The following is a 57,671-nucleotide window of genomic DNA, read 5'->3' as shown; positions in this document are numbered from 1 at the left end:
TTATCCTGTCGCAAATAAAATCGGGCTTTATGCTCATTAACCAGCAGGCCGCGCATGAGCGTATTTTGTACGAACGCTTTTTACAGCAGCTGCAAAATCATTCGGGGGTGAGCCAGCAAAGCTTATTTCCGCAATCGGTAACACTAAACGGTGCCGATTTTGAGTTATTGAAAGAGCTTTTGCCTGATATCCGGTCGCTGGGTTTTGACATCCGCGAATTTGGGAAAAATACTGTGGTAGTAGAGGGGATCCCGGCCGAACTGAACAACGTTGGTGAGCATGAGCTTTTAGAACATTTACTGGAAGGTTTTAAAAACAATATGGCCATCCTTAAATTAGATAAACGGGATAACCTGGCGAGGTCACTGGCCCGTAACGGCGCTATTAAATCAGGAACCAAGCTATCCCTGGAGGAAATGAACCAGCTTATCGACCAGCTTTTTGCCTGTGAATCACCTAACCAGGCATTGAATGGTAAGCCCGTAATCAGTACCTTTACGATGAACGAATTAATGGAACGATTTGAAAAATAGCCGCAGGCTAAATTATATATGAACGGATACAATCAATCGCCTTTTGCTAATCTTACCCCTGTTGTTAAAAACCTGCTGATCATAAATGTAATATGCTTTTTGCCATTTGTACTGTTCGGCCAATTTTATGAGGCCAAAATAGTGCCATTGTTAGGTGGCTTTTATTTTAATTCGCCTTATTTCAAGCTATGGCAAATCATTACTTACATGTTCCTGCATGGGGGGTGGGGCCATATTTTCTTCAACATGTTTGCCTTGTTTTCTTTTGGCCCTATTGTAGAATATGCTATCGGCTCAAAAAAATTTTTTAACCTCTATTTTTTATGCGGAATAGGGGCAATTCTTTTTCAGATTGCGGTACAGGCCATTGAGGTGCATGGCATAACCGGCAGCTTTACCATTGCCCATCCCTCACTTCAGTCATCTTATGCAGAATATGGCGAAAATGCTGAAAAACTTATTGATATTTATGCGACACCGATTGTGGGGGCATCGGGAGCAATATTTGGTTTGCTGATTGCTTTTGGCATGCTGTTCCCAAATCTTGAACTGATGATATTGTTTATACCTGTGCCCATCAAGGCAAAATATATCATTCCTGTATATGTAGTGATAGAATTATTTTTAGGGGTAAAGCAATTTTCCGGAGATTCGGTGGCGCATTTTGCACACCTTGGCGGTGCGCTTATCGGGTTTTTATTAGTTAAAATTTGGCGATTACAACGACCAAACAATTTTTATTAATAACAGTAGTTATCTTTGTAATACAGCTTTATTATGAGCACCCTTTGGCAAAATATCCACTACAAAATGCTGCGCTCCGGCAATAGGCTGAACCTGCTTATCGGCATTAATGTGATTGTTTTTCTGGCGATAAACATTTCGGCAATAGTTGAACAGTTACTAACGCATTTTGGGGGCAGTATCATTTTACTTTATGCCGATAAATACTTAAACATGCCGGCATACCTGCCCGATTTGCTGAAGCGCTTTTGGACGCCTTTAACCTATATGTTCATGCATGCGGGGATACTTCATATCCTGTTCAACATGCTTTGGCTATATTGGATGGGGCAAATATTTGAAGAGTACCTTGGTAATAAACGTACTATAGGTTTATATTTAATGGGCGGCCTGGCCGGTGCTTTGTTATACCTGCTGGCCTTAAACCTGCTGCCTGCATTTACCAGTGCTAACGCTGCACAGAACAGTACTATAGTTGGTGCATCGGCCAGTGTAATGGCCATTGTTGTGGCAACGGCCACCCTGTTGCCCAACTACACCATATCATTAATTTTATTTGGGCCGGTAAAATTAAAATGGCTGGTATTTGTAATCCTGGTTATTGATTTTTTGGGTATAGTTGGTGCAAACGCGGGCGGCGAAATAGCCCATCTTGGTGGTGCTTTAATGGGATTTGGGTATATTAAGCAATTACAAAAAGGTCATGATTGGGTGGGCGGAATAGCCGGGCTGTTTAAACGGAAACCCAGGTTAAAAGTGGTATCAAATAATATGGGCAAAAACGCATCCGACTACCCGCGCCAGGAAGAGGTCGACCGCATTTTAGACAAAATATCGCAATCGGGCTACAATAGCTTAAGCAAACAGGAGCGGGAAATTTTATCGCGTGCAAGCAAACAGGAATAAATGATAAAAAAAAAGCAAAGTATTTTTAGCAGGGTGTTGTTATGGATAAACCTGTTTTTTTGTTTTGCTTTACTAATAGGATATTTAGCCCCCTCGGTTGATCCGCGCAAGTATTGGTTATTCGCTTTCTTCGGCCTTGCCTATCCTCCTATACTGTTGGTTAATATAATCATGATGCTGTATTGGCTGCTGCGCAAGCGCTGGCAGTTTTTATTTTCGCTGGTCAGTATTTTAATTGGCTGGGGAGTACTTAATAACAATGTCGGGTTCAGATTTAAATCAAGTTTTTCGCTGCCCCCCGGGCTCAATGTTGTACATGTCATGACCTACAACGTGCATAACTTTAAACATTTTGGCTTCAATAACGATATATCAACCAAGCATGAAATCCTGGAGATCATCAATAGCGAGCAGCCGGATGTGATAGGGTTCCAGGAGTTTTATACCCGCAATAAAGGGCAGTATGAAACACGCGACTCTATCAACAAAATATTAGGCAGCAATAACTTTTACTTTGAACCCTTTAGTTTTAACAGCAGTGAAGCCATTGGCATGGCTATCTTTTCGAAATTCCCTATTCTATCAAGAGGGATGATCCGCCTTGCGGCCGACAGAACATCTGGTAACCAGTGCTTATATGCTGATATAAAAAAGGGGGATAAAATTTTTAGGTATTATAATATCCACCTGCAATCCATCAATTTTAACCCGGACGATTATAAATATATCGACAGTGTATCAAAAAAAGGAAAAACAGATATTAAATCAACCAAGCGCCTGGGGAGCAAGCTTAAAATAGCTTTTATGAAAAGGGCCGAGCAGGTTTTTAAAGTAAAGGCGCATGCTGCCCAATGTCCATATCCTTATATTATAGCCGGTGATTTTAATGATACCCCATCATCATTCGCGGTTAACCAAATGGCCAAAGGCTTAAACAACTCATTCCGCGAAAAGGGATCAGGCTTAGGGCGCACATATAACGGCGATTTCCCCAATTACCAGATAGATTACATTATGAGCAGCCCGCAATTCTCAGTTTTCAACTACAAGGTGATTGAAAAAAAACTTTCAGACCATTATCCTTTACGCAGCGATCTCGTACTGAATTAACATAGGTCATTGCTCTTCGTTTGTAAAAATAAACCTGAAAGCCGGCAGGCAGTAACTTAAAATTGAAAAAATCGTAAGTTTGCGCTCATGCAACAAAATTTGTTTGTTTACAACACTTTAACCCGTAAAAAAGAATTATTTAAGCCCATTAACACGCCGCATGTTGGCATGTATGTTTGCGGGCCTACTGTTTATAGCGATGTTCACTTAGGCAACTGCCGTACTTATATATCTTTCGATCTTATGTTCAGGTACCTTACAGCTATTGGCTACAAGGTACGCTACGTACGTAATGTGACCGATGCGGGCCATCTTGAAGGTGATGCCGGCGACGAGGGTGAAGACAAAATTGCAAAAAAGGCCAAGCTTGCACAGCTTGAGCCAATGGAGATAGTGCAAAAATATACTGTTGGTTTCAGGGATGTGATGAGGATCCTGAACAACCTGCCGCCAAGCATTGAGCCTACAGCTACCGGCCATATCATTGAGCAGATAGAAATGGTGAAGGAAATACTTGCCAAGGGCTATGCTTATGAGGTGGATGGTACCATTTATTTTGATGTTGAAAAATATAACAAAAGCCAGGATTATGGCATATTAAGCGGCCGTAATCTCGAAGACCTTTTAAATAATACCCGTACGCTTGGCGGTCAGCAGGAAAAACATGGCAAGCTTGATTTTGCCCTGTGGATAAAAGCCAAGCCCGAACACCTGATGAAATGGCCTTCGCCATGGGGTGTGGGCTTTCCGGGCTGGCACCTGGAATGCTCGGCCATGAGCCAGAAATACCTGGGCAGCCACTTTGACATTCATGGCGGCGGGATTGATCTTGTGCCAACGCACCATACCAATGAAATTGCCCAAAACGTAGCTTGCTGCGGTACCAACCCGGCCAATTACTGGGTGCATACCAATATGCTTACGGTAAACGGCCAAAAAATGTCTAAATCATTAGGCAACAGCTTTTTACCGCATGAACTGTTCAGCGGCGAAAACTCGATACTTAACAAAGGCTACAGCCCCATGACGGTAAGGTTCTTCATGCTGCAGGCCCATTACCGTAGTACACTTGATTTTGGCAATGAAGCTATGGAAGCATCCGAAAAAGGGTTTAAACGCCTTATGAACGCCTTTACCCTGCTAACCGACGGATTGAAAGCATCTGCCACTACCGAAGTTGAAATAGCACCATTAATGGAGCGTTGCTATGCCGCTATGAACGACGATTTTAACAGCCCGGTTTTAATAGCGGAGCTCTTTGAAGCATCGCGCATTATCAATTCGGTATATGATGGTAAATTGAAAATTGACGGCGCTAATCTTGAGCAGTTAACCGCGCTTATGAATTTATTTGTGGTTGACGTACTGGGTTTACAAAATGAGCAGGCGGCTAATGACGATCTGCCAAAAGTGTTAAACTTTATCGTCGATCTGCGCAGCGGTGCTAAAGCCAATAAGGATTATGCCACGTCAGATAAGATCCGTGATGGTTTATCACAGATAGGTTTCCAGCTAAAAGATAGTAAAGAAGGGACTACCTGGAGCAAAGCCTGATAACAGGCCACGATTTTAAAGCGAGTTGTAGTAGCTGAATAATTTAGCTAAGGCAGCATCGCTTTTAAAATTAACTTTGTTGGTTTTGATATACTCCTGCATTTTATCGCCCTTGTCGCTCAATGCTGCGAGGATGGTTTTTTGCGACGGCCTGATCTTTGTCATTTGGTTATTGGCAAAAATGTAGTAGCTATTGGCCGTCATGAAAGTTTTGGTGGTCACCTGCGAAGCAAAGCCCGTTGACTCAAGTACTTTTTTCTTGTAATAACGGAGCAGTTTAACCTTTCCGTCTCCTACTACCTGGTAAAAAGTTTTTGAGGTTTGATCGTCCACAGCCGGGAAGCCGCTGCTAAAGTTCATATCCGTTTGGTCACTTTCTTCAAGCGCAATGCCTTTTATTGAAAAACCTTTCACCGGGTCAACAAAGGCCTGTACCGATGAATCCCGGGGACTCTTAAACAAAAGTTCATCCCCGTAAATATTATAGTTCAATATTGCATTAGCTGTTTTGCCGTTAACGAAATAAACAGTGCCATTCAGCCAGTTATCGGTAAGGAGGGCGCTGCCTTGTATGCCATCATTGGCTTTAAGATAATATGGACGGCCGGTATAGTCAGAAAGGTATTGCGCTTTAGCCTTTATACCTAACAATAAAAGTACAAATACGCAGTATAGCTTATACTTTTTCATGAAAGCAATTTATATTGATTTAAACAAAAACAGATTAATTGGGTTATGAAGTTAAGTGTTTTTTTATTCAACTTCATTATTAAGTAAATTTAAATATTTACGCATATTTTATATGATCAAACCCGCGCTCTGCAATTATTTGCCCATATCTTCGTTTCAGGATAAAACAAAAATAATGCAATTGTTAAATTATGCTATGCTGTTTAATGCATTTTGACTATTGCGTATCCGACTTAAAATTTATTACTAAATTGCTCCCTAAAACCCGAATATAAATATGAAGAAAATAATATTAGCTGCTACATTTATTGGTTATAGTGCTTTTGCCCTGGCGCAGGACGCTGTTAATGTAAACAAGGTAGTTAGTGTTGAACAAGCTTTTGATAAGTTAGTTGAACGTAAAGGAATAAAAGATGGTTTCCTGGCAGTTGCCGATCCCGATGGCATCATATTTAAGCCCGATGTAGTAAAGATTGTTGATTTTTATAGTAAGATTGATAAACAGGCCGGCAAGCTTAGCTGGCAGCCCAAATTTGCCCGTATCTCGGCCAATGGCGACCTGGCTTTCACCGCGGGCCCTTATATATATCAAAACGGCAAAACTGATGATGATAAGGTGTTTGGCGATTACGTATCTATCTGGCGTACTAACGCCGATGGTAAATTAAAGCTACTCATCGACCTTGGTATCCAGCATCCTGAAGCTGAGGAAGAAGTTGTTACCGATTTTAAAGAGCCCGACCCGGCGCACCGTTCAGGCCCAAGTAAGGATCCATTCGGCGCTAAAAATGTTATTATTGGTACCGATAAAACATTTAATCATGGGTTGACATTATCGGCTATGGCAAGCTATAAGGAGTTTTTAAGCCCTGAAGGCCGCTATTATTTCCCCGGCTTTCCGCCAATGACAGGAACCGATGTTGTGATGAAGTTTATCAATAACGAAGCCATCAGCATCACTGCCGAAACTACTGATGGCGGCCGTGCCGCGAGTAACGACCTTGCTTATACCTATGGCCACGCCCGCATTACCAAAGGCAATGTTGTTGGAAACTACAATTATGTAAGGGTTTGGGAAATTGACAAAACAAAAAAATGGAATATCCTTCTTGAGATTTTCTCACCTATTGAGAATGAGTAATAGAGATTAGAGGTTGGAGATCAGAGATTAGTTTTAATACAATAATAAAAAAGAGAAGGCCTTGCAAAGTTAATTTGCAAGGCCTTCCTTTTATTTCTTTATGAGTTTTATTGAGAACTAATATCTGATCTCCAACCTCTAATCTCTTGAAGCAAGCAGCCTCTAATCACTACCCTAAAACAACTGCTCAATAATATCAGCTGCTGATAATCCTTCGGCTTCCGCATGATAGCTGCGCACTATACGGTGGCTTAAAATAGGTTTGGCCACTGCCTGCACATCTTCAATATCGGGCGAGTATTTACCGTTAAGTACCGCGTGGCATTTAGCACCTAATACTAAAAACTGCGACGCTCTTGGTCCTGCGCCCCAGCTTAGCAAACGGTTAATTTGTGGTGTGGCAAACTCGCTGTTTGGGCGGGTTTTGGATACCAGTTTCACCGCGTACTCCATCACATTATCGGTAACCGGGATATTGCGCACCAGTTGCTGAAAATAGATGATCTGCTGGGCGTTTAATATTTTATTTACTTCTGCTTTAGTAGTACTTGTGGTGTTCTTAACAACCAGCAGTTCCTCTTTAAATGAAGGGTAGCTGAGGGCTACATTAAACATAAACCTGTCCAGCTGTGCTTCGGGCAGTGGATAAGTCCCTTCCTGTTCGATGGGGTTTTGCGTAGCCAGTACAAAAAAAGGCTGTGCAAGTTTGTGTGTTACGCCGGCTGCGGTAACCGCTTTTTCCTGCATGGCTTCAAGCAGGGCAGCCTGTGTTTTTGGCGGCGTACGGTTTATCTCATCGGCCAGGATAATGTTTGAAAAAACCGGGCCGTGGATAAATTTAAAATTGCGGTCTTCACCTAATATTTCAGAGCCAATGATGTCTGAAGGCATCAGGTCGGGTGTAAACTGGATCCTTTTAAAGTCAAGGTCAAGCACCTGCGATACCGTTTGCACCAGCAGAGTTTTTGCAAGCCCGGGCACACCAACCAATAAACAATGCCCGTTACTGAAAATAGAGATCAGCACAAATTTTATCACTTCATCCTGGCCTACTATTACTTTACCTATTTCGGCACGTATTTGCTGGTAGGCCTGTTTTAAAGCGTTTGCGGCTTCTACATCAGAGCTGTGTTGCATAATTATTTAGATGATGATTTGGTTTTGGTTTCGGGTATTACGGGCGAGGGATTGGTGTTTACCCATTTCTTCAACACATCATATGCCTGATATTCTTTATCAATTTTAATGAAAGTTTCCTTGCGCCGTTTTTCGAACCATTGAGATACAGTTCTGTTAACCTTATCATTATAGGCATATTCCTTAAGTTTAGGGAAATCCTGCTCTAAATTAGCTTTATGGGCATTTGTGGCCGATTTAAGCATCAATATTTTGTAGCTCTTTTTACCATCGGCGCCGGTAAACAGATCAGGTTTTGAAATACTGCCGATTTTCATCGTATCGGTAATAAGCGCCACTTTAGGATCAAGTTTATCGGTAGGGATAAATGTTGAACGGCTTTGTACATCTTCGGCATTAAGCATCATACCACCGTTGTATTTAGTGTCTTTATTGTCTGAGTAATAGGCTGCAGCGCTTGAAAAATCGACACCTACATTTTTATCTTTTATAAGTAAGTTGTAAATACTATCGGCTTTTGCTTTCGCCCTATCCAAACTGGCCTGGGTAACAATGGGTGTAATGAGAATATGCCTTACGTGAACCTGTTCGCCGCGGCGCTCAATCACCTGCAAAAAGTGGAACCCAAAATCCGTTTCAAACACCGGGGAAATTTCACCGGCTTTTAACTTGAAGGCGTTTGCGGTAAATTCCTTCACAAAAGTGGTGCGGTCGGCAAAACCAAGATCGCCTCCTTCAGGTGCCGAACCCGGATCCTGCGAATAAAGCCTGGCCAGTGTACCAAAGTCTTCGCCCTTTTTAACACGCTGCCTTAACTCTTCGGCCTTAGCTTTGTAAAGGTCTTTTTCTTCTTTAGTTAACTTAGGCTGAAAAACAATCTCACCAACTTCAACTTCTTTATTAAATGAAGGCAAGCTGTCCTTAGGGATTCCATCGTAATATTTTTTAACATCCTGAGGGGTAACATTCAGCTTCTCGGTAATGTGCTGCTGCATTTTTTGAGCAACCATCTGCTCTTTCAGGTCGGGCCTGATCTCATCTTTGTACTGGATAACCGAACGCCCTAAAAATGCTTCCAGTTTTTCCTGCCCGCCCGCGCGCTGTGTCATTTCGCGCATACGGCGGTCAACGTTGGCGTCAACATCTTCTTCCTTTACTTCAATACTATCAATGGCGGCTTGCTGGGCAAGCAGTTTTTGGGTTAACAAAGTTTGTAAAATGCGGGCTTTAACAGATGGGTCAGGTTGGTTTCCCTGTACCAGGAAGTTAGCGTATGACAGTTCAATGTCTGATAGCAGTATCGGGCTGTTACCAACTACCGCTGCAATTTTATCAAGCGTTTTGCCGGGTGTGGGGGCAATAACCGAATCGGCCTTAACCAGTTTTTTTGCTGCTGTATCTGATGCTACCTGTGCCTTTGCAAATGTTATTGTTAAAATAAAACTTAGTACTAATACTCCTAACTTTCTCATGTAACGCTGTTATACTAAATAAAACGGGATAGTTAACCCGTTAAAAACTACGAATTTCGGTAAAATTTATTAATTATAACCGAACAAATATTTTCTGCAAAACCAACCGGCTATAATTGTGCTAATATGCCTATAAAGCTTGAAACCGTTTAACTACTTTTGGTTAAAATTTGTTAAAGTGAAAGTTGAGAACCCTGCCGCGTTTCGTTTTTTGTTAGAGGATGAACTTTACCTGCTCAATGCAGATAAAATGTTGTATGATAAAATTACTGAATCAGAACCTGCCGCGGCGGTACCACTACCTCCTGTAACTGAAAATGCCAAACCGGCCCCGGTAACCATTATCCCATCTTTAACTCCTGAACCTCAGGTAGTAATAAAAACGCCGGTTGATGAATTTAAGTATTTGGGTAAAAACTTAAAGAATTTTTTGGTGCTAACATGGTATAAAAATGCCGGGTTTATAATAGCCGAACATTTAACCGCCCTTGAAAATATCTTGAAGCGTAAAGAACTTAGCCCCGACGACGTGGCGATATTCAATCTGGCAAATTACAGTGAAACCAAATTTAGCCAGTTGAAAACATTTTTTAAACCAACCAAGGTGCTTGTTTTAGGCGGGGATGCCCTGCCACAGGACATAAAGGTGCTTAAACCTAATAAACCGGTAACCTCAAACGGGATCACTGTGCTTTACAGTTATTCATTTGATGAAATGATGGATAATGTGGATTATAAAAAAACGTTTTGGGAGTTGGTTAAAACATTATAAATAAAACACGCCACTAAGATATATGCAGCAATTAGTTTTTGCTACCAATAACCGCCATAAGCTTGATGAGGTTTCGGCCAAGCTCAATGGCGCTATCCAGTTACTAACCCTGAACGATATTGGCTGCTATGATGATATTGAAGAAACTGGCACTACGTTTAAAGCCAACGCCTCAATCAAAAGCCATTATGTATATGCCGAGTATAAGCTTAACTGCTTTGGCGATGACAGCGGGCTGGAAATTGACGCCCTGAACGGAGAGCCGGGTGTATACTCGGCCAGGTATGCAGGTACCCACGGTAACCACGCCGCCAACATTAGTAAAGTACTTGATAATTTAAAAGGTGAAGCAAACCGAAAGGCCCGCTTCCGTACCGTAATTTCCCTGATCCGGAACGGCGAAGAGTACTTTTTTGAAGGAACGGTTGAAGGCACCATCCGGCAAGAGCCGAGTGGTAATGGCGGTTTTGGCTATGATCCTATTTTTGAACCGGAAGGTTACGACATTACTTTTGCCGAAATGAGTATGGACAAAAAAAATAGCATTAGCCACCGTGCAAAAGCAATGGAAAAGTTGATCACATTTTTAAATGAAGCTGGTGAATAATCATTTTAGTACACTCAGCCTCAACTTAGCGCGTTACAATAACAGTTATTTATAAATAATAAAGGTGCTTTTTTTCTAATGGTAAAACGTTTAACTAAATTTATTCGATATTAGCAGGAAGAAACGAAACCTTAGTGGTGTAAGCCCCGTAAAATAGAGCTATAAGGAATAACCTATGAACATTATTAAGCAAATCGGTAAAATTTTATCGGAAAGGGATACCAACCCTAAGTTTATTAATAGCCTTAAAAAAGTTCGGGAAGCCGACCAGATTGCCGAATCAATCAATAAAAGGTTAACTGAATTAGAAAAACGCACCCGTCAGCAAGCGGTGAATTTATAATTACACACTTTGGCAGGATTTATGCTATTTATGCATAAAATATACTGTCATGAAAAAGTTAATTCAGACCTCAATCGCAATCTTTTCACTTGTTTTGGTCATTTCGGCCTGCTCGTCAACCAAAAACACAACTACGTCTAATGTATCGCGCGGTAAATTTGTTGGTACCTGGACCTGCAATAATGTAAGTTACGACGGCCTTGTACAAAATGCAGTACAGAGCGTATTTGATCAGGCTCCCCCCGAAGCCTTTGTTGGCAGCACATGGAAGCTCACCAACAGTGGTAACGGTATCTACACTTTAACCAACGGAACATCGCAAACCATTTTCTGGTCGGTTTATAACGGTGGTACAACCGGTACACAATTCCAGTTCAAAAAACTTTTTGAAGGCGATAAAGCCAAAAACGTATCCGAAGGATATCGTTTGGATATTGCCAGCAACGATGGCTCAGCCATGACCCTGAAATCGCCCGTTACTGTAGGCAACAGTACCGGATACATTGTTTATTCGTTTACTAAAAACCCTTAATTGATGTTAAAGGTAAAAGGTTAAAGGTTTCCTTTCCAGCTGATAAAATGAAAAAGGCGAAGTTCGGAATATCTCAAACTTCGCCTTTTTCATTTTCAGCGCGAGGCCAAACCTTTCGCCTTTTACCTTTATCCTTTCACCTTCTTACTTACTCCGCTGGTGCAAATTTTAAGCATACCGGGTTTCCGATATCAACTCTGATACCTGTTTGGGCAAGTTTGCCGGTGTTTTGATCTATTTTGAATACCCACATGTTATCGCTGTTCTGATTAGCTACTATCAGGAAATTACCTGTTGGGTCGATAGCAAAATCGCGTGGGTTTTTGCCATAGGTGGACTGGCGCGCTACAAAAGTAAGCAAGCCTGTTTCCTGGTTAACAGCATAAATATTGATCTCGTTGGTTTCTAAACGGTTTGAAGCATACAGAAAACGGCCATCGGGCGACAGGTGGATAGCGGCACCTGCAGTTTGGCCGGTAAAGCCATCTGGCAGCATGGTAATGGATTGTTTCTGTTTCAGCTTGCCGTTATTGTAATCAAACGCGATTACGTTCGATCCCATTTCAGTTACCAGGTAAACAGTCTTTTTGTCGGCCGAAAACTCCAGGTGCCTCGGACCTTCTCCTGCGGTAACACTTACAAAGGCCGGTGTTGCGGGCACAATACGGGGCTCTTTTGAAGGACGGTAGCGGTAAACGTTTATTTTATCGGTGCCAAGGTCATTATACAATACATATTTTTCATCGGGTGTAAGGATCGCCATATGTGCGTGTGCAGATTCCTGCCTTTCCTTGTTTATGCTATGACCATCATCATGTACCGTTTGAATTCCGTTAGCTATTGAACCATCTTTATTCAAAGGCATTACCGCAACGTTGCCGCTTGAGTAGTTAGCTATGATCAGGTTCTTTTGTGCTTTATCAACCGAGATATGGCATGGATCGGCGCCCAGTGTTGATTGCTTGTTGATAAAAGTCATTTTGCCCGTTTTGGGCTCAAACGAAAATGCGCTTACCTCGCCTTTAGGCAGTTCGTTAACCGCGTAAATAAATTTATTATTGGCGCTCAACGTTAAATACGACGGATTATTTACGCCATCAATCTCACTGAGATAAGCCAGTTTGCCGGTTTCGGCATAAAAACGGTATACCACAATACCTTTACTTTTGCCGCGTGGTATAAGTACCAACCACCAGGTCGAAAGTTTTAGGCCCTGTTTTTTTATTTTGTGCAAATGTTAGCGCCGGTGAAAGCATAGCTATGATCAAAAGAAATTTTTTCATGGTCGATTATATAAGGTCTATTTAATTAATTCACAAATAGCAAAAATACTGACAATCATATAGCTTTAAGCTTTATGCATTCAGCTTAGCCTTACAATTATTGCTGTGCAAGATAACAAAATAGACAAAAAAAATGCCCCGCTGTTTAACGGGGCGTTTTATTATTTCATCAGGTGTTTTAACTGGATCACCTCTTTTTCATCGAGGTAACGCCAGCGGCCGCGTGGAAGGTCTTTTTTGGTAAGGTTGGCATAAACCACCCTGTCCAACTTCACCACTTCGTAACCCAGGTGCTCAAACATACGGCGCACAATACGGTTTTTACCGCTATGGATCTGGATGCCAACTTCACGTTTTGATCCACCGGCTACGTACGATACCGCGTCGGGCTTAATTACGCCATCTTCCAGCTCAAGGCCAAAAGTTAATTTATTCAGGTCGCCCTGGGTTAAGCTTTTGCTCAGTTCAACCTGGTATAATTTAGTGATGCTGTTACGCGGGTGCGATAGCTTGTCGGCCAAATCACCATCGTTGGTCATTAATAATAAACCGGTGGTGTTACGGTCAAGACGGCCAACGGGGTAAATACGCTCGCGGCTTGCCTTTTCAACCAGGTGCATTACGGTACGACGCTCCTGCGGATCATCTGTAGTTGTGATATAATCCTTTGGCTTATTTAACAATACATAAACCATTTTCTCGCGTTTCAGCGTTTCGCCGTTATATTTAATAGTATCCTTAAACGGATCAACTTTGGTACCTAATTCTGTTACCACTTCGCCGTTTACGGATACCACGCCCGCGGTAATCAGCTCATCGGCCTTACGGCGTGAGCAAATACCCGCGTTTGATATGTAACGGTTCAGGCGGATCAGCCCATCGTCTTCTGATTTTTTTGCAGGAGAATTTTTACGACTGCGCATGGTTTTAGGGGCATCCTGTTGGTTTTCCCTATCATGCGGTCTGTGTGCCGGCCTTTCGCCAAATGGTGATTTCTCTTTAAAACCGCCTTCGCGTTTTTTGAAGCTGCCCTCGGTTCCTCTTGGTGCAAATTTACGTTCGCCCCCTGCATCACCGCCAAAGCTTCTTTTAGGCTTGCCCTCAAAACTTGCTGATGAACGGGTACGTGGAGATGAGTAAGGTTTTTTTTCGCCTTGTGCTTCGCCGCCGAAACTTCTTTTCGGCCTGTCGTTATCACCGGTTGTTGGCCTGCCGCTGTAAGGTTTACGCGGGCCGCCACTAAATGACTTCCTTTCGCCTGCGCTGTCGCCGCCAAAATTTCTTTTTGGCCTGTCGTCGCTGTCGGAAGCAGGCCTGCCAGAGTAAGGCCTTGGCTTAGCGCCTGATCTTTTAGCGCCAGATGATTCCCCGCCCCTAAAATTGCTTTTGGGCTTATCGTCACTGAACCTGTTGCTTTGGAATGTTTTTTCCGGCCTGGAAAGTATTTTTTTCTCTCCGTTTGGAGTAGCTTTACCTTTTGGGGTTGATGCTGATTTTTTTGGTCGGTCGTCAGATTTTGAACTCCTTGATGACGACTTTCCGGGTTTGTCGTCGCGACTACCTGCTGGTCTCTTAAATACCATAATTTTTTGTTTAGCGCTTTCGCAGCGTGAGGGTCAAAGTTACGCTTTTTTGCCAATTTTTATCTAAAAAGATCAAAAAAATATCCTCTTGCAAAATCGCCGTTTAAACGGTTTTAAACACCGTTTTTGAACCAAAAACCAACTCTAAAAAAGTTAGCAAAACGGTAAGTATTTGATTATGTGATCTGTATAACCTACCTTTGCAGCACATTCTACCAAATGTATAGTTAAATGATAGGAAAAGAAATGATTAAAAAACACTTACTTACGTGCTCCGTAACACTGGTGCTGGTTCTCATTTCAGAGCGTTAATATTTTCGGTACAACGATCATCGAAAAGGCTGCAAAAGTGGCAACTTTAAGCACCCGAACCTCAGATTTTATTTTTCTCAAAAGCTCAAAGGCAGTTGCTTACAACTTTGCCAATGAGGCTTTACCAGTTAATGACGCAAGGGTTACGCGTAAACTCAACAAATCGCTCAGGCAGCATGACTTTAAAAGTGTGCAGAGCAATGTATTGCACAGGAAAGCCGAGCTATGGTTTCCGATCATCGAGCCCATTTTAAAGTTTTACGGTATCCCGGAAGATTTTAAGTACATCCCTTTGGTTGAGTCGGGCCTAAAATCGGGCACATCACCAAAAGGAGCGTCGGGTTTTTGGCAATTTATGCCGGGTACTGCACGTACCTACGGACTTAGAGTAGGCCATGGCGTTGATGAGCGGAAAAACCTTCGCAAGTCAACCATTGCAGCCTGCAAGTATATCAAAGAACTATACGATGAATTTAACAGCTGGACACTGGCTGCTGCTGCCTACAACAATGGCTCGATCAAATTAGCGCGTGCCATTAACAAGCAAAAAGAAGATAACTACTTTCGCATGAAGCTGAACCGCGAAACCGGTTCATATGTTTACAAGCTAATTGCCATGAAAGCTATTATCGAGCAGCCAAAAGAGCACGGGTATGATAATTATTTTTATATCCCGCCTGCATCACAGTTGTTAGCGATTAATTAATGACAGGTAATCATACTGTAAATTAATTAAAAGATTACATTACGGAGCACTTTGAGGCCGGTCATCCACAGTGGATGATCGGCCTTTTTTGCTTATATTTGTAGCAAACTGTTGATGGTTTAAGCCAAAAATTTTAGGAAAGCAGCGTTTTGTAAAAATCTGGCAACTATAATAATTAGCTTCAAACAATGTCAATAAATCCATATTAATAAAGTATGAGTACAAAACCTCTTGTTGACCTGGGCGAGCAAAGTGAAGTTGAAGTTTATGGTGCCCGGGTACATAACCTGAAAAATATAGATGTTTCCTTTCCTCGCAACCAACTGGTGGTAATTACCGGCTTAAGCGGCAGCGGTAAATCATCACTGGCGTTTGATACTATTTACGCCGAAGGCCAGCGCCGTTATATGGAAACATTTTCGGCCTACTCACGCCAGTTTATGGGCGGGATGGAGCGGCCGGATGTGGATAAGGTGTCGGGCCTGAGCCCTGTTATTGCTATAGAGCAAAAAACCACCAGCAAAAACCCGCGTTCCACCGTAGGTACTATTACCGAAATCTATGATTTCATGCGCTTGCTCTTCGCCCGTGCCGGCGATGCTTATTCTTACACCACCGGTGAAAAGATGGAGCGCATGAGCGAAGACCAGATCCTCAAAACTATCAGCGAAAAATTTGACGGGCAGCCAGTTAATATCCTGGCTCCGGTGGTAAAGGCACGTAAAGGCCACTACCGCGAATTGTTTGAATCTATCCGTAAGCAGGGCTTTTTAAAAGTTTGGGTTGATGGCGCTATCGCGGATGTTGAACCCAAAATGCAGGTTGACCGTTACAAGATCCATGACATTGATATTGTGGTTGACCGCCTGGTGGTAAGCGAGAAGGACAGCAAACGTTTGTACACATCCGTTCAGCAGGCTTTGAAAATTGCCAAGGGCATTATCCGTATTGCCGATAAGGATAATAATGTGTCCTATTATAGTAAATACCTGATGGACCCGGTTTCGGGCATCTCATATGATGAGCCTCAACCCAATACATTTTCGTTCAACTCGCCTTATGGTGCCTGCGAAAAGTGTAACGGACTGGGTTATATTTTTGAGGTTGATGAAGCTTCGGTAATTCCTAATCCGAAACTGAGCATCATGAACGGTGGTTTGGCCCCTATTGGTGAATACCGCGAAACATGGATTTTCCAGGTGTTGAAATCGCTGGCTAAAAAGTATGAGTTCTCGCTGTCAACCCCTATCGAAAAGCTGAACCGCGATCAATTGGATATGATCCTGAACGGCGCGCCTGAAACATTGAGTGTTGCTGTAGAATATAACAAGTGGAATGTTCAAAGCTACCAGATCACTTTTGAAGGCATCATCCGTATGCTGGAGGAGCAGCAGGAACGCCGCAATGACGAGGGGATGGACGATATGGAGAACTATCGTGTGCTCCGTACCTGCCCGGTTTGCGAAGGCGCAAGGCTCAAAAAAGAGTCGCTGCATTTTAAGGTAGATGGTAAAAACATATTTGAACTGGCCTGTATGGATATCAATCACCTGCAGGATTGGTTTGATGGCCTGGAAGACCGTCTTAACGAGCGCCAGAATGTGATTGCTAAGGAAATCCTGAAAGAGATCCGCGCTCGTATAGTGTTTTTGCTGGATGTGGGTTTGAGCTATTTAACGCTCGACCGTACTGCCAAGACCCTATCGGGCGGGGAAGCGCAGCGGATCAGACTGGCTACACAGATAGGTTCACAGTTGATGAATGTGATGTACATTTTGGATGAGCCAAGCATCGGATTGCACCAGCGCGATAACGAACGTTTGATCAACGCTCTTAAAAATCTGCGTGATTTAGGAAACACGGTATTGGTTGTTGAGCACGATAAAGACATGATACTGGAAGCCGACCACGTAATTGACATGGGCCCGGCGGCAGGTGTACATGGTGGCCAAGTTGTTGCCGAAGGTACTCCGGCGCAGCTAATGGAAAAGCATACGCTAACCACTTCATATATCAATGGCGAGCGGGAGATTGCGGTGCCCAAAAAACGCCGCGAAGGTAATGGCAAAACCCTGAGCCTGAAAAAAGCTACCGGTCACAATCTTAAGAAAGTATCGGTTGATTTCCCTTTAGGTAAACTGATCGGCATAACCGGTGTATCGGGCAGCGGTAAATCAAGCCTGATCACCGAAACTTTATACCCTATTCTGAACCATCATTTTTTTAGGGCGAAGAAACAACCGCTGCCTTATGAAAGAACTGAGGGATTAGAGCATATTGATAAAGTAATTGAGATAGATCAAACACCAATCGGTCGTACACCGCGCTCAAACCCTGCCACTTATACCGGGGTGTTTTCGGACATCCGCAATCTGTTCGTGGCACTACCGGAATCAAGGATCAGGGGATATAAACCAGGTCGTTTCTCGTTCAACGTAAAGGGCGGCCGTTGCGAAACCTGCCAGGGTGCAGGCATGAAGGTAATTGAAATGAACTTTTTGCCCGATGTTCAGGTACCATGCGAAGAATGCGGCGGCAGGCGCTACAACCGCGAAACGCTGGAAGTGCGTTACCGGGGCAAGTCCATCAGCGATGTGCTGGATATGAGCATTGAGGACGCTACGCCATTTTTTGAGCACATCCCATCTATTTATCGTAAGGTAAGAACCCTGAACGACGTAGGTTTGGGTTATATCACTTTAGGTCAGGCTTCAACCACACTATCGGGCGGTGAGGCGCAACGTGTTAAACTGGCTACCGAGCTATCTAAAAAAGACACAGGAAACACCCTTTTATATATTGGATGAACCTACTACAGGTTTACACTTTGAAGATATCAACGTATTGTTAGGTGTACTTAACCAATTGGTTGATAAAGGCAATACTGTTTTGGTAATTGAACATAATCTTGATGTTATTAAAGTGGCCGACCACGTAATTGACCTTGGCCCGGAGGGTGGCTCGGGCGGCGGTAATATCCTGTTCTCGGGCACGCCTGAAGGTTTGTGCAAAGTAAAGAACAGTTTTACAGGTAAGTTTTTGAAAAAAGAAATGGGGTTATAAGCATTAATCAAAACTTCATAAGTTTATCTCTTAACGTAAACCAAAACAACATGTACAGAAACTTGTACATGTTGTTTTGGTTTTATACCTTTATAAAAACTAATTTGAATGGAGATCACAACTTACACTGCCTTCAGGCAGCAACTAAAATCTTTTTTAGATAAGGTGCGGAATGATCATAAGCCTTTGGTAGTGACAAGTGCCAATGCCGAAGATATTGTTGTGATATCGAAAGCTGATTACGAAAGCATGGAGGAAACTTTCTATCTTTTAAAAAGCCCTAAAAATGCAGAAAGATTACTTCATGGTATCCAGGAATATGAAAAAGGTTTAGGCAAGGAAAGAAAGCTACTTGAAGAGTGAAGATAATTTTCCAAAACCCTGCATGGGAAGATTACCTTTATTGGCAAACGACAGATAAATCTATTTTAAAGAAGATCAACTCTCTTATCAAAGAAATAGAACGAACTCCATATGAAGGAAGTGGAAAGCCCGAACCTTTAAAACATAATTTAGCTGGCTGGTGGTCGCGCCGGATAAATCTCGAACACAGGCTAATTTACAGAGTAGAAGCAGACGCGATATTTATTCTGCAATGCAGATATCATTATTGATTATATTTTCCCTTTCCGTAGCTTTATCGTTTAAACAACACCCTCATGAAAAAAATACTACTCATGCTATTCATAGCAGGTTCGTTTGCAGCCTGTAATCAACCTAAATCAACAGACACCGCCAGCGGCATTCCAGCCAATAAGGATCTCGCCAAAGTTTTTGAAGATTATTTTCAGGACGGCTTAAAACTTTACCCGCTTAATGCAACCTACATTGGCGACAGGCGCTATAATGACTTGCTACCTAACGATGGCTCTGCTGAGTTTTTGAAAAAGGCGCATGATTATAACTCGGTTTACTTGTCGAAAGTGAAAAACTTTGACCGCGCAGAACTGAACGAAGACGATAAGCTATCATATGATATTTTCACTTATGAGGTGCAACTGGCCCTTGATAATTTCAAGTATCATTTTGAGTACATGCCTTTTAACCAGTTTTATGCCCTGCCAATTACCATGGGGCAGCTTGGCTCGGGCTCTGGCGCGCAGCCCTTTAAAACGGTTGTAGATTATAACGACTGGCTGAAACGTTTATCTGCTTTTCAGATCTGGGCGGATACCGCCATCTCCAATTTTAACAAAGGCATCAAAACAGGCGTAGTGCTGCCAAAATCGTTAGTTGTTAAAATGATTCCCGAAATGCAAGACCTGGTATCAAAAGATGTAGAAAAAAGCCTGTTCTACGGACCTGTTAAGAATATGCCGAAGGATTTTTCGGACGCTGATAAAAAACAGCTGACGGAGGCTTATAAAAAAGCGATAACTACCATAGTTAACCCAACCTACCAAAAACTGGCCGATTACCTGAAAAATCAATACCTGCCCCACGCACGTGCAACCTCGGGTTTTTCATCCCTGCCGGATGGTACTGCTAAATACACCTATTTAGTTAAACAACAAACTACTACCGATAAAACTCCGGAAGAAATTTACCAATTGGGTTTGAAAGAAGTTGCCCGGATCCGTGGCTTAATGGATAGCATCAAAACCAGTGTTGGCTTTAAGGGCGATTTGAAGGCGTTTTTTGAATACATGAAAACCGACCCTAAGTTTACTCCTTACAAAACCCCGAAGGATGTACTTGATGCTTTTGAAAACATTCACAAACGCATGGAGCCAAACCTGAAAAAAATGTTTAACCATGTGCCTAAAACCCCTTTCGAGATCAGGCAAACCGAAGCCTTCCGCGCGGCATCGGCCAGTGCCGAATATAACCAGGGTTCGGCAGATGGTACCCGTCCCGGTATTTTTTACGTGCCGATATTAGATGCCACTAAGTTTAACACCACATCGGGCATGGAATCGTTGTTTTTGCATGAAGCAATTCCTGGTCACCATTATCAGATTTCGTTAACCCAGGAAAACGCTTCATTGCCAAAATTCCGTCGCTTTGATGGCGGGGAAACAGCCTATGTAGAAGGCTGGGCGCTGTATTGCGAATCATTAGGTAAAGAGCTTGGCTTATACACCGATCCGTACCAGTATATGGGCGCGTTAGGCGATGAGATTCACCGTGCCATCCGTTTGGTGGTTGACGTAGCCATCCACACCAAAGGAATGACCCGTGAGCAGGCTATTAAATATATGATGGATAACGAAGCTATCAGTGAGCAAGGTGCAACTGCCGAAATTGAACGTTATATGGCTATCCCCGGCCAGGCATTGAGCTACAAAATAGGCGCACTCAAAATCCGCGAACTGCGTACCAAATATGAAAAACAGTTAGGCAGTAAATTTAATATCGCCGAATTTCATGACCAGGTGTTAAAAGATGGCGCCATGCCAATGGCGGTTTTTGAGGCTAAAATGGATGCCTGGGCTGCGAAGAAGTAAGGGAGAATAATAATTTAAGCGCGTCATTGCGAGGAACGAAGCAACCCCCGATAGGCAGAGCCACTCTGTACAGTTCGCGATTGCTTCGTGCCTCGCAATGACGTTTTTTATAAATTAAGGTTATTTCAACTAAACACCGCCAGCACCCCAAAATAAACCAGCATACAACCCGAGCTGATGAAATTCATACGCATGGCGTTTTTAAAATTAGCGTTGGCTGTCGATCGCCCTACTGTATAAAACCAATAATTAAAAAAGAAAAATATTGGCGCGGCGCATACTATAAAGAAATAAAAGTTAAGCATCATCCCAGCCAGGTGCCAATACCAGTAAGAAAGGGCTATCCCCGCGGCAAACAATACGCCCGAAAAAATAAAGGAGCCTTTGTAGCCTAAAACGATACTAAGCGTTTTATCGCCCCGCCTGCTGTCTTCTTCATGCTGATAAACCTGGGTTAAGGGGTATGATGCCCCAATGAGGCAGGAGCTGATAGCCCCCGGAATAATCAGGCCTAAATCCCAATGACCAAACAGGCTCGTACCGGTCAAAGCGGTATAGGTGGTGTAATAAATAAAACATCCCTGGAAAATAAACACCGTTAAAAAACTGATAATCGGATATTTTTTTAACCGGGTAGCAGGATGGCTGTATAATTTTGACATAATGCCATAAATGAGCACCGCAAAGGCAAACTCCCAGCTAATGATAAAGCCAAGCAAAAACGCAATAACCTCCAGCAGAATGGAAAAATAATACAGGCTGAGATCCACTTCGGGCGGTTTGGCTAACAGGGCAATGCTATCTTCATCCTTATCAAAATAACTGTTATAGCCATTGCTGGCCGGGAAAGCAAGGAAATGCCATATAAAAAATACAAGTACGGCTGTTGAAGCTTTCACCACATCGGCCTGGCTAAAGGCAAACAGGTACACCGGCAGCAAAAAAACAGAAAACACAAACCTTAAATGCGCAAATGCCGACCGGGTAGGGATAAATTGTTTAAACTTCATGGCGTGTTTTTACATTATAATTACTGCCGGAGGCAACATCAGGTTGCCTGATTATGGTTATAAACATACAACCTTAAGTACAAAATTCCTTCAGTATAAATTATTATGTTTGAAACAGCGTTAATGTAACATGAATAAGAAAATTTATATAGTTGTACTTTTAATTTTCGCGACGACAGCGGGCTTCGCGCAAACGGTATCTAAATCAGATATCAGCTTTAAGATTAAAAACCTTGGCTTTAATGTCGGGGGTACCTTCGGCGGTTTGCAGGCCGATATTAAGTTTAAGCCTAATGACCTGGAGGGCAGCTCTATTGAAGCGTCAGTGTTATCCAGCACTGTTAATACCGATAACGAAAGCCGCGATAGGCATCTTAAAAGCGAAGATTATTTTGACGTAATTAAATATCCAAAGATCACGCTAAAGTCAGTTTCCTTTAAACGTAAAAGCGGGAGCAACTATACCGGTAATTTTAACGTAACTATAAGAGATAAAACAAAGTTGATTGAAGTACCTTTTACGTATACGGAATCAGGTAATACAGCACAACTGAAAGGAAACTTTATGATTTTGAGGACAGATTTTGGCATAGGCGGCAAAAACCTGATCCTTTCAAATGAGGCCAATGTTTCGGTTGAGGCGGAGATCAGCAAATAAAACGCTTAATCATTTTTAATGGAGAGTTGCATTAGTGCTATCGGGATAGCAAATCCCGCCAATCGGATTGCCCAGCAGGATATTTACCATTTCATGGCTAACGCCTTTGGGCTGGATGCAACCAATGCAGCAAGATTAAAGGGGATTTATGACCATTCCGGAATTGATTACCGCTATTCGGTAATTCCTGATTTTGGCTATCGGGATGCGGCAGATTTCACCTTTTTTGAACAGTCGGCAGGGCTCGAACCATTCCCTGACACACAGAAAAGGTTAAAGCTTTACGAAAAGGAAGCTATCGCCATAGCTGTAAATGCCGCAAAAAGCTGTCTTCAAAAATTTGGAGATGACATTACCGGCAGCATTACACACCTGGTAACCATTAGCTGTACGGGTATGCACGCACCTGGGATTGATATCGAACTTGTGGACCGGCTGCAGCTAAACTGCGATACCGAACGTACCTGCATCAACTTTATGGGCTGCTACGGTGCCATAAACGGCCTCAAAGTAGCCGACTATATCTGCCGCGCCGATACGGGCGCCAAAGTGCTTGTTGTTAGTGTAGAGCTTTGTACGCTCCATTTTCAAAAAGTGAATACACTGGATAACTGGGTTGCCAATTCGCTATTTTCAGATGGCGCTGCTGCCGTTTTGGTCGAAAACACGGCTAACCGTTTAGGCAGTGGCAATTACTTTTCGCTCAAAAATTTCTATTCGGAATTTGTTACTGAAGCACGTAATGAGATGGGTTGGTATGTGGGCAACACAGGTTTTGAAATGAAACTCACCTCCAAGGTATCCAAGCAAATTAAGAAACATATCAAATCACTTACCCAGCGCTTTTTGCAAAAGGCCAAAACTAAGATGGATGATATTACTGCTTATGCTGTTCACCCCGGCGGGCGCACCATTTTAGAAGCAGTGGAAGACGCCCTGGAATTACCTGAAGAAAGCAACGCCTTTGCTTACCAGGTTTTGCAGGAGTACGGTAATATGTCGTCGGCCACAATTTTGTTTGTACTGGATAAAATGCTGAAGGCAGGTAACCTGGTCGATCAAAAGATCCTGAGTTTTGCGTTCGGTCCGGGTTTAACGGTTGAAGGGATGATACTTGAAATGCACTAAGCCATCATGAGCGATGTAGTTGTAATTGGCGGGGGCCTGGCCGGGTTGTTTAACGCCATATTGTTGAACCGTGCCGGTCTGAAGGTTACAGTTATTGAAAAAAAGACTTACCCCATGCACCGCGTTTGTGGCGAGTATATCTCTAACGAGGTGATCCCTTTTTTGTCTTCTTTGGGCATCAATCTTGATGAACTGAATGTTGCCCGCATCAACCGGCTCGAAGTAACAGCAACATCCGGTACCAAACTTTCGCAAAAGCTTGACCTTGGCGGCTTTGGTTTAAGCAGGTTTACTTTCGATAATTTTCTGTACCAAAAAGCCCTCGCCGAAGGAGTTGATATTTTAACCGGCACACGGGTGGAGGATATTCGTTTTGCTGGCGAAAAATTTGAAATGGTAACTCCCGGCGAAACATTAACAGCCCCGTTGGCTATCGGCGCGTTCGGTAAACGCTCCAATCTCGATCAAAAACTTAAACGACCGTTCTTTTATAAACGCAGCCCATACCTGGCCGTAAAATTCCATTTGCAGATGGATTTCCCACAGGACCTCATCCAGCTTAATAATTATAAAGACGGCTATTGTGGGGTAAGCAAAACCGATGGCGACAGGTATTGCATGTGCTATATGGCCCATCGTGATGACCTGCGCAAGTATGGTACTTTACAGGCTTTAGAAGAGAACGTGATCCGCAAAAACCCTTACCTCGATGAGATCTTTCGTAACGCCAGGTTTTTACTGGATAAACCTGAAGTGATCAACGAAATCTCCTTTGAGAAAAAAGCGCCTGTTGATAATCATATCCTGATGAGCGGAGACACCGCCGGGATGATAGCCCCACTTTGCGGTAACGGCATGACCATGGCCATTCATTCGGCCAAAATCCTTTCCGAAAAGATCATTACACACTATAAACCGGGCAGCTTTAATCCTGAAAAGCGCGCCAGCCTTGAGCAGGATTATGCCCAAAGCTGGAACAAACAGTTTGCGCAAAGGCTTTGGGTTGGCCGGCAGTTACAGCGTTTGTTTGGCAACGATAACATGACGGCCCTTACTTTAAATACGCTCAATCACCTGCCTTCTGTTGCACAATACCTGATAAGTAAAACTCACGGCCAACCATTTGTATAGTTCAGGCGTATATATTATATGCCCGATTTAAGTTACCGTACCGATATGCTGGAGATCATGGATGATTTTGATCTCCCATCAGCCGAAATAACCCCTGTGCTTGAAGGCCTGGGGAAGATGAATGCGCTATTCGGTGGCCATAAAAGCATCATCAACGCATTGAAAAAATTTGCGGTAAGTAATAATTATGCGGTAAGCGATTGGGGGTGTGGCGGGGGCGATGCCTTGATAGCTATTGCAAAATGGGCTGAAGAAAAGAAAATACACCTTAAACTAAACGGTATTGATGCAGCGCCAACGGCAGTAAATTACGCACGGCAACAGGCCTCCGGATATAAAAACATCAGCTTTACCCGGGCCGATGTTATTGACGAGGTATACCTCATTAAACCGGCCGATATAATTATATGCAGTTTGTTCACTCATCATTTTGATGATGAACGCTGGATAACGCTTATTCAAAATATGCACACATCGGCACAAAAAGGAATTATCATTACCGACCTGCACCGTCACTGGCTTTTATACCATGCCATAGTGTTTATAACCCGTGTTTTTACCCGTAATGCCATGGCCCGTAACGATGGTCCGCTTTCGGTTAAGCGCGGTTTTAAAAGGCACGAATTGTTGGCATTATTGAAAAAAGCACAAATTGATAACTTTAAATTAACATGGCGCTGGCCTTTCAGGTGGGAGTTAATCATCTATAAATCGTAGCTTTACGCTATGAATTTGCGTGTACTGGTTTTAACAACCTCGCTTGGCGTGGCAATTACGCTCTCGGCCGTTAATTTTTATTTTCAGCATAAATGGTACGATGTAATGGTTACTTTCTCGGTGGCCCTTGGTGTAAGTTACTTCGTTTTTTACTATCTCATCGAAAAATACATCTACTCCCGTATCAAGTTAATTTATAAACTGATCCATAACCTGAAATTAGGCCGCGACCTCAGGGATGCCCTTGGCGAACATGTAAGCGCCAATCCCATTGCCGATGTAGAGCAGGAGGTAAAGGAATGGGCCAAACAGAAAAAGACCGAGATAGACGAACTTCGCAAACAGGAAAAATTTCGCCGTGATTTTTTATCCAATATCTCGCACGAGTTTAAAACCCCGTTATTTGCTATCCAGGGTTACATTGAAGCCTTGCAGGATGATGATTTTGACGACAAGGAAATGGCCCGCCAGTTTTTGGAAAAAGCTTCAAAAAATGTTGACCGGCTAAGTTACCTGATCAAAGACCTTGATGAAATTTCCAAACTTGAATCGGGCGAGATGCCTATCAATTATACTAAATTCAAGATCAACGACCTGATCAAAGAGGTTTTTGAATCATTGGAGATCAAAGGCAAGCAGTACCACATCAAACTTATATTTAAGCAAAAGTATGATGAGCCTATTGTGGTGAATGCCGACAGGGAAAAAATAAGACAGGTGCTCGTGAACCTGATAGATAATTCGTTTAAGTACGGTAAAGAAGAAGGCAGCACTTCGGTAAGCCTTTTTGTACTGCACGACCAGGTTTTGGTTGAAGTTACCGACGATGGTATAGGTATTGAAGAAAAGTTTTTGCCAAGGTTATTTGAGCGTTTTTTTCGTACAGACAGCAGCCGTTCAAGGCAAATTGGTGGCTCCGGGCTGGGGCTTGCTATTGTAAAGCATATTATTGAAGCCCATCAGCAAACCATCAATGTGCGCAGTACAGAAGGGCTTGGTTCAACCTTTGGTTTTACCTTGGCAAGGGCCAAGCAAACCATTCCTTTCCCGAATTTACCTGTGTTAAAAAGTTAACAATAATTTAACATACTAACTGTACCTTTACACCAATTTCAAATCACTATGTCGCTAAACAGTATATTCCAGTATTTTGTACCCAAGGATAAAAAAATATTCTTCCCGCTGTTTGAACAAGCCGCGGCCAATGTTGTAGCTATGGCTACCATACTGGTTGAAGCAGTTAACTCAAACAACCCTGCAACCCGCGAGGATTTATATAAACAGATTGACAAGCTTGAAAACAAAGGCGATGAATATACTCACCAGATTTACCTGGAGCTTGGCAAAAACTTCATTACGCCTTTTGACCGTGAAGATATCCATGCCCTTGCAACAGCTATTGATGATGTGGCCGACTATATACAGGGTGCGGCCAACCGCATGAGCCTGTACAGGATAGATGATTTGAATGAGCATATCCGTAAGCTATCTGACCTGATACTGCAGGCCAGTGTTGATTTGGAAAAAGCTGTAAAAGAACTGAAAGACCTTAGGAATGTGCGTAATATCGCCGATTCATGCATCAGGATAAACAGTGTTGAAAACCAGGCCGATTATGTTTTTGACCGCGCTGTAGCCGACTTGTTCCTGTATGAAAAAGATGCTATCCGCCTTATCAAATACAAAGAAATATTAGCCGCTCTTGAAACCGCTACCGATATGTGCGAAGACGCAGCTAATGTTATGGAGTCAATCTTAGTTAAAAACGCTTAAGTAAATCTTACCCCCAGCTAAATGGTTACTTCCCTACTTGTAGTTATTGTTGTACTCGCCCTGTTGTTTGATTACACCAATGGCTTCCATGATGCCGCAAACTCTATAGCTACCATTGTATCTACCAAAGTATTAACACCGTTTCAGGCAGTGTTAATGGCCGCGGTATTCAACTTTGCAGCTTACTTTTTTATAAAAGATCATAAGGTTGCTAATACCGTATCTAAAATTGTATTGGAGCACTATGTTACCCTGCACGTGATCCTGGCTGGTTTGGTAGCCGCCATCACCTGGAACCTGTTTACATGGTGGTTCGGTATCCCGTCCAGCTCGTCGCATACCCTTATTGGGGGCTTTGCCGGTGCTGGTATGACTAACGCACTTTATATGGGTGCCAACGCCCTTCATGCTGTTGAAATGCAATATGTGCTTAAAATCGTTGCCTATATCGTACTTGCCCCGTTTATTGGTTTAATTATAGCTTATGTGGTAACCATTTTAATATTACACCTGTGCAAAGCTGCAAGGCCTGCCACTGCCGAGCGCTGGTTTAAACGCATGCAGTTAGTATCGTCGGCAGCTCTGAGTTTTGCTCACGGTGGTAACGATGCACAAAAAGTTATGGGGATCCTGTACGTAAGCCTTATTGCTTCAAAAGTGATAAAGCCAGGCTCAGTAATGCCGGAGTGGATCCCTTTAGCTTGTTACTCAGCTATTGCTGCAGGCACCATGTCGGGTGGTTGGAAGATCGTTAAAACCATGGGCTCAAAAATAACCAAGGTTACCCCGCTTGAAGGTGTAAGTGCCGAAACTGCTGGTGCTATCACCCTGTTTATTACCGAGCGTTTTGGGATCCCGGTTTCAACAACACATACTATCACCGGCTCAATTATAGGTGTGGGTTTAACTAAACGAGTATCGGCCGTGCGCTGGGGCGTAACCATTAACCTGGTTTGGGCCTGGATCATTACCATACCTATTTCGGCACTGATTGCCGCCGGTGTATTTGCATTATTACATTTCTTTGCCTAAACAAACCGGTAGTAATTTTGTTAGTTTTACTACTATGAAAACAAGACTACTCATTATCCCCGTCTTAATAGCTTTAATTACATTTACCAGCTGTGATACGCTAAACCAGGTAGCTAATGCCACTATTCAAAACCAGGGAACACCAACGTCGCTTGAAATAGGCAACGGTTTAAAACAGGCCCTTGAAATAGGCACAGGTAAAAGCTCGGATCAACTATCGGCAGTTAACGGATTTTTTGGCAATGCCGCTATCAAGATCCTTTTTCCGCCCGAAGCGCAAAAAGCTGAGAGAACCTTACGCGGGCTTGGCCTGAACAGCCTTTGTGATAATGTGATCCTTTCGCTTAACCGCGCAGCCGAAGACGCCGCAAAACAGGCAAAACCTATTTTTGTTGATGCTATTAAACAAATGACCCTGCAGGATGTTACCAATATTTTATTGGGCAGCCAGGATGCGGCAACACAATATTTTAAACGTACCACTACCGCGAAGCTAAGCCTGCAATTCAAACCCGTTATCCAGGGAAGCTTAAATAAAGTGAATGCTACCAAATACTATACTGATGCCGCCCAGGCCTACAATAAGGTTCCGTTTGTATCAAAGCTTAATCCTGATATCAGCGATTATGTGACCCAAAAAGCCATCGACGGCTTATTTGTAGAGATAGCCAAAGAAGAGCTTAACATTCGTCAAAATCTTGGCGCGCGTACAACGCCTTTATTGCAAAAAGTATTCGCTTTTGCTGATAGGAAAAAAACTACCGGACAATAAAATAGATAGAAAAAGAAATACAAAAAGGCTGCGTCGAATCTTATTCAACGCAGCCTTTTTATTGGGCATATTATTTTTGCTTTTGGAATTTAACCTTTACAGTAACAACTTCGGGTTTGTTGTTAGTACTGCCAACCCATGAGGGGCCGTTTTTAATAAGCTCGATAGCTTTTTGATCGGCCGCTTCACTCAGGCTTTTTTTAATGCTAAACTCATCTGTGATACCGCTCGGGAATACCGTAAATGTTACGGTCACGGTGCCGGCAGTACCATCAGGCAGTACGGCATTAGTTTGTAAATATTTTTTCAGGCTGCCCCAGCCCAGTTGCGGATGTGCCGCGGTGACACTTACCTCACCGTTGTCATCGTCTTTTTTAGTTACAACCACCTCGCTAAGGGCCCTGGAATCGGGCTTAAGCGCTACTTTAATGCTATCGCCGCGTGTGGCGTTAACCTGCCTCGGCTCATAACCAATATAAACCACATCAAGCGTAGCCTTATCCCCCGGAGAGCTTAGCGCGAATTTTCCATTAACATCAGTTACCGTGCTCCGGTTGGTGCCTTTGATCCTGATTGCCGCACCAATTAAAGGAGAGCCGTCATCTCTCGAAATAATAGTACCGGCAATGTATAATGATTGTGCAGCCACTTTATTGCTGCCAAAAATAGTTGCTGGCGAAGATGTAACGCCGTCAACCTTTCCGGGTAATTTAAATTGCAGCGGGGCTTTTGATTTAGCTACAGTAGTATTCGCTCTTAATGCTATCACATCCTGGCTTACTGTATCTTTTTTTGCAATTGGAGCTGTGTATCCTGCTACTATCCGCTCACTTAAATTGCCTTCTTCTTTCAAAACAACTTTATCTTTAGCAGCAGCGGGCGGAGTTGCCGGTTCTGCTAAAGGATTGCTGCCCACAGGAGGCGCAACATCATTCGAAGCTGTTTTATTGTCGCCAGCGGAGATTTCCTGCTGATAAAGCGCATTAGCCGATTGCTTTGCCCGTCTTGATTTTTTATTTACTGCAACTGATGGGGCCTGTATGGGCGTATTGGTATTCGCTTTTTTAACTGTATCGCCGGTCTTTACGGTATCGGCGGCAGCTACCACGGGCGGAATAGAATTTTTGTTTCCTGTTATGTTATTACTTTGCAGTTCAGCTTTAGGAGATCTGTTAAGATAAAGGCCTCCCAAACTTAATGCTATTAAAACCGAAGCCGCTATGGGCCAAACGGTCCACGGCATTACACGGCCTTTATTTTCTCCGGTACGCTGCCGCAGTCTTGAGCTAAGGTCAGCAAGGTTTAATTGTTGACTTGTCCCCATGTTGTCATATCCTTCCAATGCATCCATCAAAAAAGGGTCGTTTAGTGCCTCCATCTCCAGTTTATGCATAGCACGGGCGTCAAGCTCTCCGTTGAGATACTTCTGTATTTGCAATATATTTGCCTTTTTACTATGCACTGTTCCGTTCGAGGCAAATTTTCAAATTCCTCTTACCGTTCTGGATATAACTTTTTACCTCATTTAAAGTATATCCTGTGATCCCGGCAATTTCTTTATAACACTTCTCTTTTAAATAAAACAGGTCGATACTTTGTTTTTGTCCGCCGGTTAACCCTGCTATGCAGTGCTCCAAAGCTTTCAAAGCCTCTTCCCTGTTATTATCATCAGGATGCAAAAACGGGGTGAATTCCACAACTTCATCTAAATTAACCAACTCCATCTTTTTACCGCTTCGTAACTGCATCAAGCAATAATTGCGCCCAAGTACATACACCCAATTTCTGAACTGGTTAATCTCATGCTTTTTAACCTTATCAACCAGCTCCTCAAAAATGCCCATTACCGCATCTTTGGCCAGTTCTTCATCTTTCAGATATTTAAGGCAAACGCCATAAACAAGGGGCATATATCTTTCATATAAGCTGCCCAAAACTGTTAGGTTACCGCTTGCGCGATAATCACTAAGTAGTTCTTCGTCTGTTGATTTCCCTGGTTTTTGGGGTTTTATAAATAGGCTCATTAAACATACAAAATTAATTTATTAAAATGGTTTATGGAAATTAACTGCCTGCCGACCATTCTATTTAAGGAAAATAAGCTAATAATGAGGTGTTTTATATGGATTGGTTCATTCCTGTTATTGACCATGGATACACTAAGTCAAAGCCGGAATAACAATAGCATAAAGCATAAACAAAAAAAGCGATGCCCGGGAGCATCGCTTTTCTATAAATATCCTAACATTTTTACCTTGCCGGTTGTGGCTTTGGCAGCTCTTTGCGCGGGATCATTTCGGCGCGTTGTGCCGTATGGTAAACAAATGAAGCAATAATGGTGGCGGCCTGTTTCAGATCGTCTTCAATAAGGCGATCGTAAGTGTCCTGGTTGCTATGGTGTGTACGGGTACCATAATCTATGGCATCCTGAATAAACTGGAAGCCCGGAATGCCTACAGCATCAAACGACAGGTGGTCGGTACCGCCTGTGTTACGAATGGTAAGCGTAGTAGCGCCAAGATCTTTAAAAGGTTCAAGCCATGCTTTAAAGATAGGTGCCGCTGCCGAATCTCCCTGCAAATACACTCCGCGGATTTTGCCGGTTCCATTATCAAGGTTGTAATAGGCTGAAAGCTTTGCTTGTTCTGGCTTCAGTTCCATGGTCTTAGGATCGCCAAAATGATTGGCCACATATCCACGGGACCCAAATAAGCCCTGCTCTTCCGAACTCCATAAAGCTATGCGAATGGTGCGTTTGGGTTTAAAGTTAATCGCTTTTAAAATACGCATGGCCTCCAGCATTACTGCGCTGCCCGCAGCATTATCGGTAGCACCGGTAGCGGCATGCCATGAATCAAGGTGACCGCCAAGCATTACTACCTGGTCTTTTAGTTTTTTATCCGTCCCGGGAATTTCAGCAACTACATCATAACCCTGCAAGTCATCGGTAATGAATTGGGTTTTAATATCAGCTTCCAGTTGTACCGGCTGGCCGCCTTTTATAAGGCGCAAAATGCGCTGGTAATCTTCGCTGCTGGTTTCAAGCTCGGGTGCTACCGCTTTTGCGGTATCGGCGTATGAAGCGCCGTTGGTGGTAAACACTGTACCATCTGTACCGCGGGCCTGGCTTAACACCAAGCCAGCTTTTTCATCAACCAAAAATTGGCTTAATGCAGTCCTGAAAGCACGTAGCTTACGGAAAGCGGCCATTTGGGCTGCGTTGGGGTCCACAGCGTTCCTGCGCGGGCCGGCAGGCGTAGCTTTCGCGTTGGCCATTTCGGTAAGTTCCTCATCGGTATAACGGGCGGCATCCACTTTCCAGGTACGTTCTGTTGGTGCTTTAGTATCAAATATCACGATCTTGCCGGCCAGCTTACCTTTATATTGCTCAAGCTCTGCTGCCGAATCGGCTTTGATTATCATCACTTCGCCTTTGATTAAGCCATTTGTACCCGGTGTCCATGCTTTAGGTATGGCGATGATAGCGTGATAGTAAGGAATCGTGATAGCTGCATAGTTTTTTTGAACCTCCCAGCCTTTGCCAAATTTACCCCAGGCTTCCAATTTAGAGTTGGCCATGCCCCAGGTTTTAAGCTGATTAACAGCCCAGTTTTGGGCGCGCTTTAAGCCCGGAGAATTAGCAAGCCTTGGGCCCGAAACATCTGTAAGATAAAAAGCCGTTTCCATTACCTTTGAATGGTTAAGGCCTTCTTCCCTTATTTTTTGAACCATTGCAGCATCAACAGGCTCCTGCGCAAACGACGGTACTGCAATACCGGCCGTAATTAAACAGGAAAAGAGTAGTTTTAATTTCATATATAATAATTATAAGATCAGTTAATAACAAACCTATTTATTATAAATTAAAATCGGGAATATTATATGTTAACAAAGTTGTTACATGGGTGGGGATTACACAGGGTTTCTGGCGGGATACAGTAACTGGTTAAAGTCACGCCATTGCTCAACTTCAACCAGTTGAAAGATTCTGTGTGTAACCGGCTAAAGGCTAATTGATATTCATAATTATCGGGTATTTTTTGTTCCAACTTGCTTTCTGTCGTCTATGATCATTACAAGCTTGCCCCGTAAATCAATCGGCCCTGTTCTTGGCTCGTAAGTATGCCTAATGGTAACAGCCTGTCCGGTGTATTCAAGTATTCCTGCCTGCGGCTGTTCTACTTCTCTTTTTAACATGGCCTGGTCTGTAAGTGCTGTGGTATCCGGGTTTTCAGTATAGTTGATCAGTTTCCCGGTAAAGTAAACCATTTGACGGCCTAAGATGATATCCTTGTCAATTTTCAGGCGCTTGCCATTAACCTGTTTTTTTACAATGATAGTTAGCAAGTGATTGGGGAACCGGTTCCCGATGTACAGATACAGTAAATTGGTACGGGAATCAAAATCAATAACCCGGCACTTTACAACCACTTCTTTACCTAAGTGAGTGCTGATATCTTTAACAGCTATGGTATCTGCTTTTTGGCCAATTGCTGTAAAGCATGAGAAAAGAAGAATTGTAAGGATTGTCCATTTCATAGTGATTGTTTGTTTAGGAGAAAATTTATGACAAACTAAATTGAAAAATGTTATTATAAGATTTCAACGGCTGTTAAATGTAAAAGCCCCATTACTGACGCTTAGGATTGCTACATATACAGAACGGGTATACAACTACAGTTAAGCTGAAAGCTTAACTCATTTTAGGAGTAAGTTACGTTATCGCTAAACTTCGATCAGAGAGGTGGCCCGGTATGGACGCGTTTTAATCTTTGTAATATGGCCATTTAATTTGCGGCTTTCAGGTCGTGTATAACTTCGTTATTCTTCATGGCTATCTGATTAGATAGCCAAAGATGCGGAGCTGGGAGCTGAGGTTATCCCACGTTGGGTTCATTTTATCAATAACCTTTGAATATCTTTCAAAACCGATTATTTTCGTTGTCGATAACCCTTATCATTAATTATTTAATATGTATAACGAAGAAGAAGTACAGGAACTATTTGAAGTCGTTTTTAAATTATCCGCAAAAGATGTTAACGACAAATTGGTCAAAGTGCGGAATAGACCGGAAATAGCAAAAAGACGTTGGTTTTGGGAGTTACTACAAAACGCTAAAGATGCAGTTAAACCACATGAGAAAGTTTCTGTAAAATTGATCATTGGAAATGATAACGGACAATATTTCGCAGAGTTTCAACATAATGGTAATCCATTTCGTTATCAGGATGCCAAAAATCTGATTTTCCCTTATTCAGATAAAGGGGACGAAGAAGATTCGGATAAATCAGGCCGATTTGGTACTGGCTTTTTAGCAACCCATATATTATCGAAAGAAATTTTGGTAAAAGGAGTTTATCTAAAAGATTCGCAAGCGTTCAACTTTAGCTTTACCCTTGATCGCTCGGGTACTGACAAGCCGCAAATCGCTGACAGCATAAGTAAAACCTGGCAAATATTTAGAGAAAAACGCACTGAAATATTGAATTATCAGTATAGCCCCAGCAATTATGAAACGTCATTTAGATATAATCTCGATAAAGATGGCTTAGACCTTGCGATACAATCAATAGAGGATTTGGACGCCGCTTTACCTTTTGCATTATCTTTTATTCCGAAAGTTCAGAAGATTGAAATTTTCAATCAAATAAGCAACACCTCAATCGTTTACCATAAAATTGATTCAAATACAAAGCAACTCGCTGAAAATATAAAGCGGTTTTCTATAGAAAAAAAATCTATTAAAAACGAGCAAACAGAAGATGTTTACATAGCTTTAGTGGTATGTTCAGATGATAACGTTGATATTGCTCTGGAAGTTTATGAGCAAAGCAATCTAATTTATATAAAGGAATTTCTGGAACACCAGCCCTTATTGTTTTGTCCTTTTCCGTTGATCGGTGCAAGTGATTTTAAGTTTCCGGTAGTGATAAATAGTGTTTCTTTTTTGCCAAAAGAAGAAAGAGATGGCATTTGGCTGGCAGATACTGTGGAAGGAAAAATAAACCAGGGGCTTTTTGAAAAAGTATTGCCTTTATATAATTCCATAGTGAAATATGTTTCAACAGAGAAATGGCAAAACACACATTTACTTTTGAAACACTTAAAAGAAAATCTGCTGATTGCTGATTTTAATGCTACCTGGTTTAAAGATAGTATTCAAACTCACGCCAAAGCCTTCGTTAAATCAATTCCGCTTGTTGATGTTTCTGAAGACAAGAGGCTTGCCATTATCTTAAATGATATTTCAGTTTATTTCCCCTGGGACTTGAAAGAGAATACGCGATTGGTATTATGGGATTACATGAAAACATTATTTCCTGAAAATGTACCACCAAAAGAACAGGTAAATGATTGGTATGATGTTATTTGGGACGACTGCCCCAGAGTTACGGTCAATTCATTTACTAAGTTTATTGCGGGTTTTAAGTCGGTTGAAGCACTTCAGGAACGGATCGGTAAATCGAAAGAGGAAACTTTACTGTGGTTAAACAACTTGGTTTCATTTATAAATGTTGAAGAACCTGTTTTATTAAATGGAGCGGATAGTTCCGTACTCCCTAATCAATTTGGCTATTTCAAAAGAAAAGACGAATTATACTTGGATGATGGCACGATAGACAAGAAATTAAAAGATATCCTTGCGGACATGTCACAAATTACTCCTAAAGTATATGATTGGCGTTTGGACATGTTAGAAAAGAAAATTTTTCTTGAACTACCGGCAACGAGGACAAGGACAATAGCTTTAATAGGAACAACTATCAGTGAAGCAATAAAGGAACTGTTGAAAGAGGAAAATCCGACTAATGAACTAAGGAATGTATTTTCAAAGCTTTTAAACTGGATCAACGATAATTCAGATAAGGGAAAGGAATATTTTAAAGGTTTAAAAACAGAAACACTTTTATATAAAACTGCCAATGAAAGCAAGATCAAACATATAACTGATTTATTGCAGAAAGACAGAGATGGAGAAATATCTGTAGAACAGTTATCTGCGATAAATTCAAGCAACATCGCCTTATTGCAAGATCCCGATTTAGAATTAAAGGTAAGATTAGGCGAACAGGTATTATTAGATCAACATAAAGAGAGGGAAGAATTTATATTTAAAAAGAAAGTGGGTGATGTTTTTGAAAACGTATTTAAACAATTAATAAACCAAGATGCCAAATTACAAATCTCAAAAGTAGAAGGTGAAGAAGACTTTATAATTGTAAACAACAATACCCAAAAGAAATTTTACATTGAATTAAAATCTATAAATATAGCTGAAGATCGTGTGAGCATGACTCATAAACAGGCTAAGAAAGCACCGGCTTATCCAGGCGATTACATCCTTTGCATCATCCCTAATAACGGTGAGAGTATTGATGAGCAGTATTTTACCACTAATGCCAAATTTGACAAAACGATCGGAAATAAGTTAGCGAGAAAGGTAGCTGAAGCATTAACATTTGAAGCACCTGATATTGGCATCTCGGTAGAATTTGAGGACTTATTGCTAAATTCTTATAGTAAGTACCGCTACAAATTTTTTATACAACAAAGTATATGGGGCCAAGATAATTTCGATTCCTTTAAAGAAAAGCTTTTAGAATTTTAAATAAGTTTAATGTCAGTTATTAAGTCCTCGAACGTTACCACATTCCCTCCCCAACTGGTCGAAGGCGTGCCGTGAATCGTATGCAGTAGTAAGCAAGGGGATGTTGACAAAAAGATGGTAGTAGACCTACCACAGTCGCCGTGCAGGGGGAGGCTGTAAACCGCCTCTCGGCGCTGTTTCAGTAATGAAAAGGTGTTGAACGGAAGAGAAAAAGGCTAAAAAAGATCTCCAGCATGTTGGCGGCATTCCGCTGTCGTAGGCTGAAAGCTTTCCATATTTTAGGTTGAAACTTCAAGCTTCAACCAGTCAGGGAAGTTTAGCAATAGCGTAACTTCGACTAATTCCAGATTTATGCTTAAATTTTAAGATAATTAAAATATCCCCAACAAAAAAGGGCCTACCTGTTACAGATAAGCCCTTCAATATTATAAAGCTGATTTATTTAATTACAGCTTGCGTTTAACTTCTACGTTTTCGTATGCTTCAACAATGTCGCCTACTTCAATGTTGTTAAAGTTGTTGATGTTCAAACCGCACTCGTAGCCTGCGCTTACTTCTTTCACGTCATCTTTAAAGCGTTTCAGTGAAGCCAGTTCGCCGGTGTAGATCACCACGCCGTCACGGATGATGCGGATCTTGCTGTTACGGTTAATTTTACCATCCAATACCATACAACCTGCAATAGTACCCACTTTACTGATCTTGAAGGTTTCGCGGATCTCAACGTTAGCCACAATCTTCTCTTCAAAGGTTGGTGCAAGCATACCTTCCATTGCCGCTTTGATTTCGTTGATCGCGTCGTAGATGATAGAGTACAACCTGATATCAATCTGTTCAGCTTCGGCCAGTTTACGGGCACTACCTGAAGGGCGTACCTGGAAACCAATGATGATCGCGTCGGATGCCGATGCCAGCAATACGTCTGATTCGGAGATCTGACCTACCGCTTTCGAGATGATGTTCACCTGGATTTGCTCGGTAGACAGTTTTAGCAATGAATCTGACAAGGCCTCGATAGAACCATCCACGTCACCTTTAACAATGATGTTAAGCTCCTTGAAGTTACCAACTGCCAAACGACGGCCGATTTCATCAAGGGTGATGTGTTTTTGTGTACGTAAGCCCTGCTCACGTTGTAACTGCAGGCGTTTGTTAGCAATTTCACGTGCCTCAACTTCGCTTTCAAGCGCGTTGAACTTATCGCCCGCGGTTGGTGCGCCCTGCATACCTAATACCTGTACAGGTGTTGACGGTCCTGCTGAATCTACACGCTGTCCACGCTCGTTGGTTAACGCTTTAACACGACCGCTGTAGCAGCCTGCCAATATCGGGTCGCCTACTTTTAAGCGGCCTGCCTGTACAAGGATGGTGGTAACAATACCACGGCCTTTATCTAAAGCTGCTTCAATAACGGTACCTACGGCACGTTTGTTAGGGTTAGCTTTCAATTCGAGCAATTCGGCTTCAAGCAATACTTTTTCCAATAACAAGTCAACATTTAAGCCGGTTTTGGCCGAAATTTCCTGCGACTGGTATTTACCGCCCCACTCTTCAACCAAAATATTCATGGCCGATAATTGTTCCCTTACCTTATCGGCATTGGCACCCGGCTTATCAATTTTGTTAAAGGCGAAGATGATTGGTGCACCTGCAGCCTGCGCGTGGTTTATGGCCTCGCGGGTTTGCGGCATCACGCTGTCATCGGCAGCTATCACTATAATTACGATATCTGTAACCTGTGCACCCCTTGCACGCATCGCGGTAAACGCTTCGTGACCCGGTGTATCCAGGAAGGTGATCTTTCCTTTATTGTCAGGCAATGTTACTTCGTAAGCACCAATGTGCTGGGTTATACCACCCGCTTCGCCGCCTATTACGTTGGTTTTACGTATAAAGTCGAGCAATGAGGTTTTACCATGGTCAACGTGGCCCATGATGGTTACGATTGGTGCACGTGTCACCAAATCGGCCGGATCATCAACCTGGTCAAGGTTGGCTTCTTCATCCTGCGGCTTCACAAATTCAACCTGGTAGCCAAACTCATCGGCCACAATTGAAAGTGTTTCGGCATCAAGCCTTTGGTTAATGGAAACGAACATACCCAGGCTCATACAGGTAGATATAATCTGGGTTACAGATACATCCATCATACTTGCCAGCTCATTTGCCGTTACGAACTCGGTAACCTTCAATACTTTTGATTGAAGTTCCTGTTCCATTGCCAGCTCTTCGGCACTTGCAGCAACATCATCACGTTTTTGACGACGGAATTTAGCACGCTGTGCAAACTTGCCCGACTTACCTGCTCCACTTAAGCGCGCAAGCGTAGCCTTGATCTGGTCTTGTATGTCTTTTTCTGAAGGTTCTTCCTTCGGTCCTGTATGTTGAGGCGGATTATTGCGGTTGTTCCTGAAATCCGGGCGGTTACCACCGCCATGACCTCCCTGGCCCTGACCTGGCCCGCTGTTTCCGGGTGCTCCATGTGTACGGTTCCTGAAATCCGGGCGGTTAGGATTAATGGTACCACCACCGCTGGGCTGTTGACCTTGTTGCGGGTGATTGCCACCACCGCCCTGCTGGCCATGCGGATGGTTACCGCCGCCTTGCTGCGGGTTGCCCTGGTTATCTTTACGCTTACGTTTGCGTTTGTGATCGGCCGAGTTATTATTTGAATTTGATGATGAAGCTACCGGGTTGCGTTTTGGCGCGTTAACCGGCAACTGGATCTTCCCAATAATGTTTGGCCCTGTTAAACGCTCGGCTTTAGCACGGATCACGTCTGGCTCCTGGCTGTCATCAGCTACTGGTGCAGCCGGAGTTTCGGGAGCAGCCGGAGGTGTTGCAACCGGTGCTTTTTCAGCAACAGGCGCTTTAGGCTCTTCAGCTTTGGGTGCTTCGGCAACCGGAGCTGCCGGTTTTGGCGTTTCAACCTTTGGTGGTTCGGGCACAACCGGGGCTACCGGCTGTGGCGCTTCAACTTTTGGCTCGGCAGGTGCCGGAGCCGGTGTTGGCGCAGGTGCCTGTGCAACTGGCTCGGGTTGTTTAACAACTACTTCCGCTGGTTTTTCCGCAGGCTTCTCCGCCTGTGGCTTAGCATTCAGGTTGTTAAGGTCAATTTTTCCAACCACCTTAACACCAGGTAATACGTCATTGCGCTCATCAGAACGTGCAGGAGCTTGCGCTGCCGGAGCAGGCTCGGCCGGTTTTGGTTTTTCAACCTGCGGCTGTGCAAAGTGCCCTGTATTCTTGATCAGTATCTCTTCGTTCTCAAAATCGCGCGAACGGCGGTTCTCAACCGGCTTTTCAGGAAACTGTGCAGCAGGCTCTTCTTTCCTTATCTTTCCGATACTGATCTGCTTAGCTTCCTCCTTAATACTTTTGTCAACAGCAAATTCCTTTAACAGGGCATTGTACATGTCATTATCCAGCTTGGCCATAGGATGCTTGTCAACCTTGTATCCTTTGGTAGCTAAATAATCGACAAGGGTACCCATGCCAATGTTCAGTTCTTTTACTGCTTTAATTAATTTTATGGATTTGTCTTCTGACATTTAATATTACTTTCTCTGCTTATTTAGTGCAAAAATACGATTTTAATTTGCTTATTCCGCTTATTCAAACTCCGCATTCAATATTGATAGCACTTCTTTTACTGTTTCTTCCTCTAAATCGGTACGTTTTACCAATTCACCAACGGTTAAGGCCAGTACTGATTTTGCTGTATCTAAACCAATACGTTTAAATTCATCAATGATCCAGCCTTCAATCTCGTCTGAAAATTCTTCGATGTCCACATCTTCGTCATGCTCATCAGCCTCACGGTAAACATCAATTTCGTAGCCTGTCAATTTTCCTGCCAGCTTAATGTTGTGCCCGCCACGACCGATAGCTAATGATACCTGGTCGGGTTTTAAATACACAGCAGCTGTTTTTTTCTCATCATCTAATTTAATAGAAGTGATTTTGGCAGGCGACAATGCACGTTGAATATATAGCTGAACGTTGTTGGTAAAGTTAATAACGTCGATATTTTCATTTTTTAACTCACGTACTATACCGTGGATTCGAGAACCTTTCATACCTACGCAGGCACCAACCGGATCGATACGGTCGTCATATGATTCAACGGCAACTTTAGCACGCTCGCCCGGTTCGCGTACAATCTTCTTGATGGTAATTAAGCCATCAAAAATTTCCGGCACTTCAAGCTCAAACAAGCGCTGTAAAAACTCAGGCGCTGTACGCGAAATGATGATCTTAGGGTTGCTGTTCAGCATATCTACCTTTGATACAACAGCTTTAACGCTATCGCCCTTTTTAAAGTAATCGGCCGGGATCTGCTCTGTTTTTGGCAGTAACAGCTCGTTGCCTTCATCATCAAGAACTAAAGTTTCTTTTTTCCAAACCTGGTAAACCTCGCCTGTAACAATTTCACCTACGCGGTCTTTATATTTTTTGAAGATCTCGTCTTTCTCTAATTCCAGAATTTTTGATACCAGCGTTTGGCGGGCGGCTAAAATAGCACGGCGGCCAAAGCTTTCTAAAGTGATCTGTTCAATATAGTCATCACCAACTTCAAGGTCGGCGTCATACAGGTGTGCTTCGGCAAGTTCTATCTCCAGGTCATCATCTTCGCTAAAGCCATCTTCCATAACTTTACGTGTACGCCAGATCTCTAAGTCACCGTTGTCGGTGTTCACAATTACGTCGCAATTTTCGTCCGTACCGTACTTTTTCCTGATCATGCTTCTGAAAACGTCTTCCAGTACGCTCATCATGGTAGGGCGGTCAATGTTCTTGAAATCTTTAAATTCCTGAAAAGAATCAATTAAATTAATATTGCTCATTTTTTACTTAAATGATATTAAAACCTTTGTTTCTGTTATTTGGTCCATTGGGATAACGCTTTCTATAACCTGCGCTTTTTTCCCTTTTTCTTTTACTTTTTCTTCAATGGTGATGGCATCCTCTGTAAGGCCGGTTAATGTGCCTTCGCGTTTAGCCCCATCTTTCATTTTAATGCCGAGGTTACGGCCAACATTTTTGGCGTATTGCCTTGGCGACGACAGCGGATAATCAATACCCGGCGATGAAACCTCCAGGTTATAAGCGGTTTCAATCACGTTTTCCTCTTCCAGATGGAAGCCGACATGCCTGCTTACCTGTACACATTCATCAATACCGATACCGTTATCGCCATCAAGCAGAATGATCAGCTTCCCGTTCGGGTGCATTTTAATATCCACTATAAACAGGTTCGGCTTGTCTGCTATCTTCTCTTCTACCAGTTCTTTTACCCTTTTTTCAATATTCATTACCCACCGGTGTTTTTGACAGAATAATTTTGATTGATAAAATAAAAGAGGGGACTAATTGCCCCCTCTTTTATTAACGGTTGCAAATATAATCAAAAATATTAAATTTTCAAGCATATAGGTAGTTTATTGCTTAAAAATCAAATCTGTATAGTGCAAGGTACCGGGTTTGCTGCGGCTTTTTATCAAATCGGTCAGCGTACCGCCGGCACTGAAATCATAGTAACGAAAAAAATACGTTTGCTGTGTGCTAAAGGCCGTATCGGGTGTAAAAACAACTACATTGTTATGAACGGCATAACGCCCCGGCTGTGCGGGCTGCAGGTTTCGCATAGAGGTATCGGCAGGCATGCGGTAAACAGCCATCAGCGTTTCCCAGGCTGTCGCCGATGAGTCACGGCTGATCTCGTTAATGATGGCCGGATCGAAACCGGTTATCTGCAATGCTTTTCCGTTATTAACTGTCTTAATGGTTACCGGCATTTTGGTTGATTTTTCGGCACAACTGAATAAAAACAACAGCAGGAGTAACAGAGGCAAAAGTTTTTTCATTTCACAAGATAGGTTTATTGTAATAAAAAGCAGATATTTCTGTTTACAACACAAAACCTGACACAATTGAAACTGAGATTTTTATTCCCGCTTTTCTCAATATTTTTTTGCTGTATTAAAACATACGCGGATGCACCTCGGGCAGACCTTAACCGTGTTAAAGAAAAAGCCAAACAAAGCCTGGCGTTTTGCCGGCAACGTGGCTACAACACCCGCTATTGTATTTTAATTGATATGGCCCTGCCATCGGGTGTTAAACGTTTTATGGTATGGGATTTCAGGAAAAACGATGTGCTGGTTTCCGGACTGGTGAGCCATGGCTGCGGCCGTAACCCCTGGAGTGGTGAATGGTCGAAAGACAAACCTGCGTTCAGTAACCTAGATGGCAGCCATTGTACTGCTCCCGGTAAGTATCAAATAGATGGGCGGGCCTACAGCGCCTGGGGAATCCACGTAAAGTATTACCTCACCGGATTGGAAGCAACCAATAATAACGCTTTAGCAAGGCAGATCGTTTTTCATTCATGGGAACAGGTAGCCGAAACTGAAGTTTACCCTAAAGGGACACCAGAAGGCTGGGGCTGTCCGGCTATATCAAATAATACCATGAAAATTGTAGATGCTTTGTTGAAGAAACAAAAGAAGCATGTGTTGATGTGGATATATCAATAACATAATTTGCGACCGAGGGACACGGTCGCGGGGTTAAATTACACTCCTCCTTTCACTGTCAATATAATTAAACTGGCTTTCTTCTAATTTTTCTTCTAAAGCGTCCAGCCCATTTTGCATTTTATAGTTCCGTTCTCGTAATGTTATAGGGATAAGCCAATAAAAAAATATTGTTTTATGGTTATTGCCAGGATCAAACAATTCAAGATCAGGTCCATCTAAATAAGGTAAAGAAATTAAACCGTAGCTGCACTCTGAATTTTCCTGCCATGGCCTTCCAAAATTAACCGTATGCCCTAAATTGAGATTTTGATTAACATTATGGAAATAAACTACACTTGTTAACAATTCTAAAATAGAACTATCCTGAATGGCGGAAAATAAATGTAGTTCGACAGGTTTTTCATGCGAAAATGTAGACATGCCACATGTTGCGTAAGTCCACATTTTCCTCTTGACAGTTGGTTTAAATTCTAAAATTGTAAGCGGATTATCAAGTTCATTGATAGGCCCCGTTGTCCATATCTTCTCTTCATAATTGCTTCCCCAATTTGATATATAATGCTCTTTTATCAGTTTGTTGTAAATGCTCATCTTGTAACCCCATTATACTTATAATGAATTTAGGTTATTTATTGTATTGTACTTGTTTTCAGACGAATGCAGAATAAGGCTACTTTATAATAGTTTTTACAAATCCGTACATAGATATTGTATCGGAGTATTTGCTTTCCAACAAATGCGACGCGGCGATCTGAAAAGAAAACTTGCCCCTCAAAAGCTCACCCTTTACGTAGGTGTCTTTATCAAGAACAACGTTTTTATCTATCACTTTAAAAACAGGTTTTTTGTATGAGCTATCAGTAATTGAAAAAGTTTGATTGTATTTGGCTTCAAATACACCTGGTGATTTAACAAATTTCAATTCATAGCGGCCATCAGAAAAAGGAGTGTCCGTCAATTGAAAAACAAGAGCATTTTTATCGAGCGTCACTTCGCAATTTCTGAAATATTGCCTGACTTTACCTTCAATAACTGTCGTTTCTGATGTGTAATTACGTTTTGTTGTATCTTTCGTTTGCCTGCTAATTACATAGTTGAAATGTTCTTCTTTAAAAAAAGGCTCATCATAAAGTTTGCTTGAATAGTTTTTCGCTGGATACAAAGTTGGTGTTTTTACCAATTTTGATTGTTTTTGTATTGGCTGTGAACAGGAAAAAAGAAACAGTGCGAGTAAAATGGATGCCTTTTTCATAAATGATTGATTTTTTAGCTTATAACTCGGCTTAACTTGCGGCGTTTGGATATATAACCGCCCGGTACAGGATCCGATTGGCGCGTCACCTCCCTCGCTTGTCCCCCTTTGCAGCTCTTCTTAATTACCCTACTTTTTCAACGTGCTCTCAAATAACTTATAAATGCGTTTATACTCGTCGGCCCAACTGCTGGGTTGTTCAAAGCCGTGGTCTTCTACGGGGTACGAGGCAAGCTCCCAATTTTCTTTGTGCAGCTCTATCAGTTTTTGAGTTAGGCGAATGATATCCTGGTAGTTCACATTCTGATCTATCATGCCATGGAGCATCAGCAGGTTGCCTTTTAAGCCGTTGGCAAAATAAATAGGCGAACTTTTACGGTAAGCCTGTTCATCGGTGAAAGGTTCATTGAGGATATTTGAAGTATATTCATGGTTATAATGCGCCCAGTCGGTAACGGAGCGTATGGCGCCGCCTGCAGCAAAAACATCCGGTTCGGTAAACATACCCATAAGCGTAATGAAGCCACCGTATGAGCCGCCGTATAAACCGACATGCTTCGGGTTAACGCCATATTTTTCAACCAGCAATTTTACGCCATCAACCTGGTCGGTGAGGTCCTTGCCGCCCATATGGCGATAGATCCCTGTTCGGAAATCCCGGCCATAACCCGCGCTTGCGGTATAGTCGATATCTAAAACGGTGTATCCGTTATCGGCCAGCATATTGTTAAACATAAATTCGCGGAAATAGTAACTCCATGAATAGGTAACGTTTTGCAGGTATCCCGCTCCGTGGACAAAAACCACAGCGGGTTTTGCAGGATCTTGCTTTTTAGGCTGATACAGGCGTGCGTAAACATCAGCGCCATAACGGTTTTTAAAAGTGATGATCTCCGGGTCGCGCCAGGGGTACGACAGGTATTCGGCCGAAACGGAGTTGGTTATTTTTACCGCCTTTGCACCGGGTTTATTGGCCTGGATATATAATTCCCAGGGCCTGTTTGAATAAGAGTAGCGAATAGCCAGCCACTTTTCATCAGGCGAAAGTGTTACCTCGTTGCCGCCCTTCATGCCGGTAATTTTAACGGGGATGCCGCCGCTAACCGGGATCCTGTAAAAATGGATAATGCCCGGGTGATCGATATTGGCGGTAAAATAAAACGTCTTTTTATCCTGGCTTAGCTGCAAAGTCTGCACTTCCCATTTGCCGCTGGTGAGTTGTTTTTTGGCGCCGCTGGTTACATCAACCACATAAATATGCGAGTAACCGCTTGCTTCGCTCTGGTAATAAAAATGGTTATCATCAATAAAACCTGCATTTCCGGGATCATCAATGCCGGGGCCGCCAATCCAGGCCTCATCTCGCTGACGGTCAAGCAGGCTTAGTTTACCGCTTACCGGGTCTAAGCGCATGATCCAGCAGTCTTTATTATCCTGTGCTGAGATAATGACCACGGCATTGCCGCCGCTTTGATTCCATAAAACGCCATCGATATTTACCTGCCTGTCGGCGTTTTCCTTTTGACGGGCTTTTAATTCATCGGGATAATCTTTTAAATAGTCGGGCAGGTCTTTAATGCCGGGGATCTCTGATGTAATAACCGGGTAAACTGCTTCCCGGCGTTTATCGTAAATAAAAGTCTCTGATGTTGACGATGGCCGGCCTACCTTTGAACGGTTCGGAATATCCTCGGTGAAACCCGATGCGGTAACATAATTAGGTACAATCGCGTTTTGAACGCCATCGGCGCGTTTGGTAAGGCGATAGGTGATAAACCTGCCATCCGGACTGATCTGTACAGCGCTCAGTCTTTTATCGCCATAGGCAATCTCTTTCAGCTTGTCGGACTTAAGCAATGCTGTTTCTGTTGAATCTTTTTTATCGTCTTTTGCTTCCTTTTTGATGATCTCAAACAACTCAAGCTGTTGTTTTTTGAGCCATTGTTCCTGCTCGCCGGGTTTATCCTTACTTTTTTTATCGCTTGCTGTCCGTACAAAATTGGTGAGCTGTACCAGGGTGCCGCCATTCAGGTTCAGGGCAAAGAGATTATTATCTTCTTTGTAAATGATCTTTGTTTCATCACCGCTGAAAACAGGGCTGTCTTCCTGCGCTACGGTATTTGTTAGCCGGGTGGTTTTGTTGGCTTTTACATCGTATAAAAATAAATCGCCGTTTTTACTGAATACCTTTTGGCTATGCTTTTTGTTCCATTCGCCGTAACCGGCTGCCAGATCGCGCTGCTCGGCAATGCTAACTTTTTGTACCTTGTTGTCGCCGGGGCTAACTGAATATAACCGGGTATTGCCCGAAGCATCATCATCCCATTTAAAATAGATCTTTTTATTATCGTTAGCCCAACGGATATTGGAGGGTGAAACCCCGATCCATTTAGGGTCGCGCATAATTTTTTCGATGCTAAGGGTATCCAGCTTTTGGGCAAAGGCGCCCGTTGCCGGGATCAGGAACAATAAGCCTAACAGTTTTTTCATATCTCAATAAAGCATGCAATTTAACAGTTTGGCTAATGATTGTTATTTTTAAGCATTTTATTGTTACAAAATGGAACTACAGGGCAACGGATTTTTATTGAGGGCGTGGCAACAGGGCGATGAAGCATCACTTCAAAAGCATGCGGATAACCCTAAAGTATCGGCTTTTTTGCGCGACAGGTTCCCGTATCCTTATACTATGGAGGATGCGCTATTTTGGGTAAACCTGGCCCAAAATCAGCAACCTTTAACCAACTTTGCCATAGTAGTTAACGGTGAAGCCTGCGGCGGCATTGGTGTTGAACTTTTTACCGACGAAAGCCGCATAACCGCCGAAATAGGCTATTGGCTTGGTGAAGAACATTGGGGAAAGGGCTTAGCAACCGAGGCTGTAAAACTGGTAACCACTTATGCTTTTGAACATTTTTCGCTATTGCGCTTAGAAGCCGGTGTGTATAATAGAAACACGGCATCCATACGGGTGCTCGAAAAAGCAGGCTATATTCAAGAGGCCGTACTACGAAGGTCAATTATTAAAAATGGCGAGGTGATGGATAAATATATGTATGCTATTTTTAAGGATTAACAACTAAATTCACAGGATGCCTAATTTGTATATTATAGCAGGTTGTAATGGTGCCGGTAAAACCACGGCAAGTTATACAGTTTTACCCGAATTGCTTAACTGTAATGAGTTTGTAAATGCAGATAACATCGCGGCGGGACTATCTCCCTTCGATCCGGAAAGTGTTGCATTCGAAGCCGGCCGGATCATGCTGCAGCGGATTGATGAGTTGCTGAACCGGGAAGTTGACTTTGCCTTTGAAACAACGCTTTCAACCCGGAGTTATGTATCCTTGGTTAAAAGAGCCCAGCAAACAGGATACGAAGTTACTTTATTGTTTTTTTGGTTGAGCTCTCCTGAAATGGCAAAGGAACGAGTAGCTAAACGCGTAAGCAAAGGTGGCCATAATATCCCGGCTGATGTAATAGAGCGGAGATATTATCGAGGAATAAGAAATTTGGTATCTTTGTATATACCTCTTTGTGATAAATGGTTTGTAATAAATAATATAAATACAGGCTCCCTGGTGGTGGCAAGAGGTTTCGGATCGTTAGAAGAAACAATAATAAAATCCGACGTTTGGAAAGTAATTTTAGATCAGGCAAATGACAACTAAAGCACAAAAAATGGGCATGGATGAGTTAGAGGCGAAAGTGCTTGAAGGCATGAAGCGGGCAAACCGCAAACTGGTTGAAACTGCCGCTGCCAACAACGAAAGCCTTATCATTGGAGATAAAGACGGCAGTTTCAAAGCTGTACCCGCAAAAGAGCTTTTAAAAACCCTTCCCGCCAAATAGCAATCAGCTATAGTTCCTTTCGCATTACATAATCGTTCATCCAGTATTTACCAATGGCTATATCCTCTTCATAGGCTATGGTAAACCCCATTTTTTCATAGAATGATTTGGCGTTATTGTACCTGTTGACGTTAAGTTCCAGCGTTTTCTTACCGGCATCTTTAGTTTTTTGGGCCACCTCGTTAATCAATACTTTTCCGTAGCCCTTGCCCTGCGTTTCGGGCAGGCAGTAAAGTTTATGCAATTTGTAGATCTCCGGATCCTCTTCGCGGGGCGAGTAGGCTGCAAATGCCACCGGATTGCCTTCTTCCTCCAGTAACAGGTAAGTTTGCTGATTTTCTTTAACCTGTTTGGTTATTTTCTCTGTCGAGTAAATCTCGCCAAGCATAAAGGATATCTGTTCGCGCTCAAGAATGGGGCTGTAGGTTACCCACCATGTTTTATCGGCGATATCACGGATAGTTTCCACATCGTTTAAGGTGGCAGTACGTATTGTATACATCTTCAAATTTAGTTTTGTGTTATTAAGAAAAGTCGTATGTCTTAACTTCTTTCTTCCCAGATCATGCACAGGTGCAAAATGGTTTCAACCGCTTTTTGCATATCCTGAATTGATACCCATTCGTGCCTGCTGTGAAAAGCATGTTCGCCGGCAAAAATGTTAGGACAAGGCAAGCCCATGAATGAAAGCCGTGAACCATCAGTACCACCCCGGATACTGCACAATTTGGCGGTTAAGCCGGTACGGTTAATGGCCTCCATAGCATAATCAACAATTTGCGGATGCTGGTCAAGCACACCTTTCATATTACGGTATTGCTGGCTCACGGCAATATCAAACGTTGAGCCCGGAAATTTTTTCAATACATCAGCAGCCGTTCGGCGGATAACCTCAACATGATCTGCAAGTTTGGCTTCATCAAAATCCCGGATTATAAAATCGATAGCGGCGGTTTCCACATGGCCTTCTATACCTACCGGATGCACAAACCCCTGCATGTCTTCGGTATACTCCGGCGAAAGTTCATCGGGCAGGGCGGCAATAATTTGTCCGGCAATTTTAATGGCGCTTTCCATTTTGCCTTTGGCAAATCCCGGATGTGAGCTTACACCATTTATGGTAAGCCTGGCGCCATCGGCCGAAAAGGTTTCATTCTCCATATTACCCGCGCTTTCTCCATCCATAGTATAAGCGGCAAAGGCACCCAATTTGGCAATATCCACATGGTCAACACCATGGCCAACTTCTTCGTCGGGCGTAAACAGGATCCGGATATCGCCATGTTTTATTTCGGGATGGCTGATGAGCTGGTAGCAGGCATCCATTATTTCGGCCACACCGGCTTTATTATCGGCGCCGAGCAGCGTGGTACCGCTGGCTGTAATAACATCGTTACCCAACTGGTTCTTCAGATCGGTATGCTCGGTCATGCGGATCACCTGGGTGTTATCATCGGGCAATATTAAATCCTGGCCCTGGTAATTTTTATGTACAATTGGTTTTACATCTTTTCCGCTGCAATCGGGCGCGGTATCCATATGCGAGCAAAAGCAAATTACGGGTACCTTTTTATCAGTATTTGACGGAATAGTAGCATAGACATAACCGTACTCGTCTAAATGTGCATCGGCTATACCCATAGCCAACAGTTCATCAACCAGCAGCCGGGCAAGATCTTTTTGCTTTTCTGTTGATGGAAATGAAACCGAAGAAGGGTCTGATTGCGTATCAATGGTAACGTAGCGCAAGAAGCGTTCGGCTACTGTGAACTTAATGAATGAGTTAAAATTCATATAAAGCTTTTATATTAGGGGAAATTTAGGCGGTGGTTAATGCCATCTCCAGTTGTAAATATTGATTAAAATTATACATTGAAAAAATATTTTCTACTTTTTGTTTTGGTTTGTGCTTCGGCTATGGCAAAAGCCCAAAGTGGTTTTAATTATTATGAATGGGGCATTGGCGGAGGTGTCAATTACGCTCGTGGGTTCGATGACCTTAAAAAACAAGTATGGCATCCCGGGGGTACGTTCAATTTAACTTACAACTACAGTCCTTATGTACCAATAGCGCTTGATTTTCATTTTGGAACTATTGAAGGCGGCGGCCTTACACCCAGTACAGACGAGTTTGGCCGTAAATCAAAAAATAATTTTTTAGCGCTTGTCCTTCGTGCCGATTTACAAATGGGCGAAATCATTGATTATAGTAACAGCGGCGTTTTAAACGTACTTAAAAACTTTTATATAGGCTCGGGCATTGGTGCAATAAAAAATAAGATGGCGTTTGTACAACGTTCGAACCCTCCCGGATATGAGAACCATGGGCCGGTTGGCGAAACCGAGGGTTTTCAGGGAAAAGATAAGAGCATCAACCTTATGATACCGTTAAGATTGGGCTATGAGTTTAAAATTTACGATGATTACGACCAGGTAGGTTACACCATAACCCTTGGCGTTCAGCACAGCTATACTTTTGGGGAAGGGCTTGACGGCTACAATGATAACCCTCAAAAATTTAAGAACAATGCGCCCGATCAGTTTGTTCAATATAGCATCGGTTTTAAATATAATTTTGGCAATACAGTATCCTACACCAAATTGGTCAGAAATTTCAGGTAATGAATATAGAAGAGTTGCGCGATTATTGTTTGCAGAAACCTGGTGCCACCGAGGGCTTCCCTTTTGGCGAGGATACGCTGGTTTTTAAGATAGCTGAAAAAATCTTTTTACTAACCGGTTTGCAAACCGGCGACAGGTTCAATGTTAAATGCGATCCTGAATGGGCTGTTGAACTCCGTGAACGCTACCCCGAAGTGCAGCCCGGCTATCACATGAACAAAAAAATGTGGAACACCGTGCAAATGAACGGCTCCCTCACCCGTAAACAACTCTGCGAAATGATTGACCACTCATACAATGAAGTGGTTAAAAGCCTGCCGAAGAAAGTGCAGGCGGAGATAGCTGTATTATAAGCAAATTATTCTTATGGGTCTATTTGGATTTTTCGGTAAAAAGGACAGCGGACAATTTGTATCGGCCGAAGCGTTCAGTGAAAAATCGGCAATACAGATTAACATGCTGCCGGTACTTATGGAAAAGCTCAGGGAGCTAAATGTTGACGAAGACAGGGAGCTGATGCTTGAGTTTTTCTTTTACACCAATACATATCAAAAGGCCCAGATATTTGCGCAGGAATTATCCAATTTAAGCTACCAGGTAAAATTCGGTGTTTCTGAAGGGGATAAAAAACTATTCATTATTACCGGCTGGTCTGACAAAGTAAAAATGAAAGAGGCAGTTGTAGCATCATGGATTAACCAGATGTGTAGCCTTGCTTACAAATTTGATTGTGAGTTTGATGGCTGGGGCACCATTCCCGATCAGTAATATTATTGTGTTTCGCATATCTAATTGGCATTCTTAAGCTATATTTGAACAACGTATTTACTTATGAAGATAGTTTTCGCTGCCCTTATCACCTGTTTTATTACCCTCTCTGCCAAAGCTCAGCTTACTCCTTTTGAACTAAGTAAGGATAAAAATTATACCGCCACCTACGTCCAGGTAATTGATTACTATCAAAAGCTTAACAAGCTATACCCGCAGCAAATGAAGCTTATCAATTACGGCACAACCGATGTAGGCAAACCCCTGACACTCGTTGTACTTTCAAAAGATAAAATATTTGATCCGGCAATTATTAAAAAGCAAAACAAAAGGGTGCTGCTCATTAACAACGGCATTCACCCCGGCGAACCGGAAGGTATTGATGCCAGTATGATGCTTGTACGCGATATGCTGAAAAATAACACCCTGCCAAAAGATGTGGTAATTTGCCTTATCGCGCTTTATAATATCGACGGCAATCTTAACCGTGGCTTAAGTCGTGTAAGTCAGAACGGCCCATCGGCTTATGGCTTTAGGGGTAATTATCGCAACCTCGACCTTAACCGCGATTTTATTAAGACCGATAGCCGCAATGCTTTGGCTTTTACACAGATCCTGACTACCTGGAAACCCGAGATCTTTTTAGATAACCATACCAGCGATGGCGCCGACTATCAATATGTGATGACGCTAATCGAAACCCAAAAAGAAAAGCAAAACCCCATCCTGGCTGATTATACCACCAAAACACTTACACCGTACCTGTACAGCAAAATGAAAAAGAGCGGGTACGAGATGATCCCCTATGGTGCAGGCGAAGAGGGTTTACCGGACTCGGGTATCGTTAGTTTTTTGGAAACCCCACGCTTTGCCACCGGCTTTACTGCTCAGCATAATATCATCAGCTATATTACCGAAACACATATGCTGAAGCCTTTTGATAAGCGCGTGTATGCCACTTATGATTTTATGCAGCACCTGATTGAAGTCAACCAGCGCGATGCTAAACTGATAGGCGAGTTGAAACGCAAGGCCGATGAGCAGGTAGCCAATCAAAAAACGTTTGCATTAGGATGGACGGTTGATAAAAGTAAGGTTGATACCATTGCTTTTAAAGGATATGAAGCAGGCTATAAAACCAGCGGCGTGAGCGGATTGCCGAGGCTATATTATGATCGGGATAAGCCCTACACCAAAACCATCAAATATTACAATACCTATAAAGTTACCGCCACTGCCGATAAACCGATAGCTTACGTAATTCCGCAGGCATGGGGTAAGGTGGTTGACCTGTTTAAGCTGAATGGGGTGCAAATGAAACAACTGGCACATGACACCACGCTTAACCTGCAAATGTATTATATAGCCGATTTAAAAACACCGGCCCGGCCATTTGAGGGCCATTACCTGCATACCGGCGTAAAACTAAACCCGGTGGATATGCCGGTTAAATTTTATGCCGGCGATTATGTGGTGTATACTAATCAGCCGATAAACCGTTATATCGTGGAAACGCTGGAACCGCAGGGTGTCGACTCGTTTTTTGCGTGGAACTTTTTTGATTCGGTGCTGGGCGAAAAAGAGTATTTTTCGGACTATGTTTTTGAAGATATAGCTGCTGATCTGCTAAAAAAGGATCCGTCGATTAAACAAAAACTGGACGATGCCAAAGCAAAAGACCCGCAGCTGGCCAATAATGCCGGAGCGCAATTGTTCTTTGTTTACCGCAATTCGCCCTACTTTGAAAAAACTTTTATGCGCTACCCGGTAGGCAGGCTTTTAACAAATACTAAACTCGACCTTAAATAAATGGAAATTATACACACGGCCCCTGTGGCCAGCATCATTTTTGCAATCACTATCATAACATCGCTTTTAGCTTTTTCAAACAATAACCTTTATGGCCGCATGATTGCTGCACCCCTATACCGTTTCGCGGGGAAAGGATATTCATACCATCATTACCAGCGGACTTATTCACCGCGACTGGATGCATTTGTTTTTCAATATGCTGTCGTTTTACTTTTTCGCGTTCGGGTTGGAGCCGTTATTAGGCCACGTTCAATTTGCCATATTGTACACTGTAAGCTTAATTTTAAGCGACATGCCTACTGTGCTCAAACACAAAGATCATTACAGTTATTATAGTTTGGGTGCGTCGGGTGCGGTAAGCGCGGTTATTTTTAGTGCGATATTATATAATCCCCTGGCTCAAATGATGATATTGCCTATACCAATTCCTATCCCGGCAGTGATATTTGGCGTATTATATCTTGTGTATTGCCACTTCGCGTCAAAATATTCGCGCGATCAGATCAACCATGACGCGCACTTTTATGGCGCACTGAGTGGCTTAATGATCACCATTATATTTCACCATGAAATTTTGCCCGATTTTTGGCAGCAGATTACAACGGCAGTTTCAAATCTTGGCCATTGATAAACTCCCCATCAGCATTAAATAAAAAGCTCATAGGTTTTTCGGGGTTCCTGATAATCTCTAACAGCAGGAACCCCCAATTTTTCCAAAAGTTTTCCAGTACCTGTCCGTAGGTTTTGTTCATCCAGTCATCAAACAGCGGCTTGCTGCTTGTGCCACGCAGGGGCAGGGCTTCTAAGGATATAGTATCGCCAATATTGAAAATATCGTACTCGGGCAGGCGGTTAAACAGGTAAGCCGAATAAAAGAAGCGGGCGTTTAATTCTTCAAACTGAATGGGGTGCAGGACATGATCTCCAATTTTATCTAAAGCTTCTTTATGATAACGGGCGTTGGCGCCGTTATCCTGCAGGCAAAGGATCAGACCAAAATCTTTTATCCTCAATGAAAAGGTAAGCGTATTGATCTCATCGCGGTAGCCAAAAACGTTCTCAGCATTATCAACCTTAAACAATACCAGGCTGTACGGCTTAAAACCATCAAACTCAACCGGCAGATTGAGGCTTTGCAGCATCATGTGCAGGTTATTGAACTTGTGGATAATGGATTGCGATATGTTAAATTCCTCGCCCTGCGAGTGCTGGAGTTTGATGCCGGCCTGGATCTCATTAAAAATAATTCCGTACAGCAATTTACCCGCCCACAGAAACAGTTTGTCCTCATCAAGCGTTTTCACGGCGTCGTAACCGGTATCAAAAGCGGCAGCAATTTCGTTTTCGAGCGGTTCAAGATAGCGTTCGTTAACTTCGGCTGTGCAGGGCAGTTTCAGGTCTTTATAAGTAGCCATGCTTTCGTCGAGCAACTTAAAATGCTTATCTTCCAGTTCGTAACGGCTCATGAGCCATTGCGGAAATACCTGGATCTGTTCCTCGGGCGAATTAAGGTTTTGCCCCGTAAGGAAACATTTATTGTTACTGAAATTGAAATTGGTGAACGGTGAATAAATTTGTGCCGGCATGGCCGCAAAGATAAGCACGATTTTCGTACTAAAATTTTAGCTTTGGTTTTTAACATGGAACTGACATATCAACCCTACGAGCTTCAGCTGAAGCATGCTTTTACGATAGCCAAATTTTCAAGAACTTCTACGCCGGTTATGCTGGTGCAGATCAGTCACGAAGGTAAAACCGGTTACGGCGAGGCATCAATGGTGCCTTATATGGGCGAAAGCCATCAAAGTGCTACCGAATTTTTAAGCAAGGTTGACATCAGCCGGTTTAGTTACCCTTTGGATTTTGGAGCGATAATCAATTACCTTGATAGCATTGCTCCCGGCAATCCCGCCATTAAAGCGGCTATTGACATTGCCCTGCATGACCTGGACGGCAAATTGAAAAACCAGCCCTGCTGGCAACTGCTCGGCAGCAACCCTGCGCTGATGCCGGTCACCAGTTTTACGATAGGCATTGATACGCCCGAAATGGTCATCAAAAAGGTAAAAGAGGCAGAAGGGTTTAAAGTGATCAAGGTTAAGCTTGGTCGGGATACCGATAAAGAATTGATTACTACTATCCGTTCGGTTACCGATGTGCCGCTTTATGTAGATGCAAACCAGGGCTGGACAGATTTACAGCAAAGCCTTGATATGACCTATTGGCTGCACGAACAAGGCGTACAATTGATAGAGCAGCCCATGCTCAAAACTGATCCCGATAGTAATGCCTGGCTTACCGAACGCAGTCCTATTCCTATTATTGGCGATGAATCCGTTCAGCGTTTTGAGGATGTGGAAAAGGCCAGAGGTGTTTATACTGGTATCAATATTAAACTCATGAAATCTGCAGGTTTATATGAAGCGAAAAGAATGATCGACAAAGCCCGCGAACTTGATCTGAAGATCATGATTGGATGTATGACCGAAACAAGCTGTGCCGCTTTAGCAGGTTTAGCCATTGCTCCGCAAGCAGATTGGGTTGACCTTGACGGCCCCTTTTTAGTAAGTAATAACCCTTATGTAATGCCGGAGTTTAGTGACGGAAAATACATACTAAACCACGATCCGGGCTTAGGGTTGAGATTTAGTTAAGTAGCTTTGATAACTATGCCAGGGCTTTCAGCTTTCGGCATTCTGCTTTTGGCTTTTTTTCAAACCATCCTTGGCCTCGTCCGTTATCCTGATACATCTAAATAAAAAACATTATGGACAAGTTAGAAATAAAAGGCGGATGGAATGAGCTGAAAGGCAAAATCAAACAAGCTTACGGCGACCTTACCGACGACGACCTCGCCTGGCAGGAAGGCAAAGACGATGAAACACTTGGCAAGCTCCAGAAAAAAACGGGCAAAACCCGCGATGAGCTGGTGAAGTGGATAAACAGTTTATAAAATTGAAAGCCTCAGTAACGGGGCTTTCACTATTTAAATAGCTTTGAAAGCTCCAGTTTAAAACCTGGAATTACTATTGAAGTTAGGTTTTCTGTTTTAAGCGCTTTCTGCTCTAAACTATAACCTTCATGAGTTAGCTTATACATATCGGCATTTTCCTGTACCGGATCTATAATGATATATTCTGCTACGCCGTATTTTTCATAAACATCCTTTTTTTGCCTTAAATCATAGTAAGCAGTAGAAGGAGAAAGGATTTCGATGATTAAATCCGGGGCTCCTTCTATCCTGTCTTTTACAAGGTCGGCAACCCTGCCTTCTTTTATATAAAGTATATCGGGCTGAAGTACATTTCCATCATCAAATTTTACATCCATTGGTGCGCTTACAAGAAAGCCATTATCATTTATGCTATCTAAAAAGTTAGACAATAGCTGTATAATTTTAGCAGATAACTGTTGGTGGGCAGGAATAGGCGAAGGCGACATAATTAAATCATAGTTGATCAGCTGAAATGGCGCACCTTCCTCAAGCATCAAATAATCCTCCACGGTGTATTTCTTTTTTTTATCTGTAGTCAGCATAAATCAAATATAACTAAAATTCATTTTGTTACCAATATAGCCGCCATGTAAATAAACCCAATATTATTAAATATTATATATGCAACTATTCCGATGCAGGCGTGTCATATAAGTACTTATAACTACAAAACATGAAACTAAACCTCAACCATCTAATCTTATTTATTTTATTTTTTACATTCTCATCTACATTATCTGCACAGGAAAACGCTTTAGAAAAAGCCGCATCCAACGCCGAGAAAAGGATCAGCCAGATCCGGGTTAACAATAAGATCGACGCCGATTCAACCTTTAAACTGCTTAGCAACTGGCATGATTACCCGGATATAAAAGGCGGCAAAGACTATCTTTTCTACTATACTGATTCGCTGTTTGGTAAAGTGCCGTTCAGGGTGTTTGTGCCTGTTTCTTATAGTAACACACGTAAAACCACTTGTATACTATTACTTCATGGTGCCGTTGGCCAAAGTAGTTTCGCCGATGCAGACAGCATTCAAAAATTTGACGATGATATCATTTT

General features: G+C 42.7%; 57 protein-coding genes and 1 pseudogene (2 of these 58 only partly in view). 36 read left to right on the top strand and 22 right to left on the bottom strand.

Annotated elements, in window-relative coordinates; translation table 11 throughout:
• From mutL to cysS, 5 genes are all read left to right on the top strand, one after another.
• A protein-coding gene (mutL, locus tag ABID99_RS25800) for a DNA mismatch repair endonuclease MutL (protein ID WP_373615538.1) crosses the window boundary here: on the top strand, positions 1-533 show its final stretch. It extends 1,327 nt beyond the left edge of the window; only the last 533 of its 1,860 coding nucleotides appear in the window; its start codon lies off the left edge, out of view; its stop codon occupies positions 531-533.
• An 18-nt stretch (positions 534-551) separates the two neighbouring features.
• A complete protein-coding gene (locus tag ABID99_RS25795; RefSeq protein WP_112655631.1) occupies positions 552-1,277 on the top strand; it encodes a rhomboid family intramembrane serine protease in 726 nt (241 codons plus the stop codon).
• Positions 1,278-1,310: 33 nt separating this feature from the next.
• A complete protein-coding gene (locus ABID99_RS25790; RefSeq protein ID WP_373615537.1) occupies positions 1,311-2,183 on the top strand; it encodes a rhomboid family intramembrane serine protease in 873 nt (290 codons plus the stop codon).
• Positions 2,184-3,293: an endonuclease/exonuclease/phosphatase family protein gene (locus tag ABID99_RS25785; protein WP_373615536.1), complete on the top strand. Its 1,110-nt coding sequence runs from the start codon at positions 2,184-2,186 to the stop codon at positions 3,291-3,293.
• 87 nt (positions 3,294-3,380) lie between these two features.
• Positions 3,381-4,847: a cysteine--tRNA ligase gene (gene cysS / locus ABID99_RS25780; RefSeq protein ID WP_373615535.1), complete on the top strand. Its 1,467-nt coding sequence runs from the start codon at positions 3,381-3,383 to the stop codon at positions 4,845-4,847.
• Positions 4,848-4,862: 15 nt separating this feature from the next.
• Here cysS and ABID99_RS25775 read toward each other — a convergent pair whose 3' ends face one another.
• Positions 4,863-5,537, bottom strand: coding sequence for a hypothetical protein (locus ABID99_RS25775; RefSeq protein ID WP_373615534.1), 675 nt, complete (start codon positions 5,535-5,537; stop codon positions 4,863-4,865).
• A 277-nt stretch (positions 5,538-5,814) separates the two neighbouring features.
• Here ABID99_RS25775 and ABID99_RS25770 point away from each other — a divergent pair, with 277 nt between their 5' ends.
• Positions 5,815-6,678 (top strand): hypothetical protein, encoded by an 864-nt coding sequence (locus ABID99_RS25770; RefSeq protein ID WP_090532564.1) that lies wholly within the window; start codon positions 5,815-5,817, stop codon positions 6,676-6,678.
• 174 nt (positions 6,679-6,852) lie between these two features.
• Here the strand turns inward: ABID99_RS25770 and ABID99_RS25765 are convergent, their stop codons facing one another.
• Positions 6,853-7,815 carry a MoxR family ATPase gene (locus ABID99_RS25765; RefSeq protein WP_112655623.1) on the bottom strand — a complete coding sequence of 321 codons (963 nt, stop codon included), beginning with the start codon at positions 7,813-7,815 and terminating at the stop codon, positions 6,853-6,855.
• Positions 7,816-7,817: 2 nt separating this feature from the next.
• Entirely contained in the window at positions 7,818-9,287 is a 1,470-nt protein-coding gene (locus tag ABID99_RS25760) for a peptidylprolyl isomerase (RefSeq protein WP_373615533.1), read from the bottom strand.
• Positions 9,288-9,465: 178 nt separating this feature from the next.
• On the opposite strand from ABID99_RS25760, the gene ABID99_RS25755 reads away from it, so the two are divergent.
• From ABID99_RS25755 to ABID99_RS25740, 4 genes are all read left to right on the top strand, one after another.
• Positions 9,466-10,059, top strand: a complete 594-nt coding sequence (locus ABID99_RS25755; protein ID WP_373615532.1) for a hypothetical protein — start codon at positions 9,466-9,468, stop codon at positions 10,057-10,059.
• 22 nt (positions 10,060-10,081) lie between these two features.
• Complete coding sequence (locus tag ABID99_RS25750) at positions 10,082-10,666, top strand: non-canonical purine NTP diphosphatase (protein ID WP_373615531.1); 585 nt, start codon at positions 10,082-10,084, stop codon at positions 10,664-10,666.
• 175 nt (positions 10,667-10,841) lie between these two features.
• On the top strand, positions 10,842-11,009 hold the full coding sequence (locus tag ABID99_RS25745; protein ID WP_175490073.1) for a hypothetical protein: 168 nt from the start codon (positions 10,842-10,844) through the stop codon (positions 11,007-11,009).
• Between the two features lie 49 nt (positions 11,010-11,058).
• Positions 11,059-11,541 (top strand): hypothetical protein, encoded by a 483-nt coding sequence (locus tag ABID99_RS25740; protein WP_373615530.1) that lies wholly within the window; start codon positions 11,059-11,061, stop codon positions 11,539-11,541.
• Positions 11,542-11,689: 148 nt separating this feature from the next.
• Here the strand turns inward: ABID99_RS25740 and ABID99_RS25735 are convergent, their stop codons facing one another.
• The 3 genes from ABID99_RS25735 to ABID99_RS25725 form a co-directional block, all read right to left on the bottom strand.
• The gene (locus tag ABID99_RS25735; protein ID WP_373615529.1) at positions 11,690-12,730 is read right to left on the bottom strand and encodes a lactonase family protein; all 1,041 of its coding nucleotides are present in this window, start codon (positions 12,728-12,730) and stop codon (positions 11,690-11,692) included.
• Positions 12,702-12,824, bottom strand: coding sequence for a hypothetical protein (locus ABID99_RS25730; protein ID WP_373615528.1), 123 nt, complete (start codon positions 12,822-12,824; stop codon positions 12,702-12,704). The genes ABID99_RS25735 and ABID99_RS25730 overlap by 29 nt, the downstream gene beginning before the upstream one ends.
• Before the next feature lie 161 nt (positions 12,825-12,985).
• Complete coding sequence (locus ABID99_RS25725; RefSeq protein ID WP_373615527.1) at positions 12,986-14,407, bottom strand: pseudouridine synthase; 1,422 nt, start codon at positions 14,405-14,407, stop codon at positions 12,986-12,988.
• 349 nt (positions 14,408-14,756) lie between these two features.
• Between ABID99_RS25725 and ABID99_RS25720 the strand changes: the two genes are divergently transcribed.
• The 5 genes and pseudogenes from ABID99_RS25720 (at position 14,757) to ABID99_RS25700 (ending at position 20,935) form a co-directional block, all read left to right on the top strand.
• Complete coding sequence (locus ABID99_RS25720; protein WP_373615526.1) at positions 14,757-15,425, top strand: lytic transglycosylase domain-containing protein; 669 nt, start codon at positions 14,757-14,759, stop codon at positions 15,423-15,425.
• A 215-nt stretch (positions 15,426-15,640) separates the two neighbouring features.
• Positions 15,641-18,488: pseudogene (uvrA, locus tag ABID99_RS25715) on the top strand (excinuclease ABC subunit UvrA).
• 108 nt (positions 18,489-18,596) lie between these two features.
• Complete coding sequence (locus tag ABID99_RS25710; RefSeq protein WP_090532548.1) at positions 18,597-18,851, top strand: type II toxin-antitoxin system Phd/YefM family antitoxin; 255 nt, start codon at positions 18,597-18,599, stop codon at positions 18,849-18,851.
• On the top strand, positions 18,848-19,102 hold the full coding sequence (locus tag ABID99_RS25705) for a Txe/YoeB family addiction module toxin (protein ID WP_090532546.1): 255 nt from the start codon (positions 18,848-18,850) through the stop codon (positions 19,100-19,102). The genes ABID99_RS25710 and ABID99_RS25705 overlap by 4 nt, the downstream gene beginning before the upstream one ends.
• A 45-nt stretch (positions 19,103-19,147) precedes the next feature.
• A complete protein-coding gene (locus tag ABID99_RS25700) occupies positions 19,148-20,935 on the top strand; it encodes a DUF885 family protein (protein WP_373615525.1) in 1,788 nt (595 codons plus the stop codon).
• Positions 20,936-21,060: 125 nt separating this feature from the next.
• Here the strand turns inward: ABID99_RS25700 and ABID99_RS25695 are convergent, their stop codons facing one another.
• On the bottom strand, positions 21,061-21,945 hold the full coding sequence (locus ABID99_RS25695) for a UbiA family prenyltransferase (RefSeq protein WP_373615524.1): 885 nt from the start codon (positions 21,943-21,945) through the stop codon (positions 21,061-21,063).
• Positions 21,946-22,075: 130 nt separating this feature from the next.
• On the opposite strand from ABID99_RS25695, the gene ABID99_RS25690 reads away from it, so the two are divergent.
• From ABID99_RS25690 to ABID99_RS25655, 8 genes are read left to right on the top strand one after another with little or no spacing between them, the layout of a single operon-like run.
• Positions 22,076-22,603 (top strand): YceI family protein, encoded by a 528-nt coding sequence (locus tag ABID99_RS25690; RefSeq protein WP_090532541.1) that lies wholly within the window; start codon positions 22,076-22,078, stop codon positions 22,601-22,603.
• Between the two features lie 18 nt (positions 22,604-22,621).
• Positions 22,622-23,731 carry a type III polyketide synthase gene (locus ABID99_RS25685; protein WP_373615523.1) on the top strand — a complete coding sequence of 370 codons (1,110 nt, stop codon included), beginning with the start codon at positions 22,622-22,624 and terminating at the stop codon, positions 23,729-23,731.
• A 6-nt stretch (positions 23,732-23,737) separates the two neighbouring features.
• Positions 23,738-24,862: an NAD(P)/FAD-dependent oxidoreductase gene (locus tag ABID99_RS25680; protein ID WP_373615522.1), complete on the top strand. Its 1,125-nt coding sequence runs from the start codon at positions 23,738-23,740 to the stop codon at positions 24,860-24,862.
• A gap of 18 nt (positions 24,863-24,880) precedes the next feature.
• Positions 24,881-25,579 carry a methyltransferase domain-containing protein gene (locus tag ABID99_RS25675; protein WP_176626125.1) on the top strand — a complete coding sequence of 233 codons (699 nt, stop codon included), beginning with the start codon at positions 24,881-24,883 and terminating at the stop codon, positions 25,577-25,579.
• Positions 25,580-25,588: 9 nt separating this feature from the next.
• Positions 25,589-26,653 (top strand): cell wall metabolism sensor histidine kinase WalK, encoded by a 1,065-nt coding sequence (locus ABID99_RS25670; protein WP_091169237.1) that lies wholly within the window; start codon positions 25,589-25,591, stop codon positions 26,651-26,653.
• Between the two features lie 48 nt (positions 26,654-26,701).
• Positions 26,702-27,352 (top strand): DUF47 domain-containing protein, encoded by a 651-nt coding sequence (locus tag ABID99_RS25665; RefSeq protein ID WP_090532530.1) that lies wholly within the window; start codon positions 26,702-26,704, stop codon positions 27,350-27,352.
• Between the two features lie 21 nt (positions 27,353-27,373).
• The gene (locus ABID99_RS25660; RefSeq protein ID WP_090532528.1) at positions 27,374-28,384 is read left to right on the top strand and encodes an inorganic phosphate transporter; all 1,011 of its coding nucleotides are present in this window, start codon (positions 27,374-27,376) and stop codon (positions 28,382-28,384) included.
• Between the two features lie 34 nt (positions 28,385-28,418).
• Positions 28,419-29,156: a DUF4197 domain-containing protein gene (locus ABID99_RS25655; RefSeq protein ID WP_373615521.1), complete on the top strand. Its 738-nt coding sequence runs from the start codon at positions 28,419-28,421 to the stop codon at positions 29,154-29,156.
• Positions 29,157-29,226: 70 nt separating this feature from the next.
• Here the strand turns inward: ABID99_RS25655 and ABID99_RS25650 are convergent, their stop codons facing one another.
• The 4 genes from ABID99_RS25650 to ABID99_RS25635 form a co-directional block, all read right to left on the bottom strand.
• Positions 29,227-30,594: a carboxypeptidase-like regulatory domain-containing protein gene (locus ABID99_RS25650; RefSeq protein WP_373615520.1), complete on the bottom strand. Its 1,368-nt coding sequence runs from the start codon at positions 30,592-30,594 to the stop codon at positions 29,227-29,229.
• 16 nt (positions 30,595-30,610) lie between these two features.
• Complete coding sequence (locus ABID99_RS25645; protein ID WP_373615519.1) at positions 30,611-31,180, bottom strand: RNA polymerase sigma factor; 570 nt, start codon at positions 31,178-31,180, stop codon at positions 30,611-30,613.
• 226 nt (positions 31,181-31,406) lie between these two features.
• Complete coding sequence (locus tag ABID99_RS25640; protein ID WP_373615518.1) at positions 31,407-32,972, bottom strand: M20/M25/M40 family metallo-hydrolase; 1,566 nt, start codon at positions 32,970-32,972, stop codon at positions 31,407-31,409.
• A gap of 210 nt (positions 32,973-33,182) precedes the next feature.
• On the bottom strand, positions 33,183-33,695 hold the full coding sequence (locus ABID99_RS25635; protein ID WP_373615517.1) for a hypothetical protein: 513 nt from the start codon (positions 33,693-33,695) through the stop codon (positions 33,183-33,185).
• Positions 33,696-34,129: 434 nt separating this feature from the next.
• On the opposite strand from ABID99_RS25635, the gene ABID99_RS25630 reads away from it, so the two are divergent.
• Positions 34,130-36,766, top strand: coding sequence for a sacsin N-terminal ATP-binding-like domain-containing protein (locus ABID99_RS25630; protein WP_373615516.1), 2,637 nt, complete (start codon positions 34,130-34,132; stop codon positions 36,764-36,766).
• Positions 36,767-37,212: 446 nt separating this feature from the next.
• On the opposite strand, the gene infB is transcribed toward ABID99_RS25630, so the two are convergent.
• The 4 genes from infB to ABID99_RS25610 form a co-directional block, all read right to left on the bottom strand.
• On the bottom strand, positions 37,213-40,317 hold the full coding sequence (gene infB, locus ABID99_RS25625) for a translation initiation factor IF-2 (RefSeq protein ID WP_373615515.1): 3,105 nt from the start codon (positions 40,315-40,317) through the stop codon (positions 37,213-37,215).
• A gap of 60 nt (positions 40,318-40,377) precedes the next feature.
• Positions 40,378-41,613: a transcription termination factor NusA gene (gene nusA, locus ABID99_RS25620; protein ID WP_090532515.1), complete on the bottom strand. Its 1,236-nt coding sequence runs from the start codon at positions 41,611-41,613 to the stop codon at positions 40,378-40,380.
• Between the two features lie 3 nt (positions 41,614-41,616).
• A complete protein-coding gene (gene rimP / locus ABID99_RS25615) occupies positions 41,617-42,081 on the bottom strand; it encodes a ribosome assembly cofactor RimP (protein ID WP_176626114.1) in 465 nt (154 codons plus the stop codon).
• Positions 42,082-42,207: 126 nt separating this feature from the next.
• A complete protein-coding gene (locus tag ABID99_RS25610; RefSeq protein ID WP_176626112.1) occupies positions 42,208-42,633 on the bottom strand; it encodes a hypothetical protein in 426 nt (141 codons plus the stop codon).
• Positions 42,634-42,699: 66 nt separating this feature from the next.
• On the opposite strand from ABID99_RS25610, the gene ABID99_RS25605 reads away from it, so the two are divergent.
• Entirely contained in the window at positions 42,700-43,305 is a 606-nt protein-coding gene (locus tag ABID99_RS25605; protein WP_229701673.1) for a murein L,D-transpeptidase catalytic domain-containing protein, read from the top strand.
• A gap of 33 nt (positions 43,306-43,338) precedes the next feature.
• Here ABID99_RS25605 and ABID99_RS25600 read toward each other — a convergent pair whose 3' ends face one another.
• The 3 genes from ABID99_RS25600 to ABID99_RS25590 all read right to left on the bottom strand — a co-directional run bounded on the left by ABID99_RS25600 (position 43,339) and on the right by ABID99_RS25590 (position 47,050).
• On the bottom strand, positions 43,339-43,899 hold the full coding sequence (locus tag ABID99_RS25600) for a suppressor of fused domain protein (protein WP_090532508.1): 561 nt from the start codon (positions 43,897-43,899) through the stop codon (positions 43,339-43,341).
• A gap of 79 nt (positions 43,900-43,978) precedes the next feature.
• Positions 43,979-44,560 (bottom strand): hypothetical protein, encoded by a 582-nt coding sequence (locus ABID99_RS25595; protein ID WP_090532507.1) that lies wholly within the window; start codon positions 44,558-44,560, stop codon positions 43,979-43,981.
• 129 nt (positions 44,561-44,689) lie between these two features.
• The gene (locus tag ABID99_RS25590) at positions 44,690-47,050 is read right to left on the bottom strand and encodes a prolyl oligopeptidase family serine peptidase (protein WP_188833692.1); all 2,361 of its coding nucleotides are present in this window, start codon (positions 47,048-47,050) and stop codon (positions 44,690-44,692) included.
• 70 nt (positions 47,051-47,120) lie between these two features.
• Between ABID99_RS25590 and ABID99_RS25585 the strand changes: the two genes are divergently transcribed.
• Genes ABID99_RS25585 through ABID99_RS25575 form a run of 3 tightly spaced genes read left to right on the top strand, consistent with a single transcriptional unit; the run spans position 47,121 to position 48,412 of the window.
• Positions 47,121-47,636, top strand: coding sequence for a GNAT family N-acetyltransferase (locus ABID99_RS25585; RefSeq protein WP_090532504.1), 516 nt, complete (start codon positions 47,121-47,123; stop codon positions 47,634-47,636).
• 16 nt (positions 47,637-47,652) lie between these two features.
• Positions 47,653-48,231: a zeta toxin family protein gene (locus ABID99_RS25580; protein ID WP_090532502.1), complete on the top strand. Its 579-nt coding sequence runs from the start codon at positions 47,653-47,655 to the stop codon at positions 48,229-48,231.
• Positions 48,221-48,412 carry a hypothetical protein gene (locus tag ABID99_RS25575; RefSeq protein ID WP_091169281.1) on the top strand — a complete coding sequence of 64 codons (192 nt, stop codon included), beginning with the start codon at positions 48,221-48,223 and terminating at the stop codon, positions 48,410-48,412. Before ABID99_RS25580 ends, ABID99_RS25575 begins: the two co-directional genes overlap by 11 nt.
• A gap of 7 nt (positions 48,413-48,419) precedes the next feature.
• Here the strand turns inward: ABID99_RS25575 and ABID99_RS25570 are convergent, their stop codons facing one another.
• Both ABID99_RS25570 and pepT read right to left on the bottom strand, forming a co-directional pair.
• Complete coding sequence (locus ABID99_RS25570) at positions 48,420-48,914, bottom strand: GNAT family N-acetyltransferase (protein ID WP_188833691.1); 495 nt, start codon at positions 48,912-48,914, stop codon at positions 48,420-48,422.
• A 41-nt stretch (positions 48,915-48,955) separates the two neighbouring features.
• On the bottom strand, positions 48,956-50,206 hold the full coding sequence (pepT, locus tag ABID99_RS25565; RefSeq protein WP_188833690.1) for a peptidase T: 1,251 nt from the start codon (positions 50,204-50,206) through the stop codon (positions 48,956-48,958).
• 78 nt (positions 50,207-50,284) lie between these two features.
• Here pepT and ABID99_RS25560 point away from each other — a divergent pair, with 78 nt between their 5' ends.
• The 5 genes from ABID99_RS25560 to ABID99_RS25540 all read left to right on the top strand — a co-directional run bounded on the left by ABID99_RS25560 (position 50,285) and on the right by ABID99_RS25540 (position 54,242).
• Positions 50,285-51,034: a hypothetical protein gene (locus ABID99_RS25560; protein ID WP_188833689.1), complete on the top strand. Its 750-nt coding sequence runs from the start codon at positions 50,285-50,287 to the stop codon at positions 51,032-51,034.
• Positions 51,034-51,387 carry an MmcQ/YjbR family DNA-binding protein gene (locus tag ABID99_RS25555; RefSeq protein ID WP_188833688.1) on the top strand — a complete coding sequence of 118 codons (354 nt, stop codon included), beginning with the start codon at positions 51,034-51,036 and terminating at the stop codon, positions 51,385-51,387. Before ABID99_RS25560 ends, ABID99_RS25555 begins: the two co-directional genes overlap by 1 nt.
• 13 nt (positions 51,388-51,400) lie before the next feature.
• Positions 51,401-51,802 (top strand): ribonuclease E inhibitor RraB, encoded by a 402-nt coding sequence (locus ABID99_RS25550; RefSeq protein WP_188833687.1) that lies wholly within the window; start codon positions 51,401-51,403, stop codon positions 51,800-51,802.
• A gap of 63 nt (positions 51,803-51,865) precedes the next feature.
• Positions 51,866-53,611, top strand: coding sequence for a M14 family zinc carboxypeptidase (locus tag ABID99_RS25545; RefSeq protein ID WP_373615512.1), 1,746 nt, complete (start codon positions 51,866-51,868; stop codon positions 53,609-53,611).
• Positions 53,612-53,714: 103 nt separating this feature from the next.
• Positions 53,715-54,242: a rhomboid family intramembrane serine protease gene (locus ABID99_RS25540; protein ID WP_373615510.1), complete on the top strand. Its 528-nt coding sequence runs from the start codon at positions 53,715-53,717 to the stop codon at positions 54,240-54,242.
• On the opposite strand, the gene ABID99_RS25535 is transcribed toward ABID99_RS25540, so the two are convergent.
• Positions 54,211-55,200 (bottom strand): hypothetical protein, encoded by a 990-nt coding sequence (locus tag ABID99_RS25535; protein ID WP_373615509.1) that lies wholly within the window; start codon positions 55,198-55,200, stop codon positions 54,211-54,213. The genes ABID99_RS25540 and ABID99_RS25535 overlap by 32 nt on opposite strands.
• 54 nt (positions 55,201-55,254) lie before the next feature.
• On the opposite strand from ABID99_RS25535, the gene ABID99_RS25530 reads away from it, so the two are divergent.
• Both ABID99_RS25530 and ABID99_RS25525 read left to right on the top strand, forming a co-directional pair.
• Complete coding sequence (locus ABID99_RS25530) at positions 55,255-56,268, top strand: dipeptide epimerase (protein WP_373615508.1); 1,014 nt, start codon at positions 55,255-55,257, stop codon at positions 56,266-56,268.
• A gap of 113 nt (positions 56,269-56,381) precedes the next feature.
• A complete protein-coding gene (locus ABID99_RS25525; RefSeq protein ID WP_091169309.1) occupies positions 56,382-56,567 on the top strand; it encodes a CsbD family protein in 186 nt (61 codons plus the stop codon).
• Positions 56,568-56,596: 29 nt separating this feature from the next.
• On the opposite strand, the gene ABID99_RS25520 is transcribed toward ABID99_RS25525, so the two are convergent.
• Entirely contained in the window at positions 56,597-57,151 is a 555-nt protein-coding gene (locus ABID99_RS25520; RefSeq protein WP_188833683.1) for a Uma2 family endonuclease, read from the bottom strand.
• A 131-nt stretch (positions 57,152-57,282) separates the two neighbouring features.
• On the opposite strand from ABID99_RS25520, the gene ABID99_RS25515 reads away from it, so the two are divergent.
• Positions 57,283-57,671: the beginning of a hypothetical protein gene (locus ABID99_RS25515; protein WP_373615507.1), read on the top strand. Its footprint extends 964 nt past the window's final position; the window shows 389 of its 1,353 coding nt (coding positions 1-389); its start codon is at positions 57,283-57,285; its stop codon lies off the right edge, out of view.

Origin of the sequence: Mucilaginibacter sp. OAE612, assembly GCF_041806395.1 — a bacterium.
Classification (GTDB): Bacteria; Bacteroidota; Bacteroidia; order Sphingobacteriales; family Sphingobacteriaceae; genus Mucilaginibacter; species Mucilaginibacter rubeus.
Note: the sequence above shows the minus strand (reverse complement) of the source record. Positions and strands in the feature narration are given on the sequence as shown.

Coding starts and splice junctions, on each gene's coding strand:
- ABID99_RS25795 (WP_112655631.1), top strand. CDS start 552: ATGAACGGATACAATCAATCGCCTTTTGCTAATCTTACCCCTGTTGTT.
- ABID99_RS25790 (WP_373615537.1), top strand. CDS start 1,311: ATGAGCACCCTTTGGCAAAATATCCACTACAAAATGCTGCGCTCCGGC.
- ABID99_RS25785 (WP_373615536.1), top strand. CDS start 2,184: ATGATAAAAAAAAAGCAAAGTATTTTTAGCAGGGTGTTGTTATGGATA.
- cysS (WP_373615535.1), top strand. CDS start 3,381: ATGCAACAAAATTTGTTTGTTTACAACACTTTAACCCGTAAAAAAGAA.
- ABID99_RS25775 (WP_373615534.1), bottom strand. CDS start 5,537: ATGAAAAAGTATAAGCTATACTGCGTATTTGTACTTTTATTGTTAGGT.
- ABID99_RS25770 (WP_090532564.1), top strand. CDS start 5,815: ATGAAGAAAATAATATTAGCTGCTACATTTATTGGTTATAGTGCTTTT.
- ABID99_RS25765 (WP_112655623.1), bottom strand. CDS start 7,815: ATGCAACACAGCTCTGATGTAGAAGCCGCAAACGCTTTAAAACAGGCC.
- ABID99_RS25760 (WP_373615533.1), bottom strand. CDS start 9,287: ATGAGAAAGTTAGGAGTATTAGTACTAAGTTTTATTTTAACAATAACA.
- ABID99_RS25750 (WP_373615531.1), top strand. CDS start 10,082: ATGCAGCAATTAGTTTTTGCTACCAATAACCGCCATAAGCTTGATGAG.
- ABID99_RS25745 (WP_175490073.1), top strand. CDS start 10,842: ATGAACATTATTAAGCAAATCGGTAAAATTTTATCGGAAAGGGATACC.
- ABID99_RS25740 (WP_373615530.1), top strand. CDS start 11,059: ATGAAAAAGTTAATTCAGACCTCAATCGCAATCTTTTCACTTGTTTTG.
- ABID99_RS25730 (WP_373615528.1), bottom strand. CDS start 12,824: ATGAAAAAATTTCTTTTGATCATAGCTATGCTTTCACCGGCGCTAACA.
- ABID99_RS25725 (WP_373615527.1), bottom strand. CDS start 14,407: ATGGTATTTAAGAGACCAGCAGGTAGTCGCGACGACAAACCCGGAAAG.
- ABID99_RS25710 (WP_090532548.1), top strand. CDS start 18,597: ATGGAGATCACAACTTACACTGCCTTCAGGCAGCAACTAAAATCTTTT.
- ABID99_RS25700 (WP_373615525.1), top strand. CDS start 19,148: ATGAAAAAAATACTACTCATGCTATTCATAGCAGGTTCGTTTGCAGCC.
- ABID99_RS25695 (WP_373615524.1), bottom strand. CDS start 21,945: ATGAAGTTTAAACAATTTATCCCTACCCGGTCGGCATTTGCGCATTTA.
- ABID99_RS25690 (WP_090532541.1), top strand. CDS start 22,076: ATGAATAAGAAAATTTATATAGTTGTACTTTTAATTTTCGCGACGACA.
- ABID99_RS25685 (WP_373615523.1), top strand. CDS start 22,622: ATGGAGAGTTGCATTAGTGCTATCGGGATAGCAAATCCCGCCAATCGG.
- ABID99_RS25680 (WP_373615522.1), top strand. CDS start 23,738: ATGAGCGATGTAGTTGTAATTGGCGGGGGCCTGGCCGGGTTGTTTAAC.
- ABID99_RS25675 (WP_176626125.1), top strand. CDS start 24,881: ATGCCCGATTTAAGTTACCGTACCGATATGCTGGAGATCATGGATGAT.
- ABID99_RS25670 (WP_091169237.1), top strand. CDS start 25,589: ATGAATTTGCGTGTACTGGTTTTAACAACCTCGCTTGGCGTGGCAATT.
- ABID99_RS25665 (WP_090532530.1), top strand. CDS start 26,702: ATGTCGCTAAACAGTATATTCCAGTATTTTGTACCCAAGGATAAAAAA.
- ABID99_RS25660 (WP_090532528.1), top strand. CDS start 27,374: ATGGTTACTTCCCTACTTGTAGTTATTGTTGTACTCGCCCTGTTGTTT.
- ABID99_RS25655 (WP_373615521.1), top strand. CDS start 28,419: ATGAAAACAAGACTACTCATTATCCCCGTCTTAATAGCTTTAATTACA.
- ABID99_RS25645 (WP_373615519.1), bottom strand. CDS start 31,180: ATGAGCCTATTTATAAAACCCCAAAAACCAGGGAAATCAACAGACGAA.
- ABID99_RS25640 (WP_373615518.1), bottom strand. CDS start 32,972: ATGAAATTAAAACTACTCTTTTCCTGTTTAATTACGGCCGGTATTGCA.
- ABID99_RS25635 (WP_373615517.1), bottom strand. CDS start 33,695: ATGAAATGGACAATCCTTACAATTCTTCTTTTCTCATGCTTTACAGCA.
- ABID99_RS25630 (WP_373615516.1), top strand. CDS start 34,130: ATGTATAACGAAGAAGAAGTACAGGAACTATTTGAAGTCGTTTTTAAA.
- infB (WP_373615515.1), bottom strand. CDS start 40,317: ATGTCAGAAGACAAATCCATAAAATTAATTAAAGCAGTAAAAGAACTG.
- nusA (WP_090532515.1), bottom strand. CDS start 41,613: ATGAGCAATATTAATTTAATTGATTCTTTTCAGGAATTTAAAGATTTC.
- rimP (WP_176626114.1), bottom strand. CDS start 42,081: ATGAATATTGAAAAAAGGGTAAAAGAACTGGTAGAAGAGAAGATAGCA.
- ABID99_RS25610 (WP_176626112.1), bottom strand. CDS start 42,633: ATGAAAAAACTTTTGCCTCTGTTACTCCTGCTGTTGTTTTTATTCAGT.
- ABID99_RS25600 (WP_090532508.1), bottom strand. CDS start 43,899: ATGAGCATTTACAACAAACTGATAAAAGAGCATTATATATCAAATTGG.
- ABID99_RS25595 (WP_090532507.1), bottom strand. CDS start 44,560: ATGAAAAAGGCATCCATTTTACTCGCACTGTTTCTTTTTTCCTGTTCA.
- ABID99_RS25590 (WP_188833692.1), bottom strand. CDS start 47,050: ATGAAAAAACTGTTAGGCTTATTGTTCCTGATCCCGGCAACGGGCGCC.
- ABID99_RS25585 (WP_090532504.1), top strand. CDS start 47,121: ATGGAACTACAGGGCAACGGATTTTTATTGAGGGCGTGGCAACAGGGC.
- ABID99_RS25580 (WP_090532502.1), top strand. CDS start 47,653: ATGCCTAATTTGTATATTATAGCAGGTTGTAATGGTGCCGGTAAAACC.
- ABID99_RS25575 (WP_091169281.1), top strand. CDS start 48,221: ATGACAACTAAAGCACAAAAAATGGGCATGGATGAGTTAGAGGCGAAA.
- ABID99_RS25570 (WP_188833691.1), bottom strand. CDS start 48,914: ATGTATACAATACGTACTGCCACCTTAAACGATGTGGAAACTATCCGT.
- pepT (WP_188833690.1), bottom strand. CDS start 50,206: ATGAATTTTAACTCATTCATTAAGTTCACAGTAGCCGAACGCTTCTTG.
- ABID99_RS25555 (WP_188833688.1), top strand. CDS start 51,034: ATGAATATAGAAGAGTTGCGCGATTATTGTTTGCAGAAACCTGGTGCC.
- ABID99_RS25550 (WP_188833687.1), top strand. CDS start 51,401: ATGGGTCTATTTGGATTTTTCGGTAAAAAGGACAGCGGACAATTTGTA.
- ABID99_RS25545 (WP_373615512.1), top strand. CDS start 51,866: ATGAAGATAGTTTTCGCTGCCCTTATCACCTGTTTTATTACCCTCTCT.
- ABID99_RS25535 (WP_373615509.1), bottom strand. CDS start 55,200: ATGCCGGCACAAATTTATTCACCGTTCACCAATTTCAATTTCAGTAAC.
- ABID99_RS25530 (WP_373615508.1), top strand. CDS start 55,255: ATGGAACTGACATATCAACCCTACGAGCTTCAGCTGAAGCATGCTTTT.
- ABID99_RS25525 (WP_091169309.1), top strand. CDS start 56,382: ATGGACAAGTTAGAAATAAAAGGCGGATGGAATGAGCTGAAAGGCAAA.
- ABID99_RS25520 (WP_188833683.1), bottom strand. CDS start 57,151: ATGCTGACTACAGATAAAAAAAAGAAATACACCGTGGAGGATTATTTG.